This is a genomic window from Streptomyces akebiae (genome assembly GCF_019599145.1).
GTDB classification, from domain to species: domain Bacteria; phylum Actinomycetota; class Actinomycetes; order Streptomycetales; family Streptomycetaceae; genus Streptomyces; species Streptomyces akebiae.
In genome coordinates this window covers 5,683,722-5,740,455 of the sequence record NZ_CP080647.1, presented here as the reverse complement: position 1 = coordinate 5,740,455, position 56,734 = coordinate 5,683,722, and the positions used below count along the sequence as shown (strand labels likewise).

Sequence of the window (56,734 nt, the reverse complement as noted above, 5' to 3'; positions counted from 1 at the left end):
AGTCCACCGACCTCACCATCGACCAGGTCGCCCACGACGCGGGCTTCGGTACGGCCCAGTCCATGCGGCAGCACCTACAGGCGGTGCTGGGGGTGACCCCGACGGCGTACCGACGGACGTTCCGCTCCGCCGGGGCAGCCGGGCCTGTCGGGACCACCGGGGCGGCCGAAGGCCCCGGGCCCACCGGAGGCACCGAGGCACCGGGGCCGCTCAGAACGTGAGCACCGCCCGTGCCACCCGCCCCTCCCCCGCGTCCTGAGCCGCCTTCGCGAAGTCCTCCACGGGATAGGTGGCCGTGACCAGCTCGTCGAGGAGCAGTCGTCCCTCCCGGTACAGGTCGGCGTAGAGGGCGATGTCCCGCTGCGGTCGCGACGATCCGTAGCGACATCCGAGGATCGACTTGTCCAGGTAGAGGGAGGAGACGAGGAAGGAGGCCTCGGCGGTCGCGGCCGGCACTCCGAGGAGGACCGCCTGCCCGTGTCGGTCCAGCAGGTCGACGGCCTGGCGGATGAGGTCGACCCGGCCGACGCACTCGAACGCGTGGTCGGCGCCGGTGGGGAGGATGTCCCGCACCCCGTCCACGGACGACAGGAAGTGCGTGGCCCCGAACCGCCGCGCCACCGCCTCCTTCTCCGGGTTGGCGTCCACGGCGACGATCCGCGTGGCTCCCGCGATCCGCGCGCCCTGCACCACGTTGAGCCCGATCCCCCCGGCTCCGATGACGACGACGGCGTCCCCCCGGTCGACACGGGCCCGGTTGAGCACCGCGCCCACCCCGGTCAGCACTCCGCACCCGATCAGCGCGGCGGAGGTCAGCGGGATGTCCTCCGGTATCCGTACGGCCTGCACGGCCTTGACCACCGTCTGCTCCGCGAAGGCCGAGTTCGCGGCGAACTGGAACACCTCCCGCCCGCCCCGCGAGAACGGCCGCGTGGGCCGCCCGATCGCCCGTCGGCACATGGTCGGCCGTCCCCGGTCGCAGTCGGCGCAGGCCCCGCAGTTGGCGAGGGTGGACAGGGCGACGTGGTCCCCGGGCCTGACATGCCGGACCCCCGCCCCCACCTCCGCGACGACCCCCGCTCCCTCATGCCCGAGCACCACGGGAACGGGGAACGGAATGGTCCCGTCCACCACTGACAGATCGCTGTGGCAGAGCCCGGCGGCCGCGATCGCCACCCTCACCTCGCCGGGCCCCGGATCGCGCACGGTCAGGTCGTCGACGACCTCGGCGCGCTTCCCGTCGAACACCACTCCGCGCATGGCCTCCACCCCTCAGCGTCTCAGCCTCTCGGCTCCCTCGGCAGACCGAGCACCCGCTCGGCGATGATCGTGCGCTGCACCTCGTCCGAACCGCCGTAGACGGTGTCGGCCCGGCTGAACAGAAACAGCTGCTGGAACGGGTCCAGTTCGTACGGCTCGGCCGCCGACCACTCCCGCTGTCCGACGGCCGCCTTCGCGCCCCGCACCTCCATCGCCAGCTCTCCGAGCCGCCGATGCCACCGCCCCCACAGCAACTTGGCCACACTCGGCGCACCCGGCTCCGCGCCGCTCTCCGCCCCGCCGAGCGTGCGCAGGGCGTTCCACCGCATGGTCTTCAACTCGGCCCACTGGCGTACGAGGTGATCACGTACGACGGCGTCGTCCACCGCCCCGCTGTCCACGGCGGCCCGTACGACGTCGGCCAACTCCTGCTCGAACCCGATCTGTTGGGCGAGGGTCGACACCCCGCGTTCGAAGCCGAGCAGCCCCATGGCCACCCGCCAGCCGTTCCCCTCTCCCCCGACGACATGCTCCGCGCGGGCGTGCGCCCCGTCGAAGAACACCTCGTTGAACTCGCTCGTCCCGGTCATCTGCCGGATGGGCCGCACCTCGATCCGCCCCGGCTGGTCCATGGGCACGAGCAGCAACGACAGCCCGTGGTGGCGCTCGGAGCCCGCCTCGGTACGGGCCAGTACGAAGCACCAGTCGGCTTCGTGGGCGAGCGAGGTCCAGATCTTCTGTCCGGTGATCCGGTACGACCCGTCCCCGGCCCGTTCCGCCTTCGTCCGCACCCCGGCGAGGTCGGACCCTGCGCCGGGCTCGCTGTACCCCTGGCACCAGAGTTCGTCGCCGCGCGCGATCGCCGGCAGGAACCGCCGCTTCTGCTCCTCGCTCCCGAACGCGATGAGGGTGGGCGCGAGCAGCTTCTCCCCGATGTGCCCGGAGCGGGCGGGTACGTCGGCCCGCGCGTACTCCTCGGCCCACACCACCTGCTGGACGAGCGTGGCCGTGCGGTTCCCGTACCCGCCCTCGCTCCAGCCGAGCCCGATCCACCCGGCGGCGCCGAGCGTCCGCTCCCAGGCACGCCGGTCCTCCCGCACCCCGGCGTGCGCCCCCAACCACGCCCTCACTTCCGCCCGGAACGCCTCGTCCTCGTCACTGAACCCGAAGTCCATGCCGCCTCCAAGATGACCGCCGCCGTGATGGTGGTGCGTTGTCGGGGGGTACGGGTGCGTCGTCGAGCGCGGGTGCGTTGTGGTTGCTCGCGCGGTTCCCCGCGCGCCTGAAGACTCTGGGCGCCACCCATGCTGTTCAGGGGCGCGGGGAACTGCGCGAGAAGCCCCACCGGACCCGCACCCGCCGACGCACCCCCACCCCACCCCCTCACGCGTTCGGCCGCTCCCCAGCCGCCGCCGCCCGCGCCATCCCCTCCACCCGCTCCAGCATCGGCATCGGATCCACCCCCACCGCCCCCGGCAGAAACTCCGCGATCCTCTCCGGGGTCCAGCCCTCTTCGGCATACGCGGCACGCAGCTCCCGCGGCTGCGCCCAGACCGCGATCTTCGGCCCGGCGACCGTGTACACCTGCCCGGTGATTCCCGCCTCCCGAGCCCGCTCGGAGAGCAGGTACACCACGAACGCGGCCACCTCCTCCGGCTCACCGATCTCGGTCAGCTCCATCGGCACGCCCGCCGACATCCGTGTACGCGCGACCGGCGCCACCGCGTTCGCGGTCACCCCGTACCGGTGCAGGCCGAGCGCCGCGCTGCGCACCAGCGAGATGATCCCGCCCTTGGCCGCGCTGTAGTTGGCCTGCGACACGGACCCCTGGTGGTTGCCGCTGGTGAACCCGATCAGGGTCCCGGCCCGTTGCTTGCGCATGACGGCGGACGCGGCCCGGAACACCGTGAACGTGCCCTTGAGGTGCGTGGCGATGACCGGATCCCACTCCTCCTCGGCCATGTTGAACAGCATCCGCTCGCGCAGGATCCCGGCGACGCACACGACCCCGTCGACGCGTCCGTACGCCTCCACCGCCGTGTCCACGACCCGCTGCCCGCCGGCCATCGTGGAGATGTCGTCGGCGACGGCGATCGCCTCGCCCCCGGCCGCCTCGATCTCCTTGACGACGGTCTCGGCGACGGAGCTGGTGGGTTCGGAGCCGTCGACGGAGACGCCGTAGTCGTTGACGACGACCCGAGCGCCCTCGGCGGCGGCGCCGAGGGCGACCGCCCGGCCGATCCCCCGCCCCGCTCCGGTGACGGCGACGACCTTGCCTGCCAAGAAGTTTCCCACCCCGGCCCCTTCCCCTCATCGCGGTTTCTGACGGACCGTTAGATTTGCTCGCACGGCGATTCTACGACCCGTCAGATACGCCACCACAAGCCCTCGGGGAGGCCCGATGTCATCGCCCACGGAGTTCGCGGCGTTCACGGAGATCGCCAAGCGCGTGAACAACTGGGGCCGTTGGGGGGCCGACGACGAGATCGGCACCCTCAACCTGATCACCGACGAGGTCGTGCGGGAGGCGGCCGCCTCGGTCCGTTCCGGTCGCCGCGTCCCGCTCGCGCTGCCTCTCCAACAGGACGGCGTACAGACGGGGATGATGCCGGGCCGGGTGAACCCGCTGCACGCGATGGTGCAGATCAACCAGGAGATCTTCGGTCCGGGCACGGTCGCGTGCAGCGACGACGCGGTGACCATGGGGCTCCAGGCGGCGACCCACTGGGACGCGCTCACCCATGTCTCGCACTCGGGCCGGATCTACAACGGCCGCCCCGCGGACACGATCACCCCGCACGGCGGCGCGGCCTTCGCCGGGATCGACAAGGCGCGGCACATCGTCTCGCGCGGGGTCCTGCTGGACGTTCCGCGTGCCCTGGGCCTCGGCGACGACCGGCTGCCCGGTGGCCACGCCGTCACCCCCGAAGACCTGGACGCGGCAGAGGAGTTGGCGGGCACCCGGGTCCGCGCGGGCGACATCGTCCTGGTCCGCACCGGACAGATCCGGACCTACCTCGCCGGGGACAAGCACGCGTACGCGTTCCCGTCGCCGGGGCTGTCGCTCCGTACCCCCGAGTGGTTCCACGCGCGCGATGTGGCGGCGGTCGCCAATGACACCCTGACGTTCGAGATCTTCCCGCCGGAGGTCGAGGACCTGTGGCTGCCGGTGCACGCGCTCGACCTGGTCGAGATGGGCATGCCGCAGGGCCAGAACTGGAACCTGGAAGAGTTGTCCACAGCCTGTGGACAAGTTGGGCGGTACGACTTCCTGCTGTCGGCGATGCCGGAGCCGTTCGTCGGGGCGACAGGCACGCCGGTGGCCCCGATCGCCATCCTGTAGGGCTGCCGCCGCCCTGCGGGGCCACACCCCCAGGCCTCCACAGTCGGCCGGCGGCGCGCCGCTGCCCGCCCCGAGCACGGCACCGCGCGCCGCCATCCGGCTTCGGCCACCCGTCCTTGCCCCAGGGCCCTGCGGGGAGCCGGCGCCGCATCACGACCCACGCTCGTCGAGGGCCTCCGGCACCGGGACCCTCGTCGTCCCCTCGCGGCGAATCGCTGAAGACAAGCGTGATCAAACGGACAGGAGACGTCAACACCCGTTCGGGGACCGGCCGCGCGGAACCGGCGTCGCGACGGTGCGTACGGAAGCACGTCCCGGCGCACGAATCGGCCATCACAGGGGGACGGTTCAACGCCGTGCGCTCGCGCGCGGCGCATGCGGCGCGAGCGCGGGTGACCGGCGCACCTCGATCCTGCCCCTGGGGGCGGCACGGGTGGGCGACTCCCGACCCAGGGCCCTGAACCCGGACCTGGACCTGAACCTGTACCTGAACCTGGACCTGGACCTGGACCTGGACCTGAACCCGGACCTAGACCGCCTCGAACGCCAACCCGTCGCGCACCAGGCTCTCCCGGGCCACCGCCGCGACACCCGTCACCGCACTGCACGCCGGGTAGACCGCCGGGGCCACCGTCCCGCCGCCGACCCCGGATGCACCACCGGAGGCGCCCACACCACTCGCCGCCCCCGAAGTCCCCGGCGCCACCCGGTCCAGCTCGCACCAGATCCGCTTGCCGGCGCCCTCGTGGCTCCAGCCCCAGCGGTCCGCGAGCACGTCGACGAGGGCGAGGCCGCGCCCGCCCGCCTCCTCGCTGTCGGCGCACCGCGGGGCCGGCGGACACGCACTGCCGTCGGCGACCTCGAGGCGGACCTTTCCGACCACCCCGTCACGGAGTCCGGACAGCAGGAGCCGCAGCACCGCCGGACGGCCGGTGTGCACGACCGCGTTGGTGACCAGCTCGGAGACGAGGAGGATCAGCGTCTCGGCGAGCGGCTCGTCGTCCCCTATGCCGGACCCGCAGAGCCGTGCACGGGCCCATCTCCGTGCACGACCCACCTCTGCGGGGTCGGGCCGGATCTCCAGCTGCACTTGAAGCACCTGCACCGCTCACACCATCCGAACCGGCGGACACATCGCCGCACGCCCCTCAGGGGCCACGATCGTGGTCATCTGCTGCCTGGCCGACGCCACCGCCATCGACACCGTCGGCACCGGGATCACGGAACGTGATCCCCTTACAGGACAGCATGGTTGACGTACAGTCACCCCAACAAGCGCTTCGGGCATATTCCAGCGCGAAGGAGTACGCGTACGGCATACTGTGCGACGCTCATCACGGGGAGTCGAACAGACCGGGGCGTCGAGACTCCGGCCCACTTCACGAGCGCCGGGCACCGCCGGATCCGGGGCCGCCACAGGGGCAACACCGGCTCGGCTCGACCTCGGAACCACTCGCATCCACCAGAAGGTACCGGAGCGGAACTCCGACTCCAGGCCGTGACAAGTCACGCCTAGGACACAACACGGTATCAACGCTCGGTAATTCCGGTATGCCACGTTCCGCGACATTCGACCGAGCAGCCGCCACACATTTCCGTTCCCACCCTGGTCAGCGCGCTCAACCCGCTTCGACCAGCAGTTCCCCCGCCAACAACTCCTCACTCTCCGTGATCGATCCGCCACGTTCCGCCCGTACCCACGCCCGCTTCAGACACAGGTGTACGTCGGCCTCCCAGGTGAACCCCGAACCGCCGTGGACCTGAAGGGAGTCGCGGGCCCCGCGCACGGCCGCCTCGTCGGCCAGCAGCCGGGCCGCCGCGATGTCCACCGGATCGACGGTCACGGCGGCCGCGTACACCGCCACCCGCGCGACCTCCACCCGCACCAGCAGTTCGGCGCAGAGGTGCTTGACCGCCTGGAACGACCCGATGGGCCGCCCGAACTGCTCCCGGGTCCGGGCGTGTTGCACGGCGGCCTCGCAGGTCCGCGCGGCCGTGCCCACCTGCTCGGCGGCGGTGAGCAGTACGAACAGATCATCAGGGCGGACGGACGAACCGCCCCCCGGCACCCGGTGCAACGGCGTCGCCGGATCCACCGATCGCAGCGGTACGGCCCCGGCCGCGTCCCCGGTCACCACATCGGCCTCGTCCAGCCACTCCACCAGACCACCACCCCCGACAGCGGTCACCACGGTCTCCCCCGTCGCCGCGCCCGGCACCACGCCCGCCGCGAGATGGGTGGCCACGAGCGGCCCCGGCAACAGCGCGCGCCCCGCCTCCTCGAACACCAACACGGCCTCCGGCACCCCGAGCCCGACCCCGCCCTCGTCCTCGGCCAGCCGCAGGGAGAACAACCCCACCTCCCCCAACTCCCGCCACAGCCTCCGGTCCAGTCCGCCACTCCCGTCGACGGCACCGCGCAACTCCTCCGTCCTGAAGCGCCGAGCCAACACCTCCCGGAAGCCGCTCTTCAACACCCTCTGATCCTCGGTCAGTCGAAACCGCACAAGCCCACAGCCCCTCTTCACCACCGAGCACACCCGCTTCTCAGGGGCGCGGGGAACTGCGCGAGAAGCCCCACCGGAGCCGCACCCGCCAACGCCCCAGGCCCCCCACACCCTGAGGCGCCCTCGTCCCCCCTCACCCCTTCGGCAACCCCAAGATCCGCTCCCCCACGATGTTCCGCTGAATCTCCGACGTCCCAGCCGCGATCGTGTACGACAACGAACTGAGCCGATCGAGCACCCACCCACACCCCAGATCGAGCGCACCCGCCCCCAGCACCTCCGCAGCCAGCTCGTACAACTCCTGCCGCGCCCGCGAGTACCTCAGCTTGAACACCGAACCCCCCACCCCCGGCACCCCTCCGGAGGCCTCCCCCTCGCTCACGTTCCACTGCGTGAGCCGCCACAGCGCCCGGAACTCCGCGTTCAACCGCCCGAGCCGCCGCCGCACACCGGAGTCGTCCCAGGCCCCGTTCGCCCGCGCCTCCCGTGCCACCTCGACCAACACCCGTCGACAGGCGACCACTTCACCCACGAACGCCGTCCCCCGCTCGAACGACAGCGTCACCATGGTCACCCGCCACCCGTCGTTCTCCGCGCCCACCCGGTTGGCGACCGGCACCCGCACCTCGTCCAGGAACATCTCGGCGAACTCCGTGGAACCGGCGAGCGTGCGCAGAGGACGTACGGTCACGCCGGGCGCGTCCATCGGCATCGCCAGCCAGGAGATGCCCCGGTGCTTCGGCGCCTCCCCGTCCGTCCGCACCAGCAGCTCGCACCAGTCGGCGACTTCGGCGTGCGAGGTCCAGAGCTTGGACCCGCTGACCACGTACGCGTCGCCGTCCCGTCGCGCACGCGTCCGCAGCGAGGCGAGATCCGACCCGGCGTCCGGTTCGCTGAACCCCTGGCACCACACCTCCTCGCCCCGCAGGATCGGCGGCAGCCAGCGCGCCCGCTGTTCGGCGGTGCCCTCGGCGGCGATCGTGGGCCCCGCGTGGAGCAGGCCCACGAAGTTGGCGCCCACATAAGGGGCGCCCGCCCTCTCGGTCTCCTCCAGGAAGATCAACCGGGTGGTCGGCGAGGCGTCCCAGTGGACGTCGGCGTATCCGGCGTCGTACAGCGTCCGCTGCCAGCCGAGGTCATAGGCGCGCCGCCCCGGCCAGTCGTCGGGGGACGGCTTCGGCGGCAGCGAGGGGAGCGCTTTCGCGAGCCACTCCCGCAGCCGCGCCCGGAACACCTCCTCCTCCGGGCTGTAAGCGAGATCCATCAGCCGAGACCCTTCACCCGAGGACTTTCACCTGTCGAAGTCGAGGCCGAGCATGCGGATCGCGTTGCCGCGCATGAGCTTGTGGATCGTCTCGTCGTCGAGGCCCTTGACGTGGTCGAGGGCGACCTCCTTGGTGTGCGGGAAGGTCGAGTCGACGTGCGGGTAGTCGGTCTCGAAGGTCGCGTTGTCCCGGCCCACGACGTCCAGCGAGGCGATTCCGTGTTTGTCGCGGAAGAAGCAGCAGAACATCTGCCGGTAGTAGTACGTCGACGGCGGCTCGGGAATCAGGTCACGCACCCCGCCCCAGGCCCGGTGCTCCTCCCAGACGTCGTCGGCGCGCTCCAGGGCGTACGGGATCCAGCCCATCTGCCCCTCGCTGTAAGCGAGTTTGAGGGTCGGGAACTTCACCAGGACCCCGCTGAAGAGGAAGTCCATCATCGAGGCCATCGCGTTGTTGAAGGAGAGCGACGCCTGGACGGCGGGCGGTGCGTCGGGGGAGGCGGCCGGCATCTGGGAGCTGGAGCCGATGTGCATGTTGACGACCGTGCCGGTCTCCTGGCAGGCCGCGAAGAAGGGGTCCCAGTAGCCGGAGTGGATGGAGGGCAGGCCGAGGTAGGTGGGGATCTCGGAGAACGTGACGGCCCGGACGCCGCGGGCGGCGTTCCGCTTGATCTCCTCGACCGCGAGGTCGATGTCCCACAGGGGGATCAGGCAGAGCGGGATGAGCCGGCCGCCGCTGTCGCCGCACCACTCCTCGACCATCCAGTCGTTGTAGGCGCGGACGCAGGCCAAAGCCACTTCCTTGTCGTGTGCCTCGGCGAAGGTCTGCCCGCAGAAGCGCGGGAAGGTCGGGAAGCAGAGCGAGGCCTCGACGTGGTTGAGGTCCATGTCCGCCAGCCGCGCCTTCGGATCCCAGCAGCCGCGCCGCATCTCCTCGCGGGTGATCCCCTCCAGCGTCATCTCGTCCCGGTCGAACCCGACGGCCGCGATGTTCCGCTTGTACGGGAACTTGAGGTCCTCGTAGATCCACCAGTCGGTCGGCGGCCCGTCCGGGTCCATCGTGATCTGGTACTTCCCCCCGACGTACGCGAGCTCGCCGATCCCGGCGGTGAGGGGCTTCGGCCCCCGGTCGCGGTACTTCTCCGGCAGCCAGGTCTCGAAGAGGTGGGCGGGCTCGATCACATGGTCGTCGACGCTGATGATGCGGGGCAGTTCGGTCATGGGTCCCCTCCAGCGAGCCATTTCTGACGGACCGTCAGCTAGGTCCTCCCCAGCAGGCTAGTGGCGCACCTCTGGACCGACAAGGCGCCCGGCCCTACGCTCTGCCCACGATCTGACTATCCGTCAGCTTCTGGCGGGTGAGCCGAAGGGGCGCGTCGGTGTCGAGCCCGCGAGCGCGCGGAGGCCCGCGAGGTCGAGCAGGGTCGCGGGCTCGACACCGACTGGAGCGCCCCGCAGGCGAACCGAGCCTCAAAAAAAAAGGGGGTTACCGTGACCGATACCGCCCACGCGCTCAGCGAGTCCCGCACGCTCTGGGAACTCCTCGACCGCCGCGCCGCCCTCACCCCCGACCGGCCCGTCCTCCTCCAGGACGACCGCACCCTGAGCTTCGGCGAACTGCGGGCCCGCGCCGAGCGGGTGGCGGCCGGCCTGTACGACAGGGGCGTACGCCCCGGCACGGTCGTCGCCTGGCAACTGCCCACCCGGATCGAGACGGTCCTGCTCTCCTTCGCCCTGGCCCGCCTCGGCGCCGTCCAGTCCCCGGTCATCCCCTTCTACCGCGACCGCGAGGTCGGCTTCGCGCTCCGGGAGTCGAGGGCGGAGTTCTTCGCGGTGCCGGGCGAGTGGCGGGGCTTCGACCACACGGAGATGGCCCGGCGGCTGGACGCGCGCGGCGTCTTCGAGGCGTACGACCGCATCCCGGAGGGCGACCCCGGCACGCTCCCCGCCCCACCCGCCGACGGCACCTCCGTCCGCTGGATCTACTGGACCTCGGGCACCACCTCCGACCCCAAGGGCGTCCTGCACACGGACCGTTCGCTCATCGCGGGCGGCTCCTGCCTCGCCCACGCCCTGCGGCTCACCGCGGACGACGTGGGCTCCATCGCCTTCCCGTACGCGCACATAGGCGGCCCCGACTACATGGTGATGCTCCTGCTCTACGGCTTCCCGGCCGTCCTGTTCGAGCACTTCGCGCTGCCGGCCGCGCTGGAGGGGTACCGCAAGCACGGGGTGACGGTGGCGGGCGGGTCGACGGCGTTCTACTCGATGTTCCTGGCCGAGCAGCGCAAGCAGCCGGGCGAGCCGGTCGTCCCGTCCCTGCGGCTGCTCGCGGGCGGCGGGGCCCCGAAGCCGCCCGAGCTCTACCACGCGGTCGTACGGGAGATGGGGGTGCGGCTCACCCACGGGTACGGCATGACCGAGGTGCCGATGATCACGATGGGGGCGCCGGACGACTCGCCGGAGAACCTGGCGACGACGGAGGGGCGGCCGCCGGAGGGGATGGAGATCCGGATCGCCGAGGACGGGGAGGTTCGGCTGCGCGGGGAGGCCGTCTGTCAGGGGTACCTGGATCCGGCGCAGTCTGCGGCGGCCTTCGACGCGGACGGCTTCTTCGTCACCGGCGACCTCGGACATCTCACCGACAGCGGCCATCTGGTGCTGACCGGCCGCCTCAAGGACGTCATCATCCGCAAGGGCGAGAACATCTCGGCCAAGGAGATCGAGGACCTGTTGCACGGCCATCCGGCCGTCCAGGACGTGGCGGTGATAGGGCTGCCGGACCCGGAGCGCGGGGAGCGGGTGTGCGCGGTCGTCGAACAGCCGCCGGAGGCCGAGGCGCTGACACTGCCGGACGTCACCGACTGGCTGCGCGCGGAAGGGCTGTCCGTCCACAAACTGCCGGAGCGGTTGGAGGTGGTGGACGCCCTTCCGCGCAACGAGACCCTGCGGAAGGTGCTCAAGTACAAGCTGCGTGAGCGCTATTCATGACCGCCGCCGACCGCGCACGAACCACTGCGGACCGCTTACGACGGCTGGTGAACGGTTGTTGCGATGTCCCCGGCCGGGTGACTACTCGGGCACGGTGAAGTAGCGCGCGAACGCGTTGACGACCTCCACCTCGTCCACCTTGCCGTCGGCGTCGGTGTCGAGGGTGGCGGCGGCAGCGGCGGCGACCTCCGCGGAGGCGCCGAGGGCCTTGAGGACCCGGGCGGTCTCCTCGACGGTGGCCTTCCCGTCCCCGTCCGCGTCCGCGACGGCGAGGGCCGCGTGCAGGAAGGGGCGCGCGATCTCGGCGAAACGGTCGGGGTTGTCACGCAGCCGCTTGACCGCGCCGTTCACGAACTCGTCCCGCGTGATGCGCTGGTCGCCGTCCCGGTCCGCTATTCCGGCCATCCCCTGCCAGAAGGCCTCGGCGCCGCCGTACAGGGCCTGGCCCTTGTCCGAACGGGCGGTGGTGCCGAACTCGTTGAGAACCGCCTTGCTCGCCGCGCTGAAGTCCTCGCGGTCGATCCAGCCGTTGCCGTCCTGGTCGAAGGTGGCGAACCGGGCGGCGATCCTGCGCTCGTACTCGCTGCTGACCATGTCTCCTCGGGCCCGCCTTACGTCAAGTGGGGTGCTTCTCGGACGGAGCGTACGACGTCAGCGGCCCGGGCGGAGCGGGAAAGCGGCGCTTGTACCAAGACTGCGGGAATTCCGGGACAACTGTGTGGCCACCGGGACACCACCGCGTGGGACAGCTCACACGTGCGTACTGCTCATGGGGAGGGTGCGCGGTCAGGCCGACAGGGGGCCGGCCTCGTCGTCCGCGTCCGGCGCGACCGCCGAGAGGACGTCCGGATGGACGTCGAAGAGGCGGCGGACACCGAGGGCGGCGAGGACACGGTTGACGTGCGCGCCCTCGGAGGGACCGCCGCCCGCGTGGCCGTCGGCGGGGAGGATCAGCCGGAGACGCCCCTGGAAGGACCGCATCAGGCGGCGGGTGGCGACCAGCACGCCCACGCCGCTGGAGTCGCAGAAGACGACGGCGGAGAGGTCGAGGACGAGACTTCGGCGGCCGTCGGCCACCGCCTCGTGCACCCGCTGGCGGAGCACGGGCGACGTGACCAGATCCATCTCTCCGGACACGTGCAGCACGGCCCACTCGCCTTGCTCGCCGTCGGTCACTTCGAACGCCACCGCGATGCCTCTCAGTCGCCGAACCGGAAGCCACTGCACCGCTTCCTGCTGCGCGGCTGCCCCGCCGTCGTTCCATGAAACACCCCGCGCCCACCGAAAGCGCGGGGTAAGCGAGCCATTTCAGGGGCCTTTTCGGTGCGATTTCCATCGAGTACGGTCACATGTGATCGAATATTGATCACGAATGGCTTCGGTATCGATCCGATGTGGGCCCAGACGAGCGTCACTTGGTTGGATTCGCGCAGATCAGGAGCCTCATATGGTCGTACAGACATACGAAAGGCGGGTGGACGCCCACGTGGGCGGTGTGGAAACGGCTTACCCAGGAGGCGCATACCACCTCCGGCCTCGCGAGGGGCGCGCATTGCCATAAAGGGGCGTGCGCGGTCAGCGGTGCCGACTACATTCGGGACGGCGGTGCGCACAGGCTGGAATCGGGCCGGAAGCGGGCAGCCGACGGACCGCGGGCCGGCCGGCGCACGACTGGCGGACGACCGGGCGGGCATTCAAGGAACGGCGCAGGTGAGAGCAGGGTGAGGGGGCCGTATGGCGACGATGGACGCACCGCCCCGCTGGGACCGCAAGATGCAGCAGCGGCTGGCGCACGGCGAGGCGGCGGCGCTCGGTGAGCTGTACGACCGGTTCGCGTCCCTCGTGCACGGGCTGGCCCACCGCGTCCTCGGCGACGAGCGGGGTGCGGACGGCATCACCCGCGAGGTGTTCCTCCAGCTCTGGGAGAACCCCGAGGCGTACGACCCCCAGCAGGGGCCGCTGCGGTCCTGGATGGCGGCGCTGACCCACCGTCTCGCGGTGCAGCGGCTGCGGGCCACCGAGACCGCCGCGCTCGCCCGAGGCGGCGAGGGCACGACGGAGGACCTGGAACGCAAGGTCCACCAGGCGTCGGTGGCGGCCCGCGCCGACTACATCGTGCAGGCCATGCCCGCCCCGCTGCGGGCCGCTCTGGAGCTGGCCTATTTCCAGCGCCGTGACTACCGCCAGACCGCCACCGACCTGGGCGTCACCGAGGACGAGGCCCGACGCCGCCTCCGCCTCGGCCTCCAGCTCCTCTCCACCGCCCACGACACACGCCCCTCCGGCACCCCACCCGAACCCGGGCCCCTCACATGAACGCCACCCCGAGCCCTGACGGGCCACCCGAGCCGGAGAACCGGCGGCCCCCGGCCCCGGCCCGACCTGACGGACCCGCCGGTCCGGTCTCAGGACACTCTCCCGAACACGGACACCCCACGGCCCGCACCGCGGCCGGCGGCACGGCCGGGCCCGGTGGCCACGGAGGGCGACTCGGCTCCGGAGACGGGCGATCCGGAGACGGGCGATCCGGAGACGAGCCTGAGGACCGGCCTGATGACCGGCCTGATGACCGGCTTGAGGAGGGGCTCGGGGCCGACCTCGGCGGGCCGTCCGGAGCGAGTGACACCGGTGGCTCGGAGGGCACGGGCGGGCCGAGTGAGCCAGGCGGGCCGAGTGAGCCGACCGGTGCCGGGGACGGCGGTGACGAGCCGGCGGGCCCGCCCCGGATACCGCTGCCGCGCACCTCCGTGGAGGACACCGGAATGCCCCTGCCCGACGCCGTGCCGAACCCCACCCCGGCGCCGGGCTCCTCCGCCCTGTCCGGATCTCGCCCGCCCCTCGTGCTGGAGCACCGGGTGCTGAAGGCGCTGCTCGGGGCCTGGGCCCTGGCGGTGTGTTCGGCGGAGGAGGCGTTGGCGGTGGAGGAGCACCTGGGGGTGTGCGGAGGGTGCGCGGACGAGGCGCGGCGGTTGCGGGAAGCCGTGGGGCTGCTGCACCCGCCGGAGAGCCTCGACCTCGACCCGGCCCTGCGGACCCAGGTACTGGACGTCTGCCTGGGCCGCCGCCCGCCCCGCATCCCCGTCCCCCGCTGGGCCGCCCCGTACGACGCGGAGACGGCCCGGCTGGACGCGCTGCTCCAGGACATCGGCGCCGCCGACTGGCACGCCCCCGTACGGCTGCGCTGGTTCGAGGGCGAGGCCCCGGTGAGCCGTCGTACGACCGTCGCCGGGGTCATCGCCCACCTGCTCACCGTCGACGGGCTCGTCGCCGTGGCGCTCGGCCTGGACGACCCGCTCGGCCCGCTCGAACCCGGCCCCGACGAGCCGCCCGTCGCCGCGTCCCCGGCGGCTCGCACCGAGGCGTACTGGAAGGCGTCCCACTTCCCGCCCACCCGCGCCCTCCGCGCCCCCTGGCGGCAGCAGAGCCACGACATCGTCCGCACGGCCTCGTTCACGGGCGGCGGCCCCGACGGCTCCGACGCCTCAGCGCGCCTGACAGTCCCGTACGGCGGCTTCGAGCTTCCCCTCCAGGACGCGATGCTCGATCGGGCGTTCGAGTGCTGGATCCATGCGGAGGACATCGCGGAGGCCGTGGACTACCCGTACGAGCCGCCGTCCGGCCGCCATCTGCACGGCATGATCGACCTGGCCGCCCGCATGCTGCCGGTGTCGCTGGCCGAGCGCCGCCGGACCGGCCTCGCGTCCCCGCCCCCGTCCGGCCGCCACCTCGTACCGGCCGGCGCCCCGGGCCGCAGTCTCCGCCTGGAGATCGAGGGTTCCGGCGGAGGCGAGTGGCTGATCCCCCTCGACTCCCCCGCCGCCCTCGGTTCCACCGATCACGAGGTGGCCCACGTGGCCCTGGACGGCGTCGAGTTCTGCCGTCTCGCCGCCGGGCACGTACCTCCGGAGGAGGCGGCCGCCGGGCAGGGTGGCGACCGGGATGCCATCAGGGACGTGCTGTTCGCGGCGGCGTCCCTGAGCCGCATGTAGCGGGAGCCGGGGCAGCGGCGACAGCGCCGGAATGCGCTGGGCGTGCGCCGGGCACGCGGCGGGGACAGCGCTCGCGGGTCGGAGTTGCCGGACCAGCACCGCGTGACCGTCGCGGGCCGCCGCGCCGAAGTACTCCACCAGTCCTACGTACAGGCCCCGCGCCCTTTGCAGGGCCTCCAGAGCCTCCAGGGCCTCGTCGTCCTCCGCGCCGGGCGGACAGAGCCCCGCCGCGTCGACCTGGCCGGCGGTGAGACAGTGCCGACAGGGCCTGGCTAGGCGAAGACGACCGTCCGGCGCCCGTTCATCAGGATGCGCCGCTCGGCGTGCCACTTGACCGCCCGTGCCAGCGCCTGGCACTCCACGTCGCGCCCGACCGCGACGAGCCCCTCGGGCGTCACCCCATGGCCCACCCGCTCGACCTCCTGCTCGATGATCGGCCCCTCGTCGAGGTCGGCGGTGACATAGTGCGCCGTCGCGCCGATCAGCTTCACACCGCGCGTGTGCGCCTGGTGGTACGGCTTCGCGCCCTTGAAGCTCGGCAGGAAGGAGTGGTGGATGTTGATGATGCGCCCGCTGAGCTGCTTGCAGAGGTCGTCGGAGAGGACCTGCATGTAGCGGGCCAGCACGACCAGCTCGACCTTCTCCTCGCGCACGATCTGCAGCAGCCGCGCCTCCGCGTCCGCCTTGGTGTCCTTGGTGACCGGGATGTGGTGGAAGGGGATGTCGTACGACCCCACCAGCTCGGCGAAGTCGGTGTGGTTGGAGACCACGGCCGCGACCTCCACCGGCAGCGCGCCCGTGCTCGCCCGGAAGAGCAGGTCGTTCAGGCAGTGCCCGAACTTGCTGACCATCAGGACGATGCGCATCTTCTCGTCGGCCCGGTTGATCTGCCAGTCCATCTGGAAGGAGTCACCGATCGCCGCGAAGCTGGCCCGCAGCTTGTCCACGTTCACCGGTGCGTCCGCCGAGAAGTGGACGCGCATGAAGAACAGACCCGTGTCGTGGTCACCGAACTGCTGACTGTCCTCGATGTTCCCGCCGGTCATGAAGAGGTAGCTCGACACGGCGTGCACGATGCCCGGCTTGTCGGGGCAGGCGAGGGTGAGGACGTACTGGTCGGCGGGTGCCGCGGCTCGGGTGGACTGCTCGTTCATGCCCGACAGGGTCCCATATGGCGTACCCATGTCGGCAATCGTCCCGAAGACCGGACCGCGGGCCCCCGCGCCACCGCCCGGCGGGCTTCCCTACGCCGCCCTGGTCATGATCCGCAGCACTTCGAGCGTGCGCGGCGGGGTGTCCGGGTCCTCCCCGTCGCTCGCCGAGAGGCGTACGTGCGCCTCACGGGCGGCGCGGACGGCCTCGGGCCAGGCGTCGTGGTCGAGGTACGCGGAGACGGGTGCGTCCGGGCCGACCTGGTGCATGATCCGCAGCACGCGCAGCACGGCCGTGTCGACGAGGGCCGCCTCCTGGGCGTCACGGAAGATCGTGCCGACGTACTTCTCGGCGGACCAGTTGTCCAGCCAGGTGTCCTCGACCAGGCGGTACACGGCGTCGGTGACGTCCCCGTACCCGTCGACACCGGCCAGCCAGACGTTCTGCTGGAACGCGGGGTCGGAGAGCATGTGCAGCGCGGAGCGCACATTGCTGCGCCAGCGCCACCACGGCATGTCGTTCAGTGGCATGCCGCCCATGGTGAATGAGCGACGCCCACGACGGGAAGGGGTCTCCGGACCTTGGACGGTCATCGATCGCGCATTCCTCTCAGAAACCACTCGAAAATACGATCGTAGCTCCTCGCAATTCACCTCCCGGTCACCCCGCGTTGACCATCTGTCACGCCCGGGTTGGTGATGTGGCGGAATCGTGCGGAGCCATGACTGGCTTCCAGGCACGACGGACCCATCAGCCCCCAGGCCATCCCACAGGACTCACCAAACGCCTGGTCAGAGCCACCACGCTGACGGCGTGTGCCTCACTCGTCGCCGCGTGCGGGGTCCTCCCCGGTACCACGGGGAGTACCGGGGACGGCCCCGTCACCGTCATGACCTGGGCCCCGGAGAAGACGGCCGCCACCAACAAGCCGGGCATGCCCGCGATGGCCAAGGCGTACGCCCGCTGGGTCAACGCGGGCGGCGGCATCAACGGCCGCGAGCTGCGAATCCTGACCTGCAACGACCACAACGAGACCGTGACGGCCGCGAAGTGCGCCCGCCGTGCCGCCGACGAGGACGTCGTCGCGGTCGTCGGCTCCTACAGTCAGCACGGCCGTTCCTTCCTCGCCCCGCTGGAGTCGGCGGGCATCCCGTACATCGGCGGCTACGGCGTCACCGACGACGAGTTCGCCAGCGCGCTGTCGTACCCGGTCAACGGCGGCCAGGCCTCCCTCATGGCCGGCCTCGGCGAACAGCTCGCCGAGGACTGCGGCCCGGTCGCCCTCGTCCGCCCCGACTCGATAGCCGGCGACCAGCTGCCGCTGCTGCTGGACTCGGGGCTGCGTTCCGGGGGCCACGACGGGTCGGAGGACCAACTGGCCGCCGAGGACGCCACCGAGTACGGCGGGCACGCCCGGGAGGCGCTGCGGCGGGCCAGCACGGAGCCGGGCACGGAGGGGTGCGTGGTCCCCGCCCTGGGCGACCGCACCTTCACCTTCATGGACTCCTTCCGCCGGGACCGCGCGGACTTCCCGGACGTCCGTACGGGGACGGTGCTGGGCAGCGTCGACCAGACGGTGATCGACGCGACCGGGGGGAGGTCAGGGCCGTACGAGGGGGCGTACGTCACCGGCTGGTACCCGGTGGAGAGCGACAAGCGGTGGGACCGGATGAAGGAGGTGATCCGGGAGCACGCGTTCGGCGACAACCGGATCGACCCCGCGGACCCGGGCGTGCAGACCACGTGGATCGCGTACACCGTGCTGACGGCCGCCCTCGAGAAGATCGGCGACGGAGAGGTGACCTCCCAGGCGATCCGGCGTGTCCTCGACGACGGACTGAAGGTCACCACCGGCGGCCTGACCCCACCTCTCAGCTGGCGCTTCGAGGACCTCATAGCCTCTGCCGGCTTCCCCCGCCTCATCAACCCCGAAGTCACCTTCCAGATCGTCCGCAAGGGCCAACTGGTCGCGGCCCGAAGGAACTTCGTGAACGTGGAGAAGACGCTGGTGGAGGCGGAGAACTGACCGACGCCGCACGTGACGGCCCCGCCCGGGGTGCGCGGCGGCTCGGCCCCGGACCGGGCACCGCCGTCCCTACAGCTGGACCGCCTGGCGTTCGGTCAGGGTGTAGGTCTTGGCGATCTCGTTCCAGAGTTCCGCGGCCTTGGTCTTCTCGGCGCTGGCGGTGGCGCTGGCCTGGTTGCCGGCCTGGGTCTGGCCGGTGGTGCGGGCCTGACCCTTCTTGCAGCCCTTCTTCCCGGCGGTCTGGTCCGCCCACGCCGCGTAGTGGTTGTCCGCGGAGGCCGAGGCCTTCCAGGCCTTGGTCAGCGAGGTGGTCAGGGCCTCGTGGTTCGGCAGCTGGTCGACGGACAGCGCGCCGAGCCGGGTGACCAGGTCGTTGCGCTGCTTCGCCGCGTCCCGCAGATCGGTGGCGGCCTGGCCCAGGTTGGAGCACGTCTTGATGTCGGCGACCGCCTTGATCACGCTGCTCCGGCTGTCGCCGCTGTCGGCCAGCAGCTTGTCGAGCGCGACCGCCTGCTCGCGCGCCGGGTCCGCCGACGCGGACGCCGACTCCTCGGGCGCCCCGCTCGCCGACACGGGCTTGTTGTCGCTCGGCGACGAGTCGTCCCCCGACCCGGCCATCAGCGCGCCCGCCCCGATCCCGAGCACCGCGATCCCCACGCCGACGAGCGCGATCAACGGCACCCGCGATCTCGTACGACCGCCCCCGCCGCCCCCGCTCTCCCGTCTCCCGGAAGCGCGCCCGGCATGCCCACCGTGGCCTCCGTGGCCACCGGGTCCGCCGTGGCTGCCATGACCGCCGGGCCCGCCCGGGCCCCGCGGCGGCTGCGGGGCATGACCGTGGTCGATCTTCGGCATCTGCTGGGTGGACCCGGCGGCGCCACCGGCCCCCGGTTCGTTCCGGAAGAGGCTGTCGAACACGTCCGGCTGCTGCTGTCCCGGCTGCGGCCCCGGCGCACCGTACGGGGGCCGCTGCTGCCCCTGCGCGGCCACCGGCGGTATGTACTGCGTCGCCGCCTCGTCGGGATTCCCGGCGGACGCGCCGGGGACCGGCCGCACGGGGTTCGCGGCCGGCGGGAGGGGTCCGGCGCCGTTGTCCGGCACCCGTCCCAGATATGTCGTCGCGTCGCCCGACGCCGCCGGCGGCAGCGCGCCCGGCCCCACCGGCGGCAGGAACTGCGTGGCGGCCTCGGCGGCGGGCGCCTCCGTGACCACCGGCGGTATGAACTGCGTCGCCGCCTCGTCCCCCGGCATGGGCCCGGCCGCCGGCACGTACGGGATGTACTGGGTGGCTCCCTCGTCCACGGGCGGCATCGGCGCGCTCTGCGGCGATTGCGGCGACGCACCGGCGGACGGTACGGCCAGCTCTCCCGCGACCGGCGGCAACGGCGCACCTGCCCCGCCGTACCCCGCGCCCCCGTACGCCGCCCCAGGCGCCCCCTCGGGGGGCAACGGCATTCCGCCATGGGTGCCGTAGGCCTGCCCGGCCGGGTCCCCCTGAGTGGTGCCGTAGGCCTGACCTGCCGCGCCGCTCTGGGCCCCGTATGCCTGACCGGCCGCGTCGCCTTGAGTGCCGTACGCCTGACCGACCGCGTCATCCTGGGTGCCGTACGCCCCCTGCGCGCCGTAACCGGCCTGCGCACCCACCGTGCCGTACGCGTCCCGCGCCCCGTGGGCTCCCCATTCCGGCGCGGAGGGCGCGCTGTTCCAGTGGTCGGCCTGCGGCTGGGCGGGCGGCGCCGCGGTCTCCTCGGAGCCCCACGGCCGCTGCTGGTCCCACGGCTGGGCCGGGGCCGGCGGCAGCGGGGCCGGCGGCAGATCGCTCGGGTGGAGCGGCGCCCCACCGTCCGAGGGCAGCACGATGCCTTCGCGCGCGGTCCGCGCCGAGGGCTCCTCGCCCTGTCCACTCTGCGTCACCGAGACTCCTACGAATGGGGGACTTGCGGAATCGTCGACTCACGCTACCGGGTCCGGACGACACCCCACGCACCACCCGCGCCCCGACGAGGGGCGGAGCCCTCTCAGGGGCGCGGGGAGCCGCGCGATCAGCCACACCCGCCCGTAGCGGCGCGAACGACCCGAGTACCCCACCCGGAGCGCTCTACGCCGCCTGAAGGTCCATGCGCGCCCCGAACTCCCTCACCACCGCCTCCTCCCGGAACGGCTCCAACCGCTGCTGGAGGTCCTCCAGGTACTCGGCCCCCCGATTCGACCGCAGTGACCCCAGCAACTCCACCGCCTTCAACCCGGTGTGGCAGGCCTGCTCGACCTCCCGCTGCTGCACCTGTGCCGTGGCGAGCAGCACGTACCCGATCGCCCGCCGCCGCGCCCGCGACCGCGGATGCTTGGCCAACGACTCCTCGGCCCGCCGGGCGGCCGCCTCCGCCTGCCCCAGATCGCGGTGGCAGTGCGCCAACTCGTCGGCCAGATAGGCCTCGTCGAAGTGCTTGATCCACACCGGGTCGTCCCCGGACGACGGATCCGCCGCCTCCAGCGCCTCGACGGCCCGCCCCGCGGCCGTCTGTGCGCCGCGCGCGTCGCCCATCAGCGCGTGCCCGCGCGCCTCCGCCGCGTGGAACATCGACTCCGCGCGCGGAGTCGCCCGCCCCCGCGCCCCTTCCTGCGCCGCGCGCGCCAACTGCGCGATCTCCCGCGGGTTTCCGAGCTGGGCCGCGAGATGGCTCATGGACGCGGCGAGGACATAGCCGCCGTACGCTCGGTCGCCTGCGGCCTGGGCGAGACGGAGCGCCTGGATGTAGTACCGCTGGGCGAGTCCGGGCTGACCGGTGTCGACGGCCATGTACCCGGCGAGTTCGGTCAGTCGGGCGACCGCCGCGAACAACTCCCGCCCCACGGCTTCCCGGTAGGAGCCGGCCAGCAGCCCCGACACGACGCTGTTGAGGTAGTGCACGACGACCGGCCGGACGTGCCCGCTGCCGTACTGGTGGTCGAGGTCCACCAGCGCCTGGGTCATCGCGCGCACGGCCGCCACGTCGGCGAGCCCCACCCGGGGTCCCGCCGAGCGGGCCACCTGGGAGTCCGGCGCCGAGATCAGCCAGTCACGGCTGGGCTCGACGAGGGCGGAGGCGGCCACGGACGACCCGGAGAGGAAGTCCCGCCGCCCCACGTCGCTGCGCCACAGCTCACAGACCTGCTCGATGGCCCCCAGCACCGTCGGCGAGAACTGCAGACCGACACCGGACGCCAGGTTCTTGCCGTTGGCCATGCCGATCTCGTCGATGGTGACCGTACGGCCCAGCTTGCGGCCCAGGGCCTCGGCGATGATCGCGGGCGCCCGGCCCCGCGGCTGCTGTCCGCGCAGCCAGCGCGCGACGGACGTCTTGTCGTAGCGCAGGTCGAGTCCGTGCTCCGCGCCGCACATGTTCACGCGCCGGGCCAGCCCCGCGTTGGAACAGCCCGCTTCCTGGATGAGCGCCTGCAGTCGTTCGTTCGGCTGCCTGGCGACGAGCGGCCTTGCGGCCATGGCGTACCCCCTGTGGCTGTGGTGCCTTGCCCACGCACCGAGTTGACGTCTCTTCAGTGACCGCCTCCTGTCGCATACGTGTACCCACGTATCGAAAAGATCCGGCCTCGAAGATCAATGCCCCGCCGACATACCGAAGATGCGAGACATGCCAGAATTGCCGGGGTAAACACGGATGCTGTACCCCACACGTGGCTACCCGGCTCACTCCGTGATCCCTCCCGCGCGCCCCCGGGCATGCACCCATGCGCCCCGGCCCCGTTGACGATGCTCTCCCCCGCGCATGTGACATCCGTAACCCCTGATGACCGCTAGAGTTGTGTTCATCGTGGAAGAGACCATCGCGGGCCCTGAAGCTGCCCAAATCCCGAAGCAGCGTGGCGAATCGCTGCTGGACACCGCCGTTCGATACGCCGAAGAGCGCCATTGGGACGTGTTCCCCGGTACATGGCTGGAAGCCGTCGACGGGGTGCAGCACTGCTCCTGCGGCAACGCAGCGTGCGCCACCCCCGGCGCGCACCCGGCGCGCGAGGACTGGGCGACCCAGGCGACAGGCAGTGCGACCGTCGCACGCCGCCTCTGGTCGAAGCAGCCGACCGCGTCGATCCTGCTGCCGACAGGCCGTACGTTCGACACGATCGACGTTCCCGAGACCGCCGGTCTGCTGGCGCTGGCCCGTATGGAACGCATGGAGCTGACGCTCGGGCCGGTGACCTGGACACCGGACCGCCGCATGCAGTTCTTCGTGCTCCCGGGCGCGTCGGTCAAAGTCCCCGACCTCGTACGGAAGTTGGGCTGGTCGCCGCTCGCGCTCGACCTCAGGGCACTGGGTGAGGGCGAGTTCGTGGCCGCTCCGCCGACGCGCTACGGATCGCGGGGCGCCGTGCAGTGGGCCCGGCGGCCCACTCCGGCGAACCGATGGCTGCCGGACGCGGAGGAACTGATCTCACCGCTCGCCTACGCGTGCGGGCGGGACGGGCGTCGATAGCGCTCCGGGCACCGGGACGGGCGTCGGTCACGCTCCGGGCTCCGTGCTCCCGTGCTCCGGGACGGGCGTCGGTCACGCTCCGGCGGGGGCTGCGGGTCGGTTTCGCGACTGCGGGTGTTCGTGGTCGCTCACGCGGTTCCCGCACACCTGAACGCAGCCCCTGCTTTTCAGGGGCGCGGGGACCTGCGCGAAAAGCCCCCGCACCGGCACCCTCCGACGCACCGAACCCCCCGAGCCCCGACGCGCACCTCAGTCGGCCGCGTTCGCCCCGTCCACCCCATCGAGCCCGTCCAGGAACGGCTCGATCGCGGAGCGCCAGGCGTCCGGTTGGTCGTAGTGCACCAGGTGTCCCGCGTCGGCGACCTCCGCGTACTGGCCGTGGGGCAGCACCCGGACCATCTCCTGGGACTCGGCGCGCCCCAGTTCCCCGTCGAGACCGCGGACGACGAGGGCCGGGCAGCGCACCTGGGTCAGCTCCTCCCAGTGCGCGTCGTACACCCAGGTCTCACGGGTCGTCAGCATCTGCTCGGGTTCGAACACCGGCCGCCAGCCGTCGGGCCCCTCGTGCATGACCTCGGCGTAGAACTCACCCCGGGACGGGCTGGGACGCTCCACCCAGGGGTCGTCCTCGCCGAACCACTTGCGGACGTCGGCGAGCGTGGCGAACGGCAGCGGCCAGGCCTTGAACCAGTTCTCCCACTCGCGCTGCGAGGCGGCGCCGAGGGCCGAGGCCCGCATGTCGCAGATGATCAGTCCACTCACCAGGTCGGGGCGGCGGGCGGCCAGTTGCCAGGCGGTCAGCGCACCCATGGCATGGCCGATGAGGACGACCGGGGCGAGGCCCAACTGTTCGACGGCGGCCTCGGCGTCGTCGACGTAGGCCTCACGGGTGTACGCGGCCTGCTCGGGCTTCTCGCTCTGGCCGTGTCCACGCTGGTCGAGCGCCACGGCACGGCGGCGTTCGGAAAGCCAGCGGGCGGTGGGTGCCCAGTGCGAGGCGCGGCCCATGAGGCCGTGCAATAACAGCACCCCTGGCCGGGGCTCGTTCTCACCGGACTTGGGCGGGTCGCCGAACTCCCAGGCGGCGAGATTCACGCCGCCCGCTCCCGTCACGTCGATGCGCCGCACCATTGGCACCCCCCAGACTCCCGCCCGGACCGCTCGCTCCCGCCTCTCGCTCCCGCTTCGAGCCGGCCGGTCCACTCGTCCCAACTGCTGTCGTACCGCTGTCGTGCTGCTGCTTCCGTAGTGCATCCGCTGTCGCTTCCGCCCTGGCTCTCGCCGTCGCCTCGCCGTTGCTCCAGCTGCTGTCGTGGCCGTGCGCGCCGCTCGGACGACGAGCACTTGTGTTACAGCGTGCATATCGGTTGACACGTTACGTGTGGGGCGCGCGGATCAGTCATGGCGCGGGTCACACAGCGACACGCCGCACACGTTATCGAATACACATTCGAAGATGCCGCTCTTGGCGGCAACACCCCTCATTCGAGTGACCTCCCTCAAGGATTGCCCGCCGCCGCCGAGGGGAGATCTTCAACGGGAGGCGGACCGCTCGGGGAAAACGGTCCGAGGGGGATGACCCTGGGAGCTCGGGGCTCCGGGTCAGCACAGGGGAGGACAGGCCCCGGCGCCGCACGGCGCCGGGGCCCTCCTCACGTCCACGGCACATCCGCCCCGCCCCCTCCCTCACCACCGGAGATCCTCGTCTCGGGCGGCCAAGAGCCCCTCAGGTCATATGCCTCACGCGCAAGCCTCGCACGCGAACCGCCCGAGCGCTGCGATTCGGCGCAGTGAATCTCGGATTCGACGGGTTCCCGGATACGCCCCCGATACACCACAACTCCCCCTCCCGCATCGGGAGTTGACGGGGGATACGGACATCCGCCGAGACGGCCGGACAGCGGCCGGCAGAGGGTGCGGCCGCGTGGACGGGCGGATGGATGGATGGATGGGTCGATCGGTGGATGGGTCGATCGGTGGACGGATGGATGGGTGGGCGTGATTGTGGTGCCGGTGCCGGCCCGAGGGCGGGCCGGGATCAGGCCGGGCGGGTCAACGCTTGGCGACGAACACGTGTGACGCGACGTCCGCTTCCAGCTCCGCCGCCTCGCCGCCGCTGCCCACGAGGACACCGCCGGCCGCCTCCGTCACACTCACCACGGAGCCGGGCTGGACGCCCGCGCGGCGCAGCGTGTACATCAGCTGGGCGTCCGTCTGGATGGGCTCGCCGATCCGGCGCACGACGACGGTCTTGCCCTCCGTCCCGGGGTCGAGGTCGGCCAGCGACACCATGCCCTCGTCGAGGAAGGGGTCCGCGCCGTCCTTCTCGCCCAGCTCCTCCAGGCCCGGGATCGGGTTGCCGTACGGCGACTCGGTGGGGTGGCGCAGCAGCTCCAGGACGCGGCGCTCGACCGCCTCGCTCATTACGTGCTCCCAGCGACACGCCTCCGCGTGCACCTGCTCCCACTCCAGACCGATCACGTCGACGAGCAGACACTCCGCGAGGCGGTGCTTGCGCATCACGCGCGTCGCCAGCCGACGACCCTCCTCGGTGAGCTCCAGGTGGCGGTCCGCGGCGACGGACACCAGGCCGTCGCGCTCCATGCGCGCGACCGTCTGGCTCACCGTGGGGCCGCTCTGGTCGAGCCGCTCGGCGATCCGGGCGCGCATGGGGACCACACCTTCCTCCTCCAGCTCGAGGATGGTGCGGAGATACATCTCCGTCGTATCGATCAGTCCGGACATACGTGCCCCTCGATGAGATTCAGCCGGAGGCTTCGACGGCCACACCGGCTTGCTGCGGCTTGCTGCGCTGGCCCTGGACTCAATTCTTACGCATCCGACTGACAACCGGGTGGCGGCGGGGAAACGACGGCGGTATGACTCCGGTCAGGTGGCCGGTTTGTGACCCAGCGCCCCATTTTCCGGGACGCCCCGCCGACCCGCGGACGACGGGCGCAGCATATTGACACCCCACTGGTCCAGACCACTAACGTGACCGGCGTCACGGAGGACACGGAGAACACGACGGAAGGATCGACGCATGGGGCTGGACGGCGGCACGGCGGGTGGGCGGTTCCTCGACGCGGCGATCGGGCTGCTGGAACGCCTGCGGGACGACGAGGGAGAGAGGATCACCGCGGCCGGGGAGCTGATCGCGGACACGGTCGTCGCCGGCGGGCGCCTGTTCGCGTTCGGCGCCGGCCACTCGTCGCTCGCCGCCCAGGACCTCGTCTACCGGGCCGGCGGACTCGCGCTGATGAACCTGCTGGCGGTCCCCGGCGCCGTGGGCGTGGACGTGATGCCCGCGACCCTCGGATCGGCGCTGGAGCGGGTCGACGGGCTCGCGACCGCCGTGCTCGACAGCAGCCCGCTGCGGGCCGGGGACCTGCTCGTGGTGATCTCGCTCTCCGGCCGCAACGCGCTGCCCGTCGAGATGGCCTCGCACGCCCGCGAGCTGGGCGTGAAGGTCATCGGCGTCACCTCGGTCGCGTACGCCACCGAGACCACCTCCCGCCACTCCTCCGGCACCTTCCTCAAGGACCACTGCGACCTCGTCCTCGACTCGAAGATCGCGGTCGGCGACGCCGAACTCACCCTCGACACCATCCCCGCCCCCTTCGCCCCGGCCTCCACCGTCGTCACCTCGGCGATCCTGCAGTCCGTCATGGCCACCGCCGCCGCCTCCCTCGCGGACCGGGGCGTCGAACCGCCCCTGCTGCGCTCCGGCAACGTCGACGGCGGGCTCGACTGGAACGACCGGGTCATGCGGGAGTACGGAGATCGGATCTTCTATCTCCGCTGACTGCTCCCCCGGGTTCGTGGGAACGCTGAGAAGGGTGAGGAGGAAATCCGGCGTACAACGATTTCGTCCAAATCTTGCGCGAAGCAGATGTGGGCTGGGTCACGTTCGAGTTGAATGATGGCGAGTGAGCGAACCGACGCGCCGTACCAGCCGTACATGCGGACGCAACGCAGCCTGCAGGGGGTTCAGGTGAGTGCTTCCCGGCGTAGTGGGGCCACCGACGAACTCGGGCCCGACAAGCCCGAGCGGGACGGTCCGACGAACGAGGACACCGAGGACACCGAGGACATCGAGGGCACGGTGAACACCGAGGACACCGAAGGCACCGAGGGCTCCACGGATTCCGCGGACTCCGGTGGCTCGGACCTCCTCGCCGCCCTCCTCGACGGGATGGACGCGGCCCTGTGCGCCTTCGACGCCGACGGCGTCGTCACCCACTGGAACCGCGAGGCCGAACGCATCCTGGGCTGGAGCGCCGAGGAGGCGGTGGGCCGCCGCGGATTCGCCGGGTGGGCGGTGCGGACCGCCGACGCCGAGGAGGTCGAGGGGCGGCTGATGGCCGCCATGCACGCCAGCGGCCGACAGGTGCACGAGTTCGCCCTGGTCACCAAGGACGGCGGCCGCGTCCTCGTCCGCACCCAGTCCGCCGCCGTGCGCGGACCCGACGGCAAGCCCGTCGGCCTGTACTGCGCCTTCAGCGAGGTCCACACGCAGATCGACCTCGAACGGTCCATCGCCCTCAGCGAGGCCCTCTTCGAGGACGCCTCCTGGGGCGTCGTCCTCGTCGACGCCGACCTGCGCCCCGCCGTCGTCAACGCCCACGCCGCCCGCGCCCTCGGCATCGGCCGTACGGCGGTCCTCGGACGCCCCATCGGCGAACTGCTCGCCCAGGGCGCCGAGGAACTGGAGAGCGCCCTCACCCACGTCCTCGCCGAGGGCGCCCCGCCCGCGCCCGCCGAGATCTGGGTGGGCGTGCGCACCCCCGACGGCGAGAAACGCCGGTGCTGGCGCAGCGGGTTCCTCCGCCTCGCCTCCCCCCTCGCCGAGGAACCGGTGCCGCTCGGCGTCGGCTGGCTCTTCCAGGACATCACCGAGGCCAAACAGACCGAGCAGGAGGCCGCACAGCTCCGCTTCCGCGTCAACCAGCTCCACCGGGCCGCACGCGCCGCCGCCGAGTGCGAGGATCCCGGCGAGGCCGCCACCGTCCACCTCGACTTCGCCCTCGCCGGCTTCGCCGACCACGCCCTCATCGACCGCGTGGCCGGAGGCTCCATGGCCGACGGCGAAGGGCCCGCCCGGCTCGTCCGCGCCGCCGCCACGCCCTCCGGCCGGCCCGGCCCCAGCCATCTCGCCGGCCACGCCGGCATCCCCGTCCGCTACGGCCCCGGCCACCCGGCCCTGCAGTGCGTGGAGCGCGCCGGCTCGGTCCGCGCCAGCGCCGGTACGGCCGCGCCGGAGACCGCTCGCGAGTGGGCCACCGGGCGCCAGTGGCCCCCGGAGACCGTGCACGCCCTCTGCGCGGTCCTCCGCAGCCGCGGCCGCACCCTCGGCGTCGTCACCTTCCTCCGCGGCGCCGGCCGCACGCCCTTCGAACGTTCGGACGCCGTGTACGCGGAGGACGTCGCCATACACATCGCCGCGGCCCTGGACCTGGAGGCGCTGGAGAGGTCGTCGGAGTAGGCACACAGGCGGGCGCGGCCGCGCGGGAAACACCTCGCGGCCACCCGGCCGTGCGGCGCAGAATCGCCGCATGGCGATCATTTACCGCACCACGCTCACGCCCACCAAGCTCGAACTGCTGGCCGCCTGGCTGCCGACCCGCCCCTGGTACGCCGGCGGTCCGGCCGCTCCGGAACTGGCCAAGGCAGGCGGCTTCCGACTCGACGACCCGGAGGGCGAGGTCGGCATCGAGTTCATGGTCGCCACCGACACCTCCGGCGCGGCCCCGGTCCACTACCTGGCCCCCCTCACCTACCGGGGCGCCCCACTCCCCGGCGCGGAACACGCCCTCGTCGGCACCACGGAACACGGCGTCCTGGGCACCCGCTGGGTCTACGACGGCGCCCACGACCCGGTCCTGGTCGCCCAGCTCCTGGCCCTCTTCGAAGGCAGGGCCGAACCCCAGGCCCAGAGCCTCACCGACACCCCGGACCACGAGATCACCCACGCCTACGACGGCGACGGCCCCCTGCTCACGACCGCCTCGTCGGCCACCGACACCGCCGAAGCCACCGAGCTGCCCCTCGCCCCCGGCACCACCGTCCTCCAGCTGATCCGAGTCCTCCACCCCGACGCGCTCGACCTCACGCCCGGAGCGAAAGGCCAGGTCACAGGCCATTGGACCCTGCCGGAAGGCACCCGAGCCCGCGGGGTCCTCGCCGTACTGCGGTAATTCCTCGGCAATCCCCTCGGAAAATCACTTGAGCGTCCCCGGAGCGCTTCCTAAGGTGTGCGGTACACGAGAGAGGAGGTGGTTCGGCAGATGTATTGCAACCGGACGCGTGAGGTGGCTGCGGGCTAGCGGCCCTGCACCACACACAGTGCGGTGCCGGACCAGCGCGTGAGGAACGCGCAGCCGGCCCAATCTCAAGCAGTCACCCGACCCGCAGGCTCGCCGGTACGTCCGGCCGGCTTCTTCGGTCCTTAGGGGCCGGAGGGACCCAGAGCCTGCGGGTCGTCTGCGTTTCGTAGGGCGCAGTATGCTTTCACCATGCTTCCGATGCTCGTTCGACGCCGGCACGTGGACTTCGTGCGCGTCACGAGCATGGGCTGTCGGGCCTCCGTCTGAACCCCGGACCCGGCCCCAGCCCTCTCTTCTCACTCTCGGACGCATGCCATGACGTACTCAGCGACATCATCGTCGTATCTCCAGCTGCCCATCATCGATCTCTCCGCCGCCGATCGCGGGCCCGAGGCGCGGGCGCTGCTGCACGCGCAGTTGCACAGTGCCGCGCATGACGTGGGCTTCTTCCAGCTCGTCGGGCACGGGGTCGGGGAGGAGGAGATCGGGCGGCTCGACGCCGCCATGCGGGCGTTCTTCGCGCTGCCGGAGGCCGAGCGGCTCGCCCTCGACAACGTCAACTCGCCGCATTTCCGGGGCTATACCCGGACCGGGGACGAGCGGACGGGCGGCAGTCGGGACTGGCGGGATCAGTTGGACATCGGCGCCGAGCGTGCCGCCCGTGCTCCCGGTCCCGGGGAGCCCGCGTACTGGTGGCTCCAGGGCCCCAACCAGTGGCCCGCCTCCCTGCCGGAGCTGCGGACCGCCGCGCTCGCGTGGATCGACCGGCTCAGTGCCGTGGCGCAGCGGCTGCTGCGGGAGCTGCTGGTCTCCATCGGGGCGCCCGCCGGTTTCTACGACCCGGTCTTCGGGGAGCGGGCCCATCCGCATCTGAAGCTCGTGCGGTATCCCGGCAGTGCGGGGGACGGGGCCGACCAGGGAGTGGGGGCCCACAAGGACTACGGGTTCCTGACCTTGTTGCTGCAGGACCGGGTCGGCGGGCTCCAGGTGGAGCGGGCGGACGGGGTGTTCCATGACGTGCCGCCGATTCCGGGGGCGTTCGTGGTGAACCTCGGGGAGTTGCTGGAGGTGGCGACGAACGGGTATCTGCTCGCCACGAACCACCGGGTCGTGAGCCCGCCCGGGGCCACCGAGCGGTTCTCCGTGCCCTTCTTCTACAACCCGCGGCTCGACGCCCGGGTCGAGCCGCTGGTCTTCCCGTACGCCTCCACCGCGCCCGGGGTGACCGACGATCCGGGGAATCCGCTCTTCGCCGAGTACGGGTTCAACGAGCTAAAGGGGAAGCTGCGGGCGCATCCGCTGGTCGCCGAGCGGCATCACGCGGGGCTGCTGAGCCCCGCGTGACGCGGCGGGGGACCACCGGTACGACCGGTACGACCGGCTACCGGGCGATGTCCGCGTACCCCTCGATCTCCTGCGGGCTGCGTGTGCCCGGTCCCACGTAGCGGGCGGAGGGGCGCACCAGGCGTCCCGTGCGCTTCTGTTCGAGGATGTGCGCCGACCAGCCGGCCGTGCGGGCGCAGGTGAACATGGACGTGAACATATGGGCCGGGACCTCGGCGAAGTCCAGGACGATGGCCGCCCAGAACTCGACGTTCGTGGCGAGGACACGGTCGGGGCGGCGGGCGTGGAGTTCGGCCAGGGCGGCCTTCTCCAGGGCTTCGGCGACCTCGAAGCGGGGGGCGCCGAGGTCGCGGGCGGTGCGGCGCAGGACGCGTGCGCGGGGGTCCTCGGCGCGGTAGACGCGGTGGCCGAAGCCCATGAGGCGTTCGCCCTTGTCGAGGGCCTGCTTGACGTAGGCGTCGGCGTCGCCGGTGCGTTCGATCTCCTCGATCATGCCGAGGACGCGGGAGGGGGCGCCGCCGTGGAGGGGGCCCGACATGGCGCCGACGGCGCCGGAGAGGGCGGCGGCCACGTCGGCGCCGGTGGAGGCGATGACCCGTGCGGTGAAGGTGGAGGCGTTCATGCCGTGTTCGGCGGCGCTGGTCCAGTACGCGTCGACGGCCGCCACGTGCTTGGGGTCGGGCTCGCCGCGCCAGCGGATCATGAAGCGTTCGACGACGGACTGGGCCTTGTCGATCTCGCGCTGCGGGACCATGGGCAGGCCCTGGCCGCGGGCGGACTGGGCCACGTAGGAGAGGGCCATGACGGCGGCGCGGGCGAGGTCGGCGCGGGCCTGCTCCTCGTCGATGTCCAGGAGCGGTTTGAGGCCCCAGACCGGGGCCAGCATGGCGAGCGCGGACTGCACGTCGACGCGGATGTCACCGGAGTGGACGGGGATGGGGAACGGCTCGGCGGGCGGGAGGCCGGGGCGGAAGGCGCCGTCGACGAGGAGGCCCCAGACGTTGCCGAAGGAGACGTGGCCGACCAGGTCCTCGATGTCGACGCCCCGGTAGCGGAGGGCGCCGCCTTCCTTGTCCGGTTCGGCGATCTCCGTCTCGAACGCGACGACTCCTTCGAGTCCGGGTACGAAGTCGGACATCAGGCGGCTCCTCTTGATGTGTGCGACAGGCGGTTCCAGCACCATACGCCTGAGTGCCACGTTTGGGGAGAGTCCGCGGCACTCAGTGCCACTCCCTCTCCGGTCGGCCGTTCATACGGCAGGATGACCATGTGAACGATCACGACCCTGCTCTCATGCGCAAGCAGTACCGCGCCGACGGGCTCGACGAGAGCGAGCTGGCCGCCGACCCCATGGAGCAGTTCGGGCGGTGGTTCCTCCAGGCCGCGCAGGAGGGGGCGGTGTTCGAGCCGAACGCGATGGTGGTGTCGACGGCCGACGCCGCGGGGCGCCCCACTTCTCGTACGGTGCTGATGAAGGCGTACGACGCAGAGGGCTTCGTCTTCTACACGAACTACGACTCCCGCAAGGCCCGGGACCTGGCGGAGAACCCGTACGTCTCGCTGCTCTTCCCCTGGCACGCGCTGGCCCGGCAGGTGATCGTGACGGGTACGGCGCGGCGGACCGGGCGGGACGAGACGGCGGCGTACTTCCGGACCCGGCCGCACGGTTCGCAGTTGGGTGCGTGGGCCAGCGCGCAGTCCTCGGTGATCTCCTCGCGGGCCGAACTGGACGCCGCGTACGAGGAGTTGCACGCGCGCTATCCGGAGGGGGAGCAGGTGCCGGTGCCGCCGAACTGGGGTGGTTTCCGGGTGGTGCCGCAGAGCGTGGAGTTCTGGCAGGGGCGGTGGAACCGGCTGCACGACCGGCTGCGGTACGTGGCGGAGCCGGACGGGTCGTGGCGGGTGGAGCGCCTCAGTCCGTGACGCGGGTGGAGCGGCTCAGTCCGTGACGCGGGTGGAGCGGCTCGGGCCGTGACGCGGGCCGGGCGGTTCGGGTGCCGAGGGTCTCAGCCCAGTTTCTCGTCGAGCAGGGCCGCCCACTGGGCCACCACCTTGTCGCGGCGGCCGGTGTCGTCGGTGAGGAGGTTGGCGAGGCCGAGGCCGCGGGCCATGTCGAGGAGGCCCTGGACGGTTTCGCGGACGCCGGGGACGGTCTCGTCGGCGCGGAGGAGGTCGACGGCGATGCGGTGGGTCTCGCGGCCGACGCGGGCTTCGAGTTCGGTGACGCGGGAGCGGAGCTGCTCCTCGTTGGAGGCGGCGACCCAGAGGTGGAGGGCGGCGCGGAAGAGGGGGCCGGTGAAGAGGTCGACGACGGCGGCGACGACGGCCCGGCGGTCGGCGGTGCCCTCGGGGAAGAGGGCGCGCAGGGCGAGGGAGCGCTCTTCGGCGACGTACTCGACGGCGGCGGTGAACAGGTCCTCGCGGGTGCGGAAGTGGTGTTGGGCGGCGCCCCGGGAGACGCCGGCGCGTTCGGCGACGACGGAGACGGTGGAGCCGGCCCAGCCGTGTTCGGCGAGGCAGGCGACGGCGGCTTCCAGCAGGCGCTGACGGGTGACGCGGCTGCGGTCCTGCTTGGGGCCGCGATCCACGACCGGGCTTGTTTCCGTCATGCTCACAACACCCATCCCGGGTCCCGTCCTTCGAGGAACGCCGTCACGCCCTCGCGGGCGTCGGCGGAGGCGAACAGCCGGGACGAGAGGCTGGTCAGCTCACTCGCGTCCCGGTCGAAGTTCTCCAGCACCTTAGCCGTGAGCAGGCGTTTCGTCTCCGCCAGGGCCCTCGGTGAAGCGCGGCGCAGGCCGTCGAGGACGGGTTCGAGCAGGTCGTCGACATCGGCGCCGGCCATGGTGAGCACCCCGATGCGGGCGGCTTCGGCGGCGCCGAACCTCTCGCCGGTGAGGTAGTAGCGGGCGAGGGCGCGGGGGTCGGTGCGGGGGCGGAGGGTGAGGGAGATGACGGCGGGGGCGACCCCGATGCGTACCTCGGTGAGGGCGAAACCGGCGTCCGGGCCGGCGGCGGCGATGTCGCAGGCGCCGAGCAGGCCGAGACCGCCCGCGCGGACCTGGCCGGTGACGCGGGCGACGACCGGTCTGGGCAGGTCGAGGATGTGGCGGAGCAGCGCGACGATGGCTTTCGGGTCGGGCGGGTCACGCAGGTCGGCGCCCGCGCAGAACGTGTTCCCGGTGTGGGTGAGGACGACGGCGCGTACGTCGTCGTCCTCACCGCACCGGGTGAGCGCGTCCGACAGGTCCCGCACGAGCGTCGCGGAGAGCGCGTTGCGGTTGGCCGGGGAGTCGAGCGTGAGGGTGGTGATGCCCCTGTGGTGGGCGCGGTGCACGGACGGTGCGGTGTCGGTCACAGTCGTTCCCTGAGTTCGCGGCGGAGGATCTTCCCGGAGGCCGCGCGGGGCACGTCGGCGATGAAGGTGACGTGGCGGACGCGTTTGTAGGGGGCGACGCGTTCGGCGACGTACATCATCACCTCGCCTTCGGAGAGGTCGTGCGCGGTGGGCCGGCGGACGACGAAGGCGTGCGGGACCTCGTTGCCGTCGTCGTCGTAGTGGCCGATGACGGCGGCGTCGGCGATGCCGGGGTGGGTGACGAGGAGGGCTTCGAGTTCGGCGGGTGCGACCTGGAAGCCCTTGTACTTGATGAGTTCCTTGACGCGGTCGACGACGAACAGCCAGCCGTCGGCGTCGACGTGCCCGATGTCGCCGGTGGCGAGCCAGCCGTCGGCGTCGATCATGTCGGCGGTGGCCTGGGGGCGGCCCAGGTAGCCCTTCATGACCTGGGGGCCCCGGATGACGATCTCGCCGCGTTCGCCGACGCCGACCTCCTTGCCGGGGTCGTCGAGGGAGACGATCCGCATCTCGGTGCCGGCGATGAGTTTGCCGACGGTGCCGGGGGGTGCGGTGGCGGCCTGGGTGAGGGGGACCAGGTGGGAGCAGGGGGAGAGTTCGGTCATGCCGTAGCCCTGGACGACGGGCGGCAGGGAGAGGCGGGCGGAGCAGGCGGCGGCGAGCCGCGCGTCCAGGGGCGCGGCGGCGGAGAGGACGTGCCGGACCGTGGAGAGGTCGTAGCGTTCGGCGGCCGGGTGTTTGGCGAGGGCGAGGACGATCGGCGGGGCCACGTAGAGGTGGGTGATGCGGTGTTCGGCGATCGCCGCGAGGTAGCTCTCCATATCGAAGCGGGGCAGGACGACGACCGTGGCGCCGAGCCGCAGCGGGGCGTTCATCAGGGCGGTCAGGCCGTAGATGTGGAAGAACGGGAGCACGGCGAGGACGCGGTCGCCGGGGCCGGCCGGCATGACCGGTTCGAGCTGGGCGAGGTTGGTGGCGATGGACCGGTGGGTGAGCATGACGCCCTTGGGGACGCCGGTCGTGCCGGAGGAGTACGGGAGGGCCGCGATGTCCGTGACCGGGTCGATGTCGACGGCCGGTTCGGGCGCGGCGGAGGCGAGCATGTCGATCAGCGAGCGGTGACCGGGGGCGCTGTCGCAGACGAAGATCTCCCGTACGCCGCCGACGCGTTCGGCGGCGGCGCGGGCGGTCTCCAGGAGCGGTGAGACCGTGACGATCCAGCTCGCTCCGGAGTCATGGAGCTGTTTGGCCAGTTCGCCGGGGGTGGCCAGCGGGTGCACGGTGGTGACGGTGGCGCCCGCGCGGGTGGCCGCGTAGAACGCCGTCGGGTAGGCGATCGTGTTGGGGCTGTGCAGGGCGAGGACGTCGCCCTTGCGGACGCCCGCCTCGGCGAACGCGGCCGCGAGCCGCCGGTGGAAGCGGTCCAGCTGTTCGTAGGTGAGGGTCGTGCCGTCGACGCCGTCGATCAGCGCGGGCAGGTCGCCGAACTCGGCGGCCCGGCCCAGGACGGCGTCGTGGATGGGGAGTTCGAGGGGTGGGACGTCTGCGTACTCGCTGCGGAACATGGTTCCTCCTCGTGCGCTCCGACTCCTGCGGCCACGCTCAGGCTCCCGCTGCCGCTCTCCGGCGACGCGGGCGGCTCAGTACGACTTCGGCAGGCCCAGGGTCTGGTGGGAGACGTAGTTGAGAATCATCTCCCGGCTCACCGGCGCGATACGAGACACGCGCGCGGCCGTTATCAGCGAGGCCAGGCCGAACTCGGCCGTGAGGCCGTTGCCGCCGAGGGTGTGCACGGCCTGGTCGACGGCCCGCACGCACGCCTCTCCCGCCGCGTACTTGGCCATGTTGGCCGCCTCGCCGGCCGCCGCGTCGTCACCGGCGTCGTAGAGGTGGGCCGCCTTCTGCATCATCAGACGGGCCAGTTCGAGTTCGATGTGGGACTGGGCGAGGGGGTGGGCGATCGCCTGGTGGGCGCCGATGGGCTGCCCCCACACGGTGCGGTCGCGGGCGTACTCGACGGCTTTGCCGAGGGCGTACCTGGCCATGCCGATGGCGAAGGCGGCCGTCATGATCCGCTCGGGGTTGAGGCCGGCGAAGAGCTGGAGGAGACCGGCGTTCTCGTCGCCGACCAGGGCGTCGGCGGGGAGCCGGATGTCGTCGAAGGTCAGCTCGAACTGCTTTTCGGCGGCCCGGAGTTCCATGTCGATCGGGCGGTACTCGAAGCCGGGGGTGTCCGTGGGGACGATGAAGAGGCAGGGCTTGAGGGTGCCGGTGCGGGCGTCCTCGGTGCGGCCGACGATCAGGACGGCGTCCGCTCTGTCGACGCCGGAGATGAAGACCTTGCGGCCGGTCAGGAGCCAGTCCCCGGTTTCGTCGCGGCGGGCCGTGGTGGTGATGCGGTGGCTGTTGGAGCCGGCGTCGGGTTCGGTGATGCCGAAGGCCATGAGGCGGGTGCCGTTCGCCAGCGCGGGCAGCCAGGTCCGCCGCTGGGCCTCGGTGCCGAAGCGGGCGATGACGGTGCCGCAGATGGCGGGTGACACGATCATCATGAGCAGGGGGCAGCCTGCGGCGCCCAGCTCTTCGAGCACGATGGAGAGTTCCGCTATGCCGCCGCCTCCGCCCTCGTACTCCTCGGGCAGGTTGACGCCCAGGTAGCCGAGTTTGGCGGCCTCGGACCAGAGTTCGTCGGGGTGGCGGCCCTCTTTGTTGATCGTGGCCATGTAGTCGCGGCCGTAGCGGTTGCCCAGGGCGGAGACCGCGGCTCGTAGGGCCTTGTGTTCTTCGGATTCGAGGACCGGGGACATCGAGGGCTCCTAAGGGGGAGGGTCCAGTCGTTGCGTGGAGGGTGCGGGTTCGTGGGGGTTCGTCGCGCAGTTCCTCGCGCCCCTTCAGGTGGGCTGCTCCTCGACCACGGCCAGCAGGGCGCCCATGTCCACCTGCTGTCCCGGTGTCGCGTGCAGGGCCGTCAGCGTGCCCGTCACCGGGGCCGTGATCCTGTGTTCCATCTTCATCGCCTCCAGCCACAGGAGGGGTTGGCCCGCTTCCACGGTTGAGCCCGGCTTCAGGCCCTCCGCCACGCGGACGACCGTGCCCGGCATGGGGGCCAGGAGGGAGCCGGGGGCCTGTGGGGCGGTCGGGTCCGGGAAGCGGGGGAGGGCGGTGAGGGTCGTGGCGTTGACGTGGACGCGGTCGCCGTGCCGTGTCACCTCGAACTTCCGCCGGACACCGTCCACTTCGAGGACGACGCGACGGGCGTCGGCGTGGACGACACGGACCCCGTCCGCCTCCATGCCGTTCCTGGTGTGCCGGTAGCGGACCTCGTGCTCCTCCCCCGCCCTCGCGTACCGCTTGACCTGGGGCTGGGAGGGCACGTTGCGCCAGCCGCCGAAGCGGGAGCGGGGGCCGTCGTGGGCGTCGGCCAGGGCGGCGGCCAGCGGGGCGTACGGGTCGGGGGCCGGGGTGGTGAGGTCGGTGAGGTGGCGGTCGTAGAAGCCGGTGTCCATGCGGGCCGAGGTGAACTCCGGGTGGCGCAGGGAGTTCACCAGCAGCGCCCGGTTCGTGGTCGGGCCGTGGAGGGTCGCCCGTTCCAGGGCGCCCGCCAGTCTGCGGATCGCCTCCGCCCGGGTGGGGGCGTGGGCGATCACCTTGGCGAGCATGGGGTCGTAGTGGACGCCGATCGTGTCGCCGTCCTCGTAGCCGGTGTCCAGGCGGACGCCCTCGGGGACGGCCAGCCGGTGCAGGGTGCCCGTCTGCGGGGCCCACTCGCGGGCCGGATCCTCGGCGTACAGGCGCGCCTCGATCGCGTGGCCCCGCGCGCTCGGCGGTGCGGCGGGCAGGGCGTGGCCCTCGGCGACGCGGATCTGTTCGGCGACCAGGTCGAGGCCGAAGACGGCTTCGGTCACCGGGTGTTCGACCTGGAGACGGGTGTTCATCTCCAGGAAGTGGGCCTTGCCCGCGGAGACCAGGAACTCGACGGTGCCCGCGCCGGCGTAGTCGACGGCTCGGGCGGCGCGGACGGCCAGCGTGTGGAGTTCCTCGGTGAGCGCGTCGGACAGGCCGGGGGCCGGTGCCTCCTCGACGACCTTCTGGTGGCGGCGCTGCAGGGAGCAGTCGCGGGTGCCGAGGGGCCAGACGGTGCCGTGGGTGTCGGCGAGGATCTGGACCTCGACGTGGCGGCCGTTCTCCAGGTACGGCTCGACGAAGACCTCGCCGTCGCCGAAGGCGCTCGCGGCCTCGGCACGGGCGCTCTCCAGGGCGCTGTCCAGGTCGTCGAGGCGGCGTACGACGCGCATGCCGCGTCCGCCGCCGCCCGCCGCCGCCTTCACCAGGACCGGCAGGTCGTCCTCGGTGACCTCGCCCAGGGGTGCCAGGCCCATGAGTTCCTTGGCGCGGGTCTTGGAGGCCATGGCCTCGATCGCCTCGGGGGGCGGGCCGATCCAGACGAGGCCCGCGTCCTGGACGGCTCGGGCGAAGTCCGGGTTCTCGGAGAGGAAGCCGTAGCCGGGGTGGACGGCGTCGGCGCCGGCGGCGAGGGCCGCCTTCACGATGAGGTCGCCGCGCAGATAGGTGTCCGCGGGGGCCGCGCCCGGCAGCCGTACCGCCGCGTCGGCCACGCGCGCGTGGCGGGCGTTGTCGTCGGTGTCGGAGTGCACGGCGACGGTGCGGATGCCCAGCTCGGCGCAGGTGCGGAAGATCCGGCAGGCTATCTCGCCCCGGTTGGCCACGAGCACAGAGGTGATCACTGGTTCCCTCACATCCGGAAGACGCCGAAGCCACCGCGTGCGCCCTCGTAGGGCGCCGTGTGGATCGCGGACAGGCACAGGCCGAGGACGGTACGGGTGTCGCGGGGGTCGATGACCCCGTCGTCGTACAGCCGGCCGGACAGGAACATCGGGAGCGACTCGGACTCGATCTGCTGCTCCACCATCGCGCGCAGGGCGGCGTCGGCGTCCTCGTCGTACGGCTGCCCCTTGGCGGTCGCGGACTGCCGGGCCACGATCGACAGGACGCCCGCCAGTTGCTGTGGGCCCATCACGGCCGACTTGGCGCCGGGCCAGGCGAAGAGGAAGCGCGGGTCGAAGGCGCGGCCGCACATGCCGTAGTGACCGGCGCCGTACGAGGCGCCCATGAGGACGGACAGGTGGGGCACCCGGCTGTTGCTCACGGCGTTGATCATCATCGCGCCGTGCTTGATGATGCCGCCCTGCTCGTACTCCTTGCCGACCATGTACCCGGTGGTGTTGTGCAGGAAGAGCAGCGGGATGTCGCGCTGGTTGGCGAGTTGGATGAACTGGGCCGCCTTCTGCGACTCCTCGCTGAACAGGACGCCCCGCGCGTTGGCGAGGATGCCGACCGGGTAGCCGTGGAGGGCGGCCCAGCCGGTGGTGAGACTGGTGCCGTAGAGGGGCTTGAACTCGTCGAAGTCGGAGGCGTCGACGATCCGGGCGATGACCTCGCGGGGGTCGAAGGGCACCTTCAGATCGCCGGGGACGATGCCGAGGAGTTCCTCCGGGTCGTACTTCGGCGGCGCGGCGGGGGCCGGATCGGCGTACGCCTTGCGGTGGTTGAGGCGGGCGACGACCCGGCGGGCCTGGCGCAGGGCGTCCGGCTCGTCGACGGCGAAGTGGTCCGCGAGGCCCGACACGCGCGCGTGCATCTCGGCGCCGCCCAGCGACTCGTCGTCGCTCTCCTCGCCGGTGGCCATCTTCACCAGCGGCGGCCCGCCCAGGAACACCTTCGCCCGTTCCTTCACCATGATCACGTGGTCGGACATCCCGGGGACGTAGGCCCCGCCGGCGGTGGAGTTGCCGAAGACGACGGCGATGGTGGGGATGCCGGCGGCGGAGAGCCGTGTGAGGTCGCGGAAGATCGCGCCGCCGGGGATGAAGATCTCCTTCTGGGAGGGGAGATCGGCTCCGCCGGACTCCACCAGGCTGATGCAGGGCAGCCGGTTGGCGAGGGCGATGTCGTTGGCCCGGAGGGCCTTCTTCAGGCTCCACGGGTTGCTCGCGCCGCCGCGCACGGTCGGGTCGTTGGCGGTGATCAGGCACTCCACGCCCTCGACGACCCCGATGCCGGTGACGAGCGAGGCGCCGACCGTGTACTCACTGCCCCAGGCGGCGAGCGGCGACAGTTCGAGGAAGGGCGTGTCGGGGTCCAGCAGCAGTTCGATGCGCTCGCGGGCGAGGAGCTTGCCGCGCCCCCGGTGCCGGGCGACGTACTTCTCGCCGCCGCCCGCGAGGGCCTTCGCGTGCTCGGCGTCGAGTTCGGCGAGCCGGGCGAGCATGGCCTCGCGGTTCGCGGTGTGGTCGGGGGCGCCCGGGTCGAGGGCCGAGCTGAGGACGGTCACAGCAGGATCTCCGGTATGTCCAGGTGACGGGAGCGCAGCCATTCGCCGAGGGCCTTGGCCTGGGGGTCGAAACGGGCTTGCGAGGCGACGCCCTCGCCGAGGATGCCGACGATCTCGAAGTTGAGGGCACGGAGGTTGGGCAGCGCGTGCCGGGTGACCGGCAGGCCGGCCGTCTCCGGCAGGAGGGCGCGGAGCCGGTCGGTGGTGAGGGTGTGGGACAGCCACCGCCACGCGTCGTCCGTACGGGCCCACAGGCCGATGTTGGCGTTGCCGCCCTTGTCGCCGCTGCGGGCGCCGACGACGAGGCCGAGGGGCGCGCGGCGGGTGGGAAGCCCCTGTGGCAGGGGCTCCGGCAGGGGTGGCTCGGCGACGGGCCGCAGGACGAGGGTCTCGTCGGCCGGCGGCACGGGGAGCCGGCGGCCGTCGTGGAGGACGGCGAGGTGCTCCACGGTGTCCTGGCCCGCGTGGGCCGCCTCGAACACCCCGTAGGGGGCGCCCTTTCCGGGCGGGGCCAGCACGTGGAAGCCGGGGTAGCTCGCGAGGGCCAGCTCCACGGCGGCTCCGCTGAGGGCCCGGCCGACGGTGTTCTGGTCCGGGTCGCGGACGACGAGGCGGAGGAGGGCGCTGGCGGTCTCCTCGGTGCGGGCGTCGGGGTGGTCGGTGCGGGCCAGTTCCCAGTCCAGCTGCGCGGGAGGGGACTTGGCGGCGGCGAGCGCGGTCTCCAGCTGATCGCGGACGAGGGCGGCCTTGCGTTCGATCTCCAGGCCCGTCAGCACGAAGGTGACCTCGTTGCGGAAGCCGCCGAGCCGGTTGAGGCCGACCTTGAGGGTCGGGGGCGGGGCCTCGCCGCGTACGCCCTCGATACGGACGCGGTCGGGGCCGTCCTGGGTGAGCGTGATCGTGTCGAGGCGGGCGGTGACGTCGGGGCCCGCGTACCGGGCGCCGCCCGTCTCGTAGAGGAGTTGGGCGGTGACCGTGCCGACGTCGACGAGGCCGCCGGTGCCGGGGTGCTTGGTGATCACGGCCGTGCCGTCGGCGTGGAGTTCGGCGAGCGGGAAGCCGGGGTGGCGCAGGGCGGCCGGGGTGGACTCGTGGAAGAAGGCGTAGTTGCCGCCGGTCGCCTGCGCCCCGCACTCCAGTACGTGCCCGGCGACGACGGCACCCGCGAGGCGGTCGTACTCCCCGGGCCCCCAGCCGAAGTGGGCGGCGGCGGGCCCGGTCACCAGGGCCGCGTCCGTCACCCGGCCGGTGACCACGATGTCGGCGCCCTCCCGCAGACAGGCCGCGATGCCGAAGCCGCCGAGGTAGGCGTGGGCGGCGAGGGTGCCGGGGTGGACCGCGGTCAGGTCGTCGCCCTCGACGTGCGCGACCCGGGCGGGGATGCCGAGCCGTCCCGCCAGCTCCCGTACGGCGTCGGCGAGTCCGGCGGGGTTGAGGCCGCCGGCGTTGGCGACGATCCGCACGCCGCGCTCGTGCGCGAGCCCCAGGCACTCCTCCAACTGGCGCAGGAACGTGCGGGCGTACCCTCCGGCGGGGTCCTTCAGGCGGTCGCGGCCGAGGATGAGCATGGTCAGCTCGGCCAGGTAGTCGCCGGTGAGGACGTCGAGTTCGCCGCCGGTGAGCATCTCGCGCATGGCGTCGAAGCGGTCGCCGTAGAAGCCGGAGGCGTTGCCGATGCGGAGGGCGGCCGCTGTCACGGGGTGGATCCCTTCGCGGCGCGCCCGGTGCCCGGCGGGCCCGCGAAGGCCTGGGCGATGTCCAGCCAGCGGTCGGCGTCGGAGCCTTCGGCGCGCAGGGCGAGGTCGGCGCGGTGGGCGCGCTGGGTGACCAGGAGGCAGAAGTCGAGGGCGGGGCCGGTGACGCGGTCGGTCGCGTCCTGAGGGCCGTACGTCCACAGCTCCCCGGCGGGGCTGGCGAGTTCGACGCGGAACTCCTCGAAGGGCGGGGTCAGCCCGTGTACCCCGAAGGCGAAGTCGCGGGTGCGGATGCCGAGTCGGGTGATGTGCCGGAGGCGGTCGCCGGGGGCGATCCGGGGGACGCCCAGCGCGTCGGCGATGTCCAGGCCGTGGGCCCAGGTCTCCATGAGGCGGGCGGTCGCCATGGAGGCGGTGGACATGGGCGGGCCGTACCAGGGGAACCGCGCGCCCTCGGGTGCCGCGCGCAGGGCGGCCTCCAGCGCCTCGCGACCGGCCCGCCAGTCCGCGAGCAGTTCCGCGGGCTGCTTCCCGGCCCCGTCCTCGGCGCCCCTGTCCACGAAGTCCCCGGGCGCGGTCAGCGCGTTCTCGACCTCACGGGCGAAGGCTGCCTGGTCGGTCACCGCCAGCACGGACGAGTGGTCCGTCCAGGCGAGGTGCGCGATCTGGTGGGCGACGGTCCAGCCGGGCGCGGGCGTTGCGAGCGCCCACTCCTCCGGGCTCAACTCGGCGACGAGCAGGTCGAGTTCGTCGCTCTCGGCACGGAGATCGTCGATCACGGGCGTTGGGTCGGCCATGGAGGGAGCATGGCAGCGGACGCGGAAACAAGCAAGCGTGCTTGCATTTTCGGGAGGCGGCGACGGGGTGGGCCGAGCAGGCGCTGCGAGTCGCCCACGTAAGCTGCAAAAGGGGTTACAGGCCTGACTTAGTCCATTGCTTTGCACTATCAAGTCCTCCATACTGAACGAAGCCCTTCCTCCGCTCCTCTGGACGGTCTCCGTGACACTCCCCCGCGCTGAACAGTCCGCGCCCGCCGCCCCGGCCACGCCTCCGGTCGACCGCGTCGCCGGCGGCCCCCGCGCCGCGCGCGGCCTGGGCTCTCTCGGGCCCGTGGGGCTGGTGCTGGCCGGTGGCATATCGGTGCAGTTCGGCGGTGCGCTGGCGGTGACACTGATGCCGCGCGCCGGGGCGCTCGGGGTGGTGACGCTGCGGCTGGCGGTCGCCGCGCTGGTGATGCTGGTGATCTGCCGACCCCGGCTGCGTGGGCACTCGCGTACCGACTGGGGGACGGTGATCGTCTTCGGCGTCACCATGGCCGCGATGAACGGCCTCTTCTACCAGGCGGTCGCCCGTATCCCCCTCGGCCTCGCCGTCACCCTGGAGGTGCTCGGCCCGTTGGCGCTCTCCGTCCTCGCGTCCCGGCGGGCGGTGAACGCGGTGTGGGCCGGGCTGGCGCTCTGCGGCGTCTTCCTGCTCGGAAAGGGCGGAGGAGTCGGGGGCCTCGACCCGCTGGGCATCGCCTTCGCCCTCGCGGCCGGGTTGGCGTGGGCCCTGTACATCGTCTTCAGCGCGCGTACGGGGCGACGGTTCCCGCAGGCCGACGGGCTGGCGTTGGCCATGGCCGTCGCGGCGGTGCTGTTCCTGCCGCTGGGGATCGTCGAATCGGGGACGCGGCTCCTGGACCCGACGACGCTCGCGCTGGGCGCCGCCGTCGCCGTGCTCTCCTCCGTCCTCCCCTACACCCTCGAACTCCTCGCCCTGCGCCGCCTGCCCGCCTCCACCTTCGCGATCCTCATGAGCCTGGAGCCCGCGATCGCCGCCACGGCCGGTTTCCTCATCCTCGACCAGGCCCTGACCACCGTCGAGGCCCTCGCGATCGCCCTGGTCATCGGGGCGAGCATGGGAGCGGTGCGGACACAGGTGGGACGGGGGAAGGCAGGGGTTTCGGGGTGAGCGGGGCGAGGACGGTCCGGACCTCACGCCGGGCGGGGCGGCCGTACCGGTCGTACTGGCCGTACCGGCCGCACCACCGTCCCGCCACCCCGCCCGGCCCCTGCCGGTGATCGCGTCAGCGCACCGTGCCGCCCGGCACGAAGTGGACCGGGATGTACTGGTCGTACAGCCGCTCGTTCGTCGCCGTGAAGTCGGCGCGGGTGACGATGGCACAGCGCACGGTCTCGCCGCACACCTTGCCGTCCGCGATCCCGGGCCGGAGGTTCAGCGTCGTACGGAACTTGCCGCCCTTCTCGTAGGGGAGGGTGATGCCCGGCGTCCCCGCCCCGGTGTCGGTGATCCGGCGCGACGACCCGTCCTGCGCCTCACGGCCGGGCAGACAGGGGCCGGGAAGCGTGGTGTACGTCGAGGGGTCACCGACCCTGACGCCGTCCGGGATCACGCAGAAGGCGAGGAAGATGCCCTGCGCGCGGTTGTATCCGGCGCCCTTGACGTCGACGGTGCCGCCGGCGGCGGGCAGGACGACGGGGCCGGCTTTCAGCCGCAGCCGGAAGGTGTCGCCGTCGGCCGTGGTGACGGTCCGCTGCGCCTTGCCGGTCAACGGAGTCGCGGCAGCCGTTCCCGCCAGCGGAACCACGGCGGCGAGCCCGGCGGCGATGACGGCGAGCGTGCCGCGCAGCAGGTACCCGGGCCTCTGAGTGGGGGGTTTCATGAGGCGGAGGCCATCCCTTTCACTTATGTATTACTTGAGATCTGAAGTTCTTGATCCCATACCTAAAACACGACTGACCAGTAGGCAACGCCGAGCAAAGCCCTTCACACTTCACCCACCGGACCGCCACAGCGGTGCCTGGCGTCCGTGGCCCATGGGTCGTACCGGTCACTCGGCCATGAACTCGTACTCCAACTCGTAGAGATGGCCCGCCTTCACCATGACCGTCGCCTCGATGGGACGTTCGTCGTCGCTGTAGACGACGCGAAGGGTACGCAGCACCGGCAGGCCGCCGGGAAGGTTCAGCGCCTGGTACTGGTCCTGGGTGGGAATCCTCGCGGAGACGCGGTCCACACTGCGACGGGGTGGATGACCCAAGTCCGCGAGAAGGGCGGGAGTACCGCCCTTGATCTTGCGGCGATCCATCATCGCCGTATCGCGGACGATGTCCAACGGGTAGTACGACCGCACGAGTTCAGCGGGCTCGTCGTCGATGAGGAGCAACTGGCAGCGGAGCAGCGCCAAGCCGCCCTCGGGTAGACCGAGGGCCGCGCGGACGTCGGCGGGCGGACAGCACTCGACCACATCCAGCAAGTCACTGCGGGCACTCGCGCCGTGCTTGGCCGCTTCGGCGAGCCAGCGGTAGGGCTCCCCGGGCGCAGCCGGTGCCATGAACGCGGCGGGCCGCATGGTGCGCTGGCGGTGTTCTCGAACGGTGACCGCGGCTCCGGCCCGCCCCACCACCAGGCCCTCGTCCTTGAGGAGTTGGAGTGCCTTCTGCACGGTGGCGTTCGAGGCGTCGAAGCGGGTCTTGAGGTGGGTGGTGGAGGGCAGCTTGGCTCCGGGCGGGAGTTCGCCGCTCATGATGTCGTCGCGCAGGTCGGCCGCGATGCGCTCATGGAGGGAGCGGCGGTCGGAGGCGTCAGGTTCGGCCTTGGGCATCGTCATCCGACTCCGTTGTCGATCGCGATCTCGTAGCGCAGTCGCTGGCGCCTCGCCGGCATCACCATGCGGTCGACCTGGATCGGGCGGTCGTCGCGGTCGAGGGTGACCCTGGTCAGCCGGAGCACCGGTTCTCCCGGGGCGGTCCGGAGGGTCTCCCGCTCCTCGTCGTCCGGGTTGTCTGCTGTCACGTCCTCGCGGACGAGGGCGCCGACGTGACCCAGTCGCGCGAGGAGGGTCACGGCTCCGCCGGGGATCTTGGCGGTTCCGGCGAGGCCGGTGCCGCGGGCGATGCGGACCGGGAAGTAGGTGTCGGTCACTTCGTTCGGCTGGTCGTCGAGAAGGATCAGGCGGCGGCGTACGACGACAGTCTCACCCTCGGCCAACCCGAGCAGCCGCGCGACCTCGGCAGGTGCCTGCACCTCACCGGCGTACAGAATCCGCTGGGTCCCCCGACGTCCCTGGGCCGCCGCGTCCGCGCCCCAGGCGTCGCCCTGCCCCTTCTCCCTCGACGTCAGATACGGCATCGAGGTGCTGACCCAGCTGTTCTCGCTCATCGCGTCCTCCCGTACGACTGACGTCCCTGAACCTTGCCGCTTTACACGGTAAGCGACTTGGTGCCACTCTCCTGCCGAGAGCATCTCCACTATTCGCGAATAGCGATAAGCTACGCCTTGCTGGAAGCCTCAGGACAAAGGCGGTGCCCCACCATGCCCCTTCACGAAGGACACCCAGCGTGACCTCCAGGCGCCACATCGCCCGGAGTGCGTCTGCGAGCACCACCAGTTGTTTTCCGGCAACCGCGACATCAGACGACTTTGTACGCAAGAAGCCCCCGCGACGGGTGGAGCCGTCCGGGGGCGCGGTCACCAGCGAACCGTGATGGGAGCCAATGACATGACCGACCTTATCGGTCGCGTTCTCACCTGGGTGGGTCTCCTGCCCAAGCCGTGCGGCAGGCATCGCGCCTCCGGATTCCACCCGCGTCCGGAACCGATCGCCCCTCCCCCAGCCCTCGACACCTCACTCCCCGCCCATCGCAGCCCCTATGGCCTGGCCACGCCCCTCGACGGCGCCGCCACCGTTGCCGTACGCCCGTACGTCACGGCCCATGAGCAAAGGCAGCGGCGCCGCGAACTCGCCATGGCGGCGATGGGGTTCGACATGCCCGGCCCGTACTGGATCCATGGCACGGAGGTCGCGTGATGGAGCCGGAAGCGGAAACCGACACCGAAGCACCCGAACGTCCCGGTGGCGAGGTACGGCTGCTCCCCTGGGCCGGCCTCGAAGGCAAGCCCTGTTACGTCATCACCGACGACCAAGGCGGACCGATCTCCCGCCTCGCCGACAGCACCGAATCCATCCAGCTCAGCATGGGCACGGAACTCCTCGCCCACGCCCAGAACCTGCTCCCGGACACCCCTCGCGGCGAACTCCGCTTCCTGGCCGAGCGGTTGACCGAGGCACTCGGCGACGCACTCCGGGTCGCCGAGAGTCGTGGGCAACGGCTGCGGCGGCTGAACTGAAGGCAGGAGGGGTGAGGACGGCGGGCCTGTTCCCGCCGCCCTCGAACGGCGGCATCGACCTCCTCGGTCACGGCATCGAGCGCAGTGCCGGGTGCCGCGTGGTGATGCCCGGCGGCTGGAGGAGGGGTGGGGCTCGGGGCCGTGGGCGGCGGGCCTGAAGCGATCAAGGTCGATGGACCGGTCGGCGGCCCGGTCGGCGGCCGTCGCGGCCATCGGGCGGCGCTGTTGTATAACCGGCCTGTGATCTACCACGTCGTATCCCTTGGTGACTGGAACGCCCGAACCGACCAGCCGTACGCCCCCGCGTCGCTCCCGGAGGACGGTTTCGTCCACTGTTCTCCGGATGAGGCCACGACTCTGGCCGTCGTCAACGCCTTCTACCGGGACGCGCCCAAGCCGTTGCACGTGCTGGTCATCGACGAGGCGCGGCTGGACGCCAGGGTGGAGTTCGAGGCGGCGGCTCCCGCTCCGCCTCCGGGAGTCGGGACGGACGTCCTGTTCCCCCATGTGTTCGGCCCCATCGACCGTGACGCCGTCGTGCGGGTCCTGGAGATCCGGTGGGACGAGGACGGCCGCGCGGTGGGCCTGGGGGAGGGTCAAGGCGCCTGAGGTCTCTCGCCCGTCCGCGCTCACCTCACCGCCCCTCTGTCGCTGTTGGGCTCTCTGCCGCTGTCGGCCCCTCCTCCCCCAGCCCCTCCGCCAGCACCTCCGCCAGGTGCAGCCCCCGCCTTCCCGCCAGCTGCTCCAGCTGGGTCCGGCAGGAGAAGCCGTCCGCCAGGACGAGCGCGTCGTCGGCCGCGTCCCGGACCGCCGGGAGGAGTTGCTCCTCGGCGCAGGCCACGGAGACGTCGTAGTGGCCCTTCTCGAAGCCGAAGTTGCCTGCGAGGCCGCAGCAGCCGCCGCTGAGGTCGCCGGTGAGGCCGGCGGCGGCGCGGAGGCGGCGGTCGGGGGCGTCGCCCAGGACCGCGTGCTGGTGGCAGTGGGTCTGGCCGACGACCGGGCGGTCGACGGCGGGCGGGGTCCAGTGCGGCGCGTGGCGTTCGAGCGCTTCGGCGAAGGTGATGACCGAGGCGGCGAGTCGGTGGGCCCTCGGGTCGTCGGGGAGGAGTTCGGGGAGGTCGGTGCGGAGCGTCGCCGCGCAGCTCGGTTCGAGGACGACGACGGGGAGGGGGCGCGGGGCGGGGCCGGAATCCTCGTCCGGGAGCCGCCCCGGAACGGGGTCCAGGAACACGTCGAGCAGGTCGAGGGTGCGGCGCAGTACCTCGCGGGCCCGGTCGAGCTGGCCCGTCGAGATGTACGTCAGTCCGCAGCAGACCCGGCCCTGCCGCAGCGTGAACAGGGTGCGCGTGAGCCGCAGTCGGGTGAGGGCGGCCTCCTCGCCCGCCTTCGCCTTCCGCGCCCAGGGTGGCTTGCGCCTCGTCCGCAGCGTGGGCGGCACGATCACCCGCAGGCCGGCCGCCTCCAGCACCTTCAACGCCGCCTGCCCCACGGACGGCGAGAGGTACTCCGTGAAGGTGTCCGTCCACAGCAGCACCGTCGCCGTCGTCTCCTCGTCCGCCAAGTGGGCGGCGGGCTCGAAGGTCACGTCGGCGCCCGTCTCGGTCGGCGCTTCCGCCGGTTCATCCCGACGGAGGGGACGGCCCCTGGCACCGTCCGGCCTCGCCCGCTCCCTGAGCATCCGCTGGTACCAGCGCACGAACGGCACCCTCGCCGGCCGGGGCAACTCCCGCTCCTCCGCGATTCCACCCAGCCGTCTGGCGAGCGCGGCCAAGGGGCGCACCCCGGCCAGGAAGTTGACCAGTCCTGCCGTGCGCGTAAGGGCCACCAGGCGGAGCCACAGCGGCAGCCACCCCATCGCGTAGTGGGCGGCCGGGCGGCGGCGCCCCGCGTAGTGGTGGTGGAGGAACTCCGCCTTGTAGGTGGCCATGTCGACGCCGACCGGGCAGTCGGAGCGGCAGCCCTTGCAGGAGAGGCAGAGGTCGAGGGCGTCCCGCACCTCGGGTGAGCGCCAGCCGTCGGTGACGACCTCGCCGGCCAGCATCTCGTGCAGCAGGCGGGCCCGGCCCCGGGTGGAGTGCTCCTCCTCCCCGGTGGCGCGGAAGGAGGGGCACATGACGGCTCCGGAGGCCGGACTCACCTCGGTCGTACGGCACTTCGCGACGCCCACGCAGCGTCGTACCGCCGCGGAGAAGTCACCGCCGTCGTCCGGGTACGCGAACTCCACCGGCACGGGAGTGCGCGGGAGGACCGCGAAGCGGAGGTTGGTGTCCAGGGGTGCGGGGCGGACGAGCATGCCGGGGTTCAGGAGATCGTCGGGGTCCCAGACGCCCTTCACCTGCTCGAAGAGCCGGACCATCTCGGTGCCGTACATCGTCGGCAGGAGTTCCGCGCGGGCCTGGCCGTCGCCGTGTTCGCCGGAGAGGGAGCCGCCGTGCGAGGTGACCAGTTCGGCCAGGTCCTCGGAGAAGCGGCGGAAGCGGCCGACGCCTCTCGGGGTCAGGAGGTCGAAGTCGACGCGGACGTGGATGCAGCCGTCGCCGAAGTGGCCGTAGGGCGTGCCGCGCAGGTCGTGGGCGCGCAGCAGGCCCCGGAAGTCGCGCAGGTACGCGCCGAGCCGGGCGGGTGGTACCGCGCAGTCCTCCCAGCCCGGCCAGGCCTCGGTGCCGTCGGGCATCCGGGTGGCCGTTCCGCTCGCGTCCTCCCGGATGCGCCAGAGCGCGCGCTGCGCGGCGGGGTCCGTGACCACGAGCGCGTCGCCGGCCTCGGCCGCGCGGACCAGGGCGTCGGCGCGGGCCCGCGCCTCGGCGGGTGTGTCACCCCCCGCCTCCACGAACAGCCAGGCCCCGCCCGGCGGGAGGCCGGTCGCCCCCGGCGGGACGAGGTCCGCGGCCATGCCCTCCACCGTCAGCGGGCCGAGGGGCAGCAGACCGGGGGCCGCCTCGGCCGCCGCGCTCTCGTCGGCGTACGCCAGGACGGCGAGGGCACGCGCGCGGGGCGCCTCGACGAGCCGTACGACCGCTTCCGTGAGCACTCCGAGCGTGCCCTCGGAGCCGCAGAAGGAGCGGGCCACGTCCGCGCCGTTCTCCGGGAGGAGGGCGTCCAGGGCGTACCCGGAGATCCGGCGGGGGAGGTCGGGGAAGCCGGTGCGCAGACGGGCCAACTCCCGCTCCACCAGCGGGCGCAGGCCTTCCGGGGCGCCGGACCACCCCTGGGCCAGTCTCCGTGCGTCTCCGCTCCCGCCGATCACCGACAGCTCGCGCACGCTGTCCGCCGTGGTGCCCCAGGCGACCGAGTGCGAGCCGCAGGAGTTGTTGCCGATCATGCCGCCGAGGGTGCAGCGGCTGTGGGTGGAGGGGTCGGGGCCGAAGCGGAGGCCGTGCGGGGCGGCGGCCTCCTGGAGGCGGTCCAGGACCAGGCCGGGCTGGACGACCGCCGTGCGCGCCTCGGGGTCCAGGGAGACCAGCCGGTTCAGGTGACGGGTGAAGTCCAGGACGACGCCCGTGCCCGTGGCCTGTCCGGCGATCGACGTGCCCCCGCCGCGCGCGACGACCGGGACGCCGTGGTCGCGGCAGACGGACAGGACGGCCGCCACGTCGTCCGCGTCCCGGGGCGCGACCACGCCCAGCGGCACACGCCGGTAGTTGGACGCGTCCATCATCGTCAGCGCGCGTGCGGTCGCGTCGAACGCGGTCTCGCCGCGCACGCCCGCCGCCCGCAGCGCGGCCGACAGCGCGGCCCGCGACTCCGCCGCGTCCGCGTCCGCGTCACCTGCCGCCTGCCGCGCGCGCACGGCACCGCGGCGGCCCGTCGTGCCCCCGGTCTCCGTCATGCGTTCCAGGATGCACCCGACCACTGACAGTGACGACGCACGACCCCGAGGTGATCGTCCGGTCCGTGGACAGGCGGCGCGCCGCTCACCGGGCACGTTGGCCGGATTACGTGGAGCTAACCGGAAACCGGCCAACCGCCGTCACGAACTCCCATATAGTGACGCCCAATTGAGCACCAGACGTCGCTTCTCGTTCAGGGACCGACCGAGTTACCGACTCCAGGAACCGACTGCGTTACCGGGTTCAGAACCGACCGAGGACACCCGCCGATGACCGCGCCCAGCCCCCCACGCCCGCCGGGCGAACGCCCCGCCCTGCGCTCAGTCCTTCCGTTACCGCTGGTGACCGCCGTGCTCTCCGCGGCCGCCGTCGGCGCGGTCGTCGCGCCGGCGCCGGCGGACGTACGGACACCCCTCGCGGCCGGTGCGGGCGCGGCCGCGCTGCTGCTGACGCTGGTCGTCGCGGTCGCCGTGCACGCGCGCGTGTCGGTGCGGCTGCTGCGCCGGCGGCTGGACGCGGTCGCCCGGGACACGGGTCTGCTGCTCCAGGAACGGGCCAGGATGGCCGAGGAGCACGCCCAGGAACGCGGCCGGCTGACCGAGGAGTTCGTCCAGGAACGGGCCAGGATCGCGACCGAGTTCGCACGGGAGCGGGTGCGGCTGACCACGGAGGCCGAGCGCGAGCGCGAGCGGCTGTCCGACGAACGGGACCGTACGGCACAGGAGACCACGCAGGAGCGGTCCCTGCTGGCCGAGCGCGCCGAGCGGGCCGAGAGCGACCGCGCCGCCCTCCTCGCCGTGACCGCCAACGTGGCCGGCCGCATGCAGGCCCTCGCCACCGGCACCCTCGCCGACCTGCGGGCCATGGAGGAACGTCACGCCGACGAGGACGTCCTCGCCGACCTGCTCCACCTCGACCACCGCACCGCCCAGGCGGGCCGGCTCGCCGACTCCGTCGCCGTCCTCGCGGGCGCCCGCTCGGGCCGCCGCTGGGCACGGCCCATCCCCATGGAGTCGATCCTGCGGGGCGCGATGGGCCGGATCGGCGCCTACCGCCGGGTGCGGCTGCACTCCTCCAGCGAGGCCGCCGTCGCCGGCCACGCCGCCGAGGGCGTCATGCACGCGCTCGCCGAACTCCTCGACAACGCGGCCAACTTCTCGCCGCCGACCGCCGAGGTCCATGTGTACGTCGAGGAGGTCCCGGCCGGCGCGATCATCTCCGTCGAGGACTCCGGGCTGGTCATGAGCGACATCCAGCTCCGTCGGGCCGAACGCGCCGTGTCGGGCGAGGTGGCCGACCTCACGAGCCTCTCCGGCACGCGTCTCGGCCTCGCCGTCGTCGGCCGCCTCGCCCGCAAGCACGGGCTGAAGATCTCCTTCCGGCCGTCCGCGCGCGGCGGCACGGGCGTCCTGATGCTCATCCCGCAGGACGTCCTGGCGAGCACGATCCCCACGACCACCTCTCCCGCGTCGACGTCTCACACGGCGTCTCGCACGGGGTCCGCGCCCGTCCAGCCGCCGCCGTACGCGGGCGTGCGCGCCCCGCACGACCTGGACTCCGAGCCGACGCCCAGGCACGAGTTCCCGCCGGAGGCTCCCACCCCGCCGGTCGCCGACCCCGTGGCCGACGCCCTGATCGACTCCCTGTCCGGCTTCCGGCGAACGCCTTCGGCTCCGCCGACGGGCGCGACGGCCGACGCGCCGACGGGCTCTCCCGCGTACGGCGCCCCCTACACCTCGTCGTTCAGCTCCGAATTCGGCTCCGGCGGCCCGGCGTTCGACTCCGGGTACGCCGGCGGGTACGCCTACGCGCCCGGTCCGCACCTTGACGCCGGGTCCGAACCTCCGGCCACCCCCGACGAGGCCGCCGCCGAGACCGCCACCGAGACCGACGACGACACCACCGCCCCCGCCCCTTCCGACGCCCTCCCCCGGCGTCGGCGCGGCCGGTCCCTCGCGGAGGCGGAGGCACGCACCCGGGCGCAGGCCGCCGACGCCGAGGCCCGTCCGGAGCGCGTCTCCCGGCCCGCCGAGGACGCCGGCACCGGCGCGGTCCGCTTCAGCAGCTTCCGCCGCGCGGTGCGGGGCACGGGCGGGCTGGACCAGGCGTTCGTCCAGGGGACGGCCACGGGGGACGAGAACTCCACGGGGATGCGGGGCCCGTCGACGCCACCCGACCAGGCCGCCGCCATGGACCAGCACACGCACCCGGGCGCCGCCGTGGACCGGTACGTGCCCCCGGCCGGGCCTCCCGCACCGGAGGCCGCCCTGGAACCCGTACGGGACGCCGCTCCGCCCGCCGAGGCCGTACCGCAGCCCGAGTTGAAACCCGTACCTCAGCCCGAGTTGGAGCCCGTACGGGAGCCCCAGTGGGGGGCCGTGGGGGGAACCGCGTGGGAACCCGGACCGGAACCAGAGGCCGAACCCGTGGGGGAGCCGGCCTGGGCACCCGGGCCCGTGCCGGAGGCCGGATGGGAGCCCGAGCCCGCGCGAGGGCTCGCGTGGCAGCCGGAGGCCGCGAAGCAGGCCGCGTGGGAGGCGGAGGCCGCCGCCGAACTTCCGTGGGCACCCGACCCCGCGGGTGAGGCGAAGGGGGAGCTCGACCCGGTACGGGAGCCGGCCTGGGAGCCCGTACGGGACACCCGCCCCGCTCCGGGCGAGGACACCACGCCCACGCCTGACCTGGCGCCCTTCTCCTCCTACGGGGACCCGGCCACGGACTCCTCCGGGTACGCGCGGCCGGCCCCGTACACGGATTCGGCCCCGGAGGCGTACGCGCAGCCCATCCCCGACCCCGCCCCGTACGGGACGTCCGACCCGTACGCGGATCCGACCCCCGGTCCGGCCGGAGAGCCGCCCCGGACCCCGGCCCCCCGCCCGCACCCCCACCTGGAAGGCGACCACACCCCATGACCGGCACCGGCTCCACCGCCGACGACAGGCTCACCTGGCTCATGGAGGGGTTGCTGGAACGCACTCCGGGCGCCCGGCACGCGCTCGTCCTCTCCCGGGACGGCCTGAAACTGTGCCGTACGCCCGAGCTCTCCGTCGACCAGGCCGACCAGCTGGCCGCGATCGCCGCCGGCATCCAGTCGCTGTCCCACGGGGCGTCCCTCCAGTTCGGCGACGGCAGCGGGGGCGTACGGTCGGCGATGGCGGAGTTCCACGGCGGGGTCCTGTTCATCGTGGAGGCGGGCGAGGGCGCACATCTGGCCCTGGTGACGGACGAGGAGGCGGACGCCGGGCTCGTCGGGCACAACATGAGCGAGCTGATCGAACAACTGGGTGAACACCTGAGCGCACGGCCCCGCCATCCGACGCACACGGCCGCCGGTGGCACCACGGACACGACGACGACCGTGGCCACGGCCACGGCTCTGGCGCCCCGTACGTCATGAGCCGGCCCGGCAGGGACGACCTGCCCGACCGGCTGTACACGCTCACCGGGGGCCGCAGTCGGTCCGCGCCCGGAACACCGTTCGACCTGGTGACCCTGGTCGTCGCGGAGAGCCAGCCGACACCGGGCATGCAGTCGGAACACGTGACGATCCTGCGGCTGACGGAGCGGCCGACGGCGGTGGTGGAGATCGCCGCCGAACTGCGGCTGCCGGTGAGCATCACCAAGGTGCTGCTCTCCGACCTCCTCACGGCGGGCCGGGTCAGTGCCCGACATCCGAACCAGGCCACGCTGGTCGATCTGGACATTCTGGAGCAGGTGCTAGTTGGACTTCGCAACCTCTGAGAACGGCGACGGGCACTCCGTGACCGGCTCCACGCCCGCTCCCGTTCCTCTCTTCGGTGCGCGTTTCCGGGGTGAACCCGCGGCCCTGTACCGGGAGTTGCGGCGGGAGCACGGGGAGGTCGTGCCCGTGCTGCTGGACGGGGACGTACCGGCGTGGCTGGTGCTCGGCTACCGCGAGCTGCACCAGGTGACGAGCGATCCCGAGCTGTTCAGCCGGGACTCCGCGCTGTGGAACCAGTGGCCGCACGTTCCGGCCGACTGGCCGCTGCTGCCCGTGATCAGCCCGGAGCAGCCGTCGGTCCTCGGCACGGTCGGCGAGCGGCACCGGCAGCGCGCCGCGCTGATCGAGGAGGCGTGGGAGGCGGTCGATCCGCTGGAGCTGCGCGGTCATGTCGAGCGGTTCGCCGACGAGTTGATCGACGTGGTGTGCGGGGTGGGCGCGGCCGATCTGGTGGGGCAGTTCGCGGCGCCCCTGCCCGCGCGGGTGCTGGCGTTCCTGTTCGGCTTCCGGGAGGAGCACGCCCCCGGGCTGGTGGCGGCGCTGAACGACATCCTCGACGGCCAGGACCGGGCGATGGCGGCCGAGGAGTATCTGCGGACGGCGATGACCCGGCTGGTGGCGGAGCGCCGGCAGCGGCCCGGCGACGACGTGGTCTCGCGGCTCCTGGCGAACGCGCGTGCGTACGAGGTGACGGTGGAGGAGGTGACGCACGATGTGATGGTGATGCTGGCGGTGGGGCATCAGCCGACGGCCGACTGGATCGGCAACTCCCTGCGGCTGATGCTGACGGACGACCGTTTCGCGGCGTCGCTCTTCGGTGGGCGCAGCAGTGTGGCCGAGGCCATGAACGAGGTGTTGTGGGAGGACGCTCCCATCCAGAACGCGGCCGGGCGCTGGACCACCCGGGACACCCGGCTCGGCGGCCGTGTCCTCCGTGCGGGTGACCTGGTCCTGCTGGGCCTGCAGGGTGCCAACTCCGACCCGCGCGTCCGTACCCACGGCTCCGCCCTGACCGGTGGCAACAACGCCCACTTCTCCTTCGGTCACGGCGACCACCGGTGTCCGTTCCCGGCTCAGGAGACCGCCGAGGTCATCGCCCGAACGGGTATCGAGGTCCTCCTCGACCGGCTTCCGGACCTGGACCTCGCGGTCCCGGCGGATGCCCTGACGCGTCGGCCGTCGCCGTGGCTGCGGGGGTTGGTGGGGTTGCCGGTGCGGTTCTCGCCGGGGCCGGCCAGGGGGGCTTGAGCCCGGACGGGTCTCGCCCCCGCCGCCCCTACCCGTCCCATCCTCAAGGGGCTGCGCCCCTTCGACCCCCATGTGCGGGTCCGGTGGGGGCTGGTCGCGCAGTTCCCCGCGCCCCTTGAGGGCCTACGGCCCTTTCCGGGCGAAAGAGCAGGGGCGCAGCCCCGCTTTTTCAGGGGCGCGGGGAACTGCGCGAGATGCCCCACCGGACCCGCTCCCGGACCCGCACCCGGACCCGCACCCGGCAACGCACCCAGAACCCCCGGGCCGTCTCACCCGACGGACGACGTTTCGCCCGCGTTTCGCGGAGCCGATAGGCTCGCGGTCGTGGCTGATATCCAGATCCCCGCTGACATCAAGCCCGCCGACGGACGTTTCGGCGCGGGCCCCTCCAAGGTGCGGACGGAGGCGCTGGACGCCCTGGCCGCGACCGGTACCTCCCTGCTCGGCACCTCCCACCGCCAGGCCCCGGTGAAGAACCTGGTCGGCCAGGTCCGCGCGGGCATCAGCGAGCTGTTCTCCCTCCCCGAGGGCTACGAGGTCATCCTCGGCAACGGCGGCTCCACGGCGTTCTGGGACGTCGCGACGCACGGCCTGATCGAGAACAAGAGCCAGCACCTGACCTTCGGCGAGTTCAGCTCGAAGTTCGCCAAGGCCGCGAAGCTCGCCCCCTGGCTCGCCGAGCCGACGGTCGTCTCCTCCGACCCCGGCA

At 72.3% G+C, this 56,734-nt stretch carries 49 protein-coding genes (2 of these 49 only partly in view); 21 read left to right on the top strand and 28 right to left on the bottom strand.

The features are described from left to right. On the top strand, window positions 1-221 hold the final stretch of the coding sequence (locus K1J60_RS24800) for a GlxA family transcriptional regulator (RefSeq protein ID WP_259407898.1). 940 nt of this gene lie to the left of the window's left edge; 221 of the gene's 1,161 nt are visible here — the last part of the coding sequence; its start codon lies beyond the left edge, outside the window; its stop codon occupies window positions 219-221. Here the strand turns inward: K1J60_RS24800 and K1J60_RS24795 are convergent. From K1J60_RS24795 to K1J60_RS24785, 3 genes are all read right to left on the bottom strand, one after another. Further along, the gene (locus K1J60_RS24795; RefSeq protein WP_220648105.1) at window positions 211-1,260 is read right to left on the bottom strand and encodes a Zn-dependent alcohol dehydrogenase; all 1,050 of its coding nucleotides are present in this window, start codon (window positions 1,258-1,260) and stop codon (window positions 211-213) included. The genes K1J60_RS24800 and K1J60_RS24795 overlap by 11 nt on opposite strands. 20 nt (window positions 1,261-1,280) lie before the next feature. After that, window positions 1,281-2,435, bottom strand: coding sequence for an acyl-CoA dehydrogenase family protein (locus K1J60_RS24790; protein ID WP_220648104.1), 1,155 nt, complete (start codon window positions 2,433-2,435; stop codon window positions 1,281-1,283). Window positions 2,436-2,643: 208 nt separating this feature from the next. Further along, complete coding sequence (locus K1J60_RS24785; protein WP_220648103.1) at window positions 2,644-3,555, bottom strand: SDR family NAD(P)-dependent oxidoreductase; 912 nt, start codon at window positions 3,553-3,555, stop codon at window positions 2,644-2,646. Between the two features lie 106 nt (window positions 3,556-3,661). On the opposite strand from K1J60_RS24785, the gene K1J60_RS24780 reads away from it, so the two are divergent. Beyond that, window positions 3,662-4,603 carry a cyclase family protein gene (locus tag K1J60_RS24780; RefSeq protein ID WP_220648102.1) on the top strand — a complete coding sequence of 314 codons (942 nt, stop codon included), beginning with the start codon at window positions 3,662-3,664 and terminating at the stop codon, window positions 4,601-4,603. 529 nt (window positions 4,604-5,132) lie between these two features. Here K1J60_RS24780 and K1J60_RS24775 read toward each other — a convergent pair. From K1J60_RS24775 to K1J60_RS24760, 4 genes are all read right to left on the bottom strand, one after another. Beyond that, window positions 5,133-5,708 (bottom strand): ATP-binding protein, encoded by a 576-nt coding sequence (locus K1J60_RS24775; RefSeq protein ID WP_259407897.1) that lies wholly within the window; start codon window positions 5,706-5,708, stop codon window positions 5,133-5,135. 514 nt (window positions 5,709-6,222) lie between these two features. Further along, entirely contained in the window at window positions 6,223-7,110 is an 888-nt protein-coding gene (locus K1J60_RS24770) for an acyl-CoA dehydrogenase family protein (RefSeq protein ID WP_220648101.1), read from the bottom strand. A 133-nt stretch (window positions 7,111-7,243) separates the two neighbouring features. Beyond that, a complete protein-coding gene (locus K1J60_RS24765; protein ID WP_220648100.1) occupies window positions 7,244-8,374 on the bottom strand; it encodes an acyl-CoA dehydrogenase family protein in 1,131 nt (376 codons plus the stop codon). Between the two features lie 27 nt (window positions 8,375-8,401). Then, a complete protein-coding gene (locus tag K1J60_RS24760) occupies window positions 8,402-9,595 on the bottom strand; it encodes an amidohydrolase family protein (RefSeq protein WP_220648099.1) in 1,194 nt (397 codons plus the stop codon). 270 nt (window positions 9,596-9,865) lie between these two features. Between K1J60_RS24760 and K1J60_RS24755 the strand changes: the two genes are divergently transcribed. Then, entirely contained in the window at window positions 9,866-11,365 is a 1,500-nt protein-coding gene (locus K1J60_RS24755) for a class I adenylate-forming enzyme family protein (RefSeq protein WP_220648098.1), read from the top strand. A gap of 81 nt (window positions 11,366-11,446) precedes the next feature. Here the strand turns inward: K1J60_RS24755 and K1J60_RS24750 are convergent, their stop codons facing one another. Further along, entirely contained in the window at window positions 11,447-11,959 is a 513-nt protein-coding gene (locus K1J60_RS24750; protein WP_220648097.1) for an EF-hand domain-containing protein, read from the bottom strand. 192 nt (window positions 11,960-12,151) lie between these two features. After that, a complete protein-coding gene (locus tag K1J60_RS24745) occupies window positions 12,152-12,559 on the bottom strand; it encodes an STAS domain-containing protein (RefSeq protein WP_220651667.1) in 408 nt (135 codons plus the stop codon). A gap of 540 nt (window positions 12,560-13,099) precedes the next feature. Between K1J60_RS24745 and K1J60_RS24740 the strand changes: the two genes are divergently transcribed. Together K1J60_RS24740 and K1J60_RS24735 are read left to right on the top strand one after the other, a co-directional pair. Further along, window positions 13,100-13,681 (top strand): sigma-70 family RNA polymerase sigma factor, encoded by a 582-nt coding sequence (locus tag K1J60_RS24740; protein ID WP_220648096.1) that lies wholly within the window; start codon window positions 13,100-13,102, stop codon window positions 13,679-13,681. Between the two features lie 446 nt (window positions 13,682-14,127). After that, window positions 14,128-15,354 (top strand): zf-HC2 domain-containing protein, encoded by a 1,227-nt coding sequence (locus K1J60_RS24735; RefSeq protein ID WP_220648095.1) that lies wholly within the window; start codon window positions 14,128-14,130, stop codon window positions 15,352-15,354. 272 nt (window positions 15,355-15,626) lie between these two features. On the opposite strand, the gene purU is transcribed toward K1J60_RS24735, so the two are convergent. Together purU and K1J60_RS24725 are read right to left on the bottom strand one after the other, a co-directional pair. Further along, window positions 15,627-16,508 (bottom strand): formyltetrahydrofolate deformylase, encoded by an 882-nt coding sequence (purU, locus tag K1J60_RS24730; RefSeq protein WP_033525882.1) that lies wholly within the window; start codon window positions 16,506-16,508, stop codon window positions 15,627-15,629. 90 nt (window positions 16,509-16,598) lie between these two features. After that, window positions 16,599-17,099, bottom strand: coding sequence for an SCO4402 family protein (locus tag K1J60_RS24725; protein ID WP_220648094.1), 501 nt, complete (start codon window positions 17,097-17,099; stop codon window positions 16,599-16,601). Between the two features lie 128 nt (window positions 17,100-17,227). Here K1J60_RS24725 and K1J60_RS24720 point away from each other — a divergent pair, with 128 nt between their 5' ends. After that, entirely contained in the window at window positions 17,228-18,532 is a 1,305-nt protein-coding gene (locus K1J60_RS24720) for an ABC transporter substrate-binding protein (protein ID WP_220648093.1), read from the top strand. A gap of 69 nt (window positions 18,533-18,601) precedes the next feature. On the opposite strand, the gene K1J60_RS24715 is transcribed toward K1J60_RS24720, so the two are convergent. Both K1J60_RS24715 and K1J60_RS24710 read right to left on the bottom strand, forming a co-directional pair. Next, window positions 18,602-20,446 carry a hypothetical protein gene (locus tag K1J60_RS24715; RefSeq protein WP_220648092.1) on the bottom strand — a complete coding sequence of 615 codons (1,845 nt, stop codon included), beginning with the start codon at window positions 20,444-20,446 and terminating at the stop codon, window positions 18,602-18,604. A 184-nt stretch (window positions 20,447-20,630) separates the two neighbouring features. Further along, window positions 20,631-22,013, bottom strand: a complete 1,383-nt coding sequence (locus K1J60_RS24710; RefSeq protein WP_220648091.1) for a transcriptional regulator — start codon at window positions 22,011-22,013, stop codon at window positions 20,631-20,633. A 328-nt stretch (window positions 22,014-22,341) separates the two neighbouring features. Here K1J60_RS24710 and K1J60_RS24705 point away from each other — a divergent pair, with 328 nt between their 5' ends. Then, the gene (locus K1J60_RS24705; protein WP_398683293.1) at window positions 22,342-23,001 is read left to right on the top strand and encodes a bifunctional DNA primase/polymerase; all 660 of its coding nucleotides are present in this window, start codon (window positions 22,342-22,344) and stop codon (window positions 22,999-23,001) included. A 249-nt stretch (window positions 23,002-23,250) separates the two neighbouring features. Here the strand turns inward: K1J60_RS24705 and K1J60_RS24700 are convergent, their stop codons facing one another. Both K1J60_RS24700 and K1J60_RS24695 read right to left on the bottom strand, forming a co-directional pair. Then, window positions 23,251-24,132 carry an alpha/beta fold hydrolase gene (locus K1J60_RS24700; protein ID WP_220648090.1) on the bottom strand — a complete coding sequence of 294 codons (882 nt, stop codon included), beginning with the start codon at window positions 24,130-24,132 and terminating at the stop codon, window positions 23,251-23,253. Window positions 24,133-25,053: 921 nt separating this feature from the next. Next, window positions 25,054-25,746 carry a metal-dependent transcriptional regulator gene (locus tag K1J60_RS24695; RefSeq protein ID WP_033525889.1) on the bottom strand — a complete coding sequence of 231 codons (693 nt, stop codon included), beginning with the start codon at window positions 25,744-25,746 and terminating at the stop codon, window positions 25,054-25,056. Between the two features lie 298 nt (window positions 25,747-26,044). Here K1J60_RS24695 and K1J60_RS24690 point away from each other — a divergent pair, with 298 nt between their 5' ends. From K1J60_RS24690 to K1J60_RS24675, 4 genes are all read left to right on the top strand, one after another. After that, a complete protein-coding gene (locus K1J60_RS24690; protein ID WP_220648089.1) occupies window positions 26,045-26,806 on the top strand; it encodes an SIS domain-containing protein in 762 nt (253 codons plus the stop codon). Between the two features lie 189 nt (window positions 26,807-26,995). Continuing rightward, window positions 26,996-28,486 carry a PAS domain-containing protein gene (locus K1J60_RS24685; RefSeq protein WP_220648088.1) on the top strand — a complete coding sequence of 497 codons (1,491 nt, stop codon included), beginning with the start codon at window positions 26,996-26,998 and terminating at the stop codon, window positions 28,484-28,486. Between the two features lie 70 nt (window positions 28,487-28,556). After that, window positions 28,557-29,198: a maltokinase N-terminal cap-like domain-containing protein gene (locus tag K1J60_RS24680; protein WP_220648087.1), complete on the top strand. Its 642-nt coding sequence runs from the start codon at window positions 28,557-28,559 to the stop codon at window positions 29,196-29,198. A gap of 444 nt (window positions 29,199-29,642) precedes the next feature. Further along, complete coding sequence (locus K1J60_RS24675; RefSeq protein WP_220648086.1) at window positions 29,643-30,671, top strand: isopenicillin N synthase family dioxygenase; 1,029 nt, start codon at window positions 29,643-29,645, stop codon at window positions 30,669-30,671. A 37-nt stretch (window positions 30,672-30,708) separates the two neighbouring features. On the opposite strand, the gene K1J60_RS24670 is transcribed toward K1J60_RS24675, so the two are convergent. Then, window positions 30,709-31,809 (bottom strand): citrate synthase 2, encoded by a 1,101-nt coding sequence (locus K1J60_RS24670; protein ID WP_220648085.1) that lies wholly within the window; start codon window positions 31,807-31,809, stop codon window positions 30,709-30,711. 155 nt (window positions 31,810-31,964) lie between these two features. Between K1J60_RS24670 and pdxH the strand changes: the two genes are divergently transcribed. Next, complete coding sequence (gene pdxH, locus K1J60_RS24665) at window positions 31,965-32,594, top strand: pyridoxamine 5'-phosphate oxidase (RefSeq protein WP_220648084.1); 630 nt, start codon at window positions 31,965-31,967, stop codon at window positions 32,592-32,594. An 83-nt stretch (window positions 32,595-32,677) separates the two neighbouring features. Here pdxH and K1J60_RS24660 read toward each other — a convergent pair whose 3' ends face one another. The 8 genes from K1J60_RS24660 to K1J60_RS24625 form a co-directional block, all read right to left on the bottom strand. Then, the gene (locus K1J60_RS24660) at window positions 32,678-33,295 is read right to left on the bottom strand and encodes a TetR/AcrR family transcriptional regulator (RefSeq protein WP_220648083.1); all 618 of its coding nucleotides are present in this window, start codon (window positions 33,293-33,295) and stop codon (window positions 32,678-32,680) included. Beyond that, the gene (locus K1J60_RS24655; RefSeq protein ID WP_220648082.1) at window positions 33,283-34,029 is read right to left on the bottom strand and encodes an enoyl-CoA hydratase family protein; all 747 of its coding nucleotides are present in this window, start codon (window positions 34,027-34,029) and stop codon (window positions 33,283-33,285) included. The genes K1J60_RS24660 and K1J60_RS24655 overlap by 13 nt, the downstream gene beginning before the upstream one ends. After that, window positions 34,026-35,594: a 4-coumarate--CoA ligase family protein gene (locus tag K1J60_RS24650; RefSeq protein WP_220648081.1), complete on the bottom strand. Its 1,569-nt coding sequence runs from the start codon at window positions 35,592-35,594 to the stop codon at window positions 34,026-34,028. Before K1J60_RS24650 ends, K1J60_RS24655 begins: the two co-directional genes overlap by 4 nt. A gap of 75 nt (window positions 35,595-35,669) precedes the next feature. After that, window positions 35,670-36,833 (bottom strand): acyl-CoA dehydrogenase family protein, encoded by a 1,164-nt coding sequence (locus K1J60_RS24645; RefSeq protein WP_220648080.1) that lies wholly within the window; start codon window positions 36,831-36,833, stop codon window positions 35,670-35,672. A gap of 84 nt (window positions 36,834-36,917) precedes the next feature. Beyond that, a complete protein-coding gene (locus tag K1J60_RS24640) occupies window positions 36,918-38,771 on the bottom strand; it encodes an acetyl/propionyl/methylcrotonyl-CoA carboxylase subunit alpha (protein WP_220648079.1) in 1,854 nt (617 codons plus the stop codon). Between the two features lie 8 nt (window positions 38,772-38,779). Beyond that, a complete protein-coding gene (locus tag K1J60_RS24635; RefSeq protein ID WP_220648078.1) occupies window positions 38,780-40,378 on the bottom strand; it encodes an acyl-CoA carboxylase subunit beta in 1,599 nt (532 codons plus the stop codon). After that, window positions 40,375-42,075 (bottom strand): acyclic terpene utilization AtuA family protein, encoded by a 1,701-nt coding sequence (locus K1J60_RS24630; RefSeq protein ID WP_220648077.1) that lies wholly within the window; start codon window positions 42,073-42,075, stop codon window positions 40,375-40,377. Before K1J60_RS24630 ends, K1J60_RS24635 begins: the two co-directional genes overlap by 4 nt. Next, window positions 42,072-42,869: a TIGR03084 family metal-binding protein gene (locus K1J60_RS24625; protein WP_220648076.1), complete on the bottom strand. Its 798-nt coding sequence runs from the start codon at window positions 42,867-42,869 to the stop codon at window positions 42,072-42,074. The genes K1J60_RS24630 and K1J60_RS24625 overlap by 4 nt, the downstream gene beginning before the upstream one ends. 202 nt (window positions 42,870-43,071) lie before the next feature. Here K1J60_RS24625 and K1J60_RS24620 point away from each other — a divergent pair, with 202 nt between their 5' ends. Then, window positions 43,072-44,025 (top strand): EamA family transporter, encoded by a 954-nt coding sequence (locus K1J60_RS24620; RefSeq protein ID WP_398683292.1) that lies wholly within the window; start codon window positions 43,072-43,074, stop codon window positions 44,023-44,025. A 115-nt stretch (window positions 44,026-44,140) separates the two neighbouring features. On the opposite strand, the gene K1J60_RS24615 is transcribed toward K1J60_RS24620, so the two are convergent. The 3 genes from K1J60_RS24615 to K1J60_RS24605 form a co-directional block, all read right to left on the bottom strand. Beyond that, on the bottom strand, window positions 44,141-44,737 hold the full coding sequence (locus K1J60_RS24615; RefSeq protein WP_220648075.1) for a hypothetical protein: 597 nt from the start codon (window positions 44,735-44,737) through the stop codon (window positions 44,141-44,143). A 168-nt stretch (window positions 44,738-44,905) separates the two neighbouring features. Then, window positions 44,906-45,685 carry a GntR family transcriptional regulator gene (locus tag K1J60_RS24610; RefSeq protein WP_220648074.1) on the bottom strand — a complete coding sequence of 260 codons (780 nt, stop codon included), beginning with the start codon at window positions 45,683-45,685 and terminating at the stop codon, window positions 44,906-44,908. Next, complete coding sequence (locus K1J60_RS24605) at window positions 45,682-46,236, bottom strand: GntR family transcriptional regulator (RefSeq protein WP_220648073.1); 555 nt, start codon at window positions 46,234-46,236, stop codon at window positions 45,682-45,684. Before K1J60_RS24605 ends, K1J60_RS24610 begins: the two co-directional genes overlap by 4 nt. 340 nt (window positions 46,237-46,576) lie before the next feature. Between K1J60_RS24605 and K1J60_RS24600 the strand changes: the two genes are divergently transcribed. The 3 genes from K1J60_RS24600 (at window position 46,577) to K1J60_RS24590 (ending at window position 47,814) form a co-directional block, all read left to right on the top strand. After that, window positions 46,577-46,885, top strand: a complete 309-nt coding sequence (locus tag K1J60_RS24600; RefSeq protein WP_220648072.1) for a hypothetical protein — start codon at window positions 46,577-46,579, stop codon at window positions 46,883-46,885. Further along, entirely contained in the window at window positions 46,885-47,205 is a 321-nt protein-coding gene (locus K1J60_RS24595) for a hypothetical protein (RefSeq protein ID WP_220651665.1), read from the top strand. Before K1J60_RS24600 ends, K1J60_RS24595 begins: the two co-directional genes overlap by 1 nt. Window positions 47,206-47,445: 240 nt before the next feature. Beyond that, on the top strand, window positions 47,446-47,814 hold the full coding sequence (locus tag K1J60_RS24590; RefSeq protein WP_220648071.1) for a DUF952 domain-containing protein: 369 nt from the start codon (window positions 47,446-47,448) through the stop codon (window positions 47,812-47,814). Window positions 47,815-47,839: 25 nt separating this feature from the next. Here K1J60_RS24590 and K1J60_RS24585 read toward each other — a convergent pair whose 3' ends face one another. Next, window positions 47,840-51,034 carry an FAD-binding and (Fe-S)-binding domain-containing protein gene (locus K1J60_RS24585; RefSeq protein WP_220648070.1) on the bottom strand — a complete coding sequence of 1,065 codons (3,195 nt, stop codon included), beginning with the start codon at window positions 51,032-51,034 and terminating at the stop codon, window positions 47,840-47,842. A gap of 270 nt (window positions 51,035-51,304) precedes the next feature. Here K1J60_RS24585 and K1J60_RS46920 point away from each other — a divergent pair, with 270 nt between their 5' ends. The 5 genes from K1J60_RS46920 to serC form a co-directional block, all read left to right on the top strand. Beyond that, window positions 51,305-53,947: a sensor histidine kinase gene (locus tag K1J60_RS46920; RefSeq protein ID WP_220648069.1), complete on the top strand. Its 2,643-nt coding sequence runs from the start codon at window positions 51,305-51,307 to the stop codon at window positions 53,945-53,947. Next, complete coding sequence (locus tag K1J60_RS24575; protein WP_220648068.1) at window positions 53,944-54,432, top strand: roadblock/LC7 domain-containing protein; 489 nt, start codon at window positions 53,944-53,946, stop codon at window positions 54,430-54,432. The genes K1J60_RS46920 and K1J60_RS24575 overlap by 4 nt, the downstream gene beginning before the upstream one ends. Next, a complete protein-coding gene (locus tag K1J60_RS24570) occupies window positions 54,429-54,776 on the top strand; it encodes a DUF742 domain-containing protein (RefSeq protein WP_033525904.1) in 348 nt (115 codons plus the stop codon). The genes K1J60_RS24575 and K1J60_RS24570 overlap by 4 nt, the downstream gene beginning before the upstream one ends. Continuing rightward, window positions 54,757-56,025: a cytochrome P450 gene (locus K1J60_RS24565; protein WP_398683291.1), complete on the top strand. Its 1,269-nt coding sequence runs from the start codon at window positions 54,757-54,759 to the stop codon at window positions 56,023-56,025. The genes K1J60_RS24570 and K1J60_RS24565 overlap by 20 nt, the downstream gene beginning before the upstream one ends. A gap of 324 nt (window positions 56,026-56,349) precedes the next feature. After that, a protein-coding gene (gene serC / locus K1J60_RS24560; protein WP_220648067.1) for a phosphoserine transaminase crosses the window boundary here: on the top strand, window positions 56,350-56,734 show its beginning. It continues 734 nt past the right edge of the window; the window shows 385 of its 1,119 coding nt (coding positions 1-385); the start codon lies at window positions 56,350-56,352; the stop codon falls past the right edge of the window.

What these genes read in the sequence shown, in the direction of transcription:
- K1J60_RS24615 (WP_220648075.1), bottom strand. Translation starts at nt 44,737, where the DNA reads ATGAAACCCCCCACTCAGAGGCCCGGGTACCTGCTGCGCGGCACGCTC.
- K1J60_RS24675 (WP_220648086.1), top strand. Translation starts at nt 29,643, where the DNA reads ATGACGTACTCAGCGACATCATCGTCGTATCTCCAGCTGCCCATCATC.
- K1J60_RS24735 (WP_220648095.1), top strand. Translation starts at nt 14,128, where the DNA reads ATGCCCCTGCCCGACGCCGTGCCGAACCCCACCCCGGCGCCGGGCTCC.
- purU (WP_033525882.1), bottom strand. Translation starts at nt 16,508, where the DNA reads ATGAACGAGCAGTCCACCCGAGCCGCGGCACCCGCCGACCAGTACGTC.
- K1J60_RS24760 (WP_220648099.1), bottom strand. Translation starts at nt 9,595, where the DNA reads ATGACCGAACTGCCCCGCATCATCAGCGTCGACGACCATGTGATCGAG.
- K1J60_RS24690 (WP_220648089.1), top strand. Translation starts at nt 26,045, where the DNA reads ATGGGGCTGGACGGCGGCACGGCGGGTGGGCGGTTCCTCGACGCGGCG.
- K1J60_RS24645 (WP_220648080.1), bottom strand. Translation starts at nt 36,833, where the DNA reads ATGTCCCCGGTCCTCGAATCCGAAGAACACAAGGCCCTACGAGCCGCG.
- K1J60_RS24595 (WP_220651665.1), top strand. Translation starts at nt 46,885, where the DNA reads ATGGAGCCGGAAGCGGAAACCGACACCGAAGCACCCGAACGTCCCGGT.
- K1J60_RS24600 (WP_220648072.1), top strand. Translation starts at nt 46,577, where the DNA reads ATGACCGACCTTATCGGTCGCGTTCTCACCTGGGTGGGTCTCCTGCCC.
- K1J60_RS24740 (WP_220648096.1), top strand. Translation starts at nt 13,100, where the DNA reads ATGGCGACGATGGACGCACCGCCCCGCTGGGACCGCAAGATGCAGCAG.
- K1J60_RS46920 (WP_220648069.1), top strand. Translation starts at nt 51,305, where the DNA reads ATGACCGCGCCCAGCCCCCCACGCCCGCCGGGCGAACGCCCCGCCCTG.
- K1J60_RS24720 (WP_220648093.1), top strand. Translation starts at nt 17,228, where the DNA reads ATGACTGGCTTCCAGGCACGACGGACCCATCAGCCCCCAGGCCATCCC.
- K1J60_RS24680 (WP_220648087.1), top strand. Translation starts at nt 28,557, where the DNA reads ATGGCGATCATTTACCGCACCACGCTCACGCCCACCAAGCTCGAACTG.
- K1J60_RS24610 (WP_220648074.1), bottom strand. Translation starts at nt 45,685, where the DNA reads ATGACGATGCCCAAGGCCGAACCTGACGCCTCCGACCGCCGCTCCCTC.
- K1J60_RS24670 (WP_220648085.1), bottom strand. Translation starts at nt 31,809, where the DNA reads ATGTCCGACTTCGTACCCGGACTCGAAGGAGTCGTCGCGTTCGAGACG.
- K1J60_RS24585 (WP_220648070.1), bottom strand. Translation starts at nt 51,034, where the DNA reads ATGACGGAGACCGGGGGCACGACGGGCCGCCGCGGTGCCGTGCGCGCG.
- K1J60_RS24780 (WP_220648102.1), top strand. Translation starts at nt 3,662, where the DNA reads ATGTCATCGCCCACGGAGTTCGCGGCGTTCACGGAGATCGCCAAGCGC.
- K1J60_RS24660 (WP_220648083.1), bottom strand. Translation starts at nt 33,295, where the DNA reads ATGGGTGTTGTGAGCATGACGGAAACAAGCCCGGTCGTGGATCGCGGC.
- K1J60_RS24700 (WP_220648090.1), bottom strand. Translation starts at nt 24,132, where the DNA reads ATGGTGCGGCGCATCGACGTGACGGGAGCGGGCGGCGTGAATCTCGCC.
- K1J60_RS24650 (WP_220648081.1), bottom strand. Translation starts at nt 35,594, where the DNA reads ATGTTCCGCAGCGAGTACGCAGACGTCCCACCCCTCGAACTCCCCATC.
- K1J60_RS24710 (WP_220648091.1), bottom strand. Translation starts at nt 22,013, where the DNA reads ATGGCCGCAAGGCCGCTCGTCGCCAGGCAGCCGAACGAACGACTGCAG.
- K1J60_RS24795 (WP_220648105.1), bottom strand. Translation starts at nt 1,260, where the DNA reads ATGCGCGGAGTGGTGTTCGACGGGAAGCGCGCCGAGGTCGTCGACGAC.
- K1J60_RS24570 (WP_033525904.1), top strand. Translation starts at nt 54,429, where the DNA reads ATGAGCCGGCCCGGCAGGGACGACCTGCCCGACCGGCTGTACACGCTC.
- pdxH (WP_220648084.1), top strand. Translation starts at nt 31,965, where the DNA reads ATGCGCAAGCAGTACCGCGCCGACGGGCTCGACGAGAGCGAGCTGGCC.
- K1J60_RS24605 (WP_220648073.1), bottom strand. Translation starts at nt 46,236, where the DNA reads ATGAGCGAGAACAGCTGGGTCAGCACCTCGATGCCGTATCTGACGTCG.
- K1J60_RS24750 (WP_220648097.1), bottom strand. Translation starts at nt 11,959, where the DNA reads ATGGTCAGCAGCGAGTACGAGCGCAGGATCGCCGCCCGGTTCGCCACC.
- K1J60_RS24575 (WP_220648068.1), top strand. Translation starts at nt 53,944, where the DNA reads ATGACCGGCACCGGCTCCACCGCCGACGACAGGCTCACCTGGCTCATG.
- K1J60_RS24790 (WP_220648104.1), bottom strand. Translation starts at nt 2,435, where the DNA reads ATGGACTTCGGGTTCAGTGACGAGGACGAGGCGTTCCGGGCGGAAGTG.
- K1J60_RS24625 (WP_220648076.1), bottom strand. Translation starts at nt 42,869, where the DNA reads ATGGCCGACCCAACGCCCGTGATCGACGATCTCCGTGCCGAGAGCGAC.
- K1J60_RS24695 (WP_033525889.1), bottom strand. Translation starts at nt 25,746, where the DNA reads ATGTCCGGACTGATCGATACGACGGAGATGTATCTCCGCACCATCCTC.
- K1J60_RS24725 (WP_220648094.1), bottom strand. Translation starts at nt 17,099, where the DNA reads ATGACCGTCCAAGGTCCGGAGACCCCTTCCCGTCGTGGGCGTCGCTCA.
- K1J60_RS24765 (WP_220648100.1), bottom strand. Translation starts at nt 8,374, where the DNA reads ATGGATCTCGCTTACAGCCCGGAGGAGGAGGTGTTCCGGGCGCGGCTG.